Annotated in this window: 55 protein-coding genes and 3 riboswitches (1 of these 58 running past the window's edge); of the genes, 3 read left to right on the top strand and 52 right to left on the bottom strand. The window is 39.1% G+C overall.

The genetic code is table 11. From position 1 onward, the window contains the following. Positions 1–46: 46 nt before the first annotated feature. From DOZ58_RS01615 to DOZ58_RS01550, 14 genes are all read right to left on the bottom strand, one after another. On the bottom strand, positions 47–2,476 hold the full coding sequence (locus tag DOZ58_RS01615) for an EAL domain-containing protein (protein ID WP_111886701.1): 2,430 nt from the start codon (positions 2,474–2,476) through the stop codon (positions 47–49). A 183-nt stretch (positions 2,477–2,659) separates the two neighbouring features. Further along, positions 2,660–4,255: an ABC-F family ATP-binding cassette domain-containing protein gene (locus DOZ58_RS01610; RefSeq protein ID WP_111886700.1), complete on the bottom strand. Its 1,596-nt coding sequence runs from the start codon at positions 4,253–4,255 to the stop codon at positions 2,660–2,662. Positions 4,256–4,597: 342 nt separating this feature from the next. Next, a complete protein-coding gene (locus DOZ58_RS01605; RefSeq protein WP_111886699.1) occupies positions 4,598–5,281 on the bottom strand; it encodes a CpsD/CapB family tyrosine-protein kinase in 684 nt (227 codons plus the stop codon). A gap of 1 nt (position 5,282) precedes the next feature. Then, positions 5,283–5,975 carry a YveK family protein gene (locus DOZ58_RS01600; protein WP_111886698.1) on the bottom strand — a complete coding sequence of 231 codons (693 nt, stop codon included), beginning with the start codon at positions 5,973–5,975 and terminating at the stop codon, positions 5,283–5,285. Between the two features lie 35 nt (positions 5,976–6,010). Then, a complete protein-coding gene (locus DOZ58_RS01595) occupies positions 6,011–6,967 on the bottom strand; it encodes an LCP family protein (protein WP_162624377.1) in 957 nt (318 codons plus the stop codon). A gap of 73 nt (positions 6,968–7,040) precedes the next feature. Further along, a complete protein-coding gene (locus DOZ58_RS01590) occupies positions 7,041–8,912 on the bottom strand; it encodes a nucleoside-diphosphate sugar epimerase/dehydratase (protein ID WP_111886696.1) in 1,872 nt (623 codons plus the stop codon). Positions 8,913–8,991: 79 nt separating this feature from the next. Continuing rightward, positions 8,992–9,735, bottom strand: a complete 744-nt coding sequence (locus DOZ58_RS01585) for a tyrosine-protein phosphatase (protein WP_111886695.1) — start codon at positions 9,733–9,735, stop codon at positions 8,992–8,994. Between the two features lie 55 nt (positions 9,736–9,790). After that, on the bottom strand, positions 9,791–10,957 hold the full coding sequence (locus DOZ58_RS01580; RefSeq protein ID WP_111886694.1) for a nucleotide sugar dehydrogenase: 1,167 nt from the start codon (positions 10,955–10,957) through the stop codon (positions 9,791–9,793). Between the two features lie 22 nt (positions 10,958–10,979). Next, positions 10,980–11,510, bottom strand: a complete 531-nt coding sequence (locus DOZ58_RS01575) for an NAD-dependent epimerase/dehydratase family protein (protein ID WP_111886693.1) — start codon at positions 11,508–11,510, stop codon at positions 10,980–10,982. 88 nt (positions 11,511–11,598) lie between these two features. Continuing rightward, positions 11,599–11,811 (bottom strand): DUF4315 family protein, encoded by a 213-nt coding sequence (locus tag DOZ58_RS01570; RefSeq protein WP_162624376.1) that lies wholly within the window; start codon positions 11,809–11,811, stop codon positions 11,599–11,601. Continuing rightward, entirely contained in the window at positions 11,780–13,543 is a 1,764-nt protein-coding gene (locus tag DOZ58_RS01565; protein ID WP_242988570.1) for a transposase, read from the bottom strand. Before DOZ58_RS01565 ends, DOZ58_RS01570 begins: the two co-directional genes overlap by 32 nt. A gap of 130 nt (positions 13,544–13,673) precedes the next feature. Then, complete coding sequence (locus tag DOZ58_RS01560; protein WP_111886691.1) at positions 13,674–14,147, bottom strand: GDP-mannose 4,6-dehydratase; 474 nt, start codon at positions 14,145–14,147, stop codon at positions 13,674–13,676. 224 nt (positions 14,148–14,371) lie between these two features. After that, positions 14,372–16,399, bottom strand: a complete 2,028-nt coding sequence (locus DOZ58_RS01555; protein WP_111886690.1) for a glycosyl hydrolase family 28-related protein — start codon at positions 16,397–16,399, stop codon at positions 14,372–14,374. A gap of 12 nt (positions 16,400–16,411) precedes the next feature. After that, positions 16,412–16,494, bottom strand: a riboswitch (cyclic di-GMP riboswitch). A gap of 123 nt (positions 16,495–16,617) precedes the next feature. Continuing rightward, on the bottom strand, positions 16,618–18,213 hold the full coding sequence (locus DOZ58_RS01550; RefSeq protein WP_111886689.1) for a glycosyl hydrolase family 28-related protein: 1,596 nt from the start codon (positions 18,211–18,213) through the stop codon (positions 16,618–16,620). A 12-nt stretch (positions 18,214–18,225) separates the two neighbouring features. Then, positions 18,226–18,300: riboswitch (cyclic di-GMP riboswitch) on the bottom strand. A gap of 49 nt (positions 18,301–18,349) precedes the next feature. Next, a riboswitch (cyclic di-GMP riboswitch) is annotated at positions 18,350–18,425 on the bottom strand. Between the two features lie 472 nt (positions 18,426–18,897). On the opposite strand from DOZ58_RS01550, the gene DOZ58_RS01545 reads away from it, so the two are divergent. Then, entirely contained in the window at positions 18,898–19,761 is an 864-nt protein-coding gene (locus DOZ58_RS01545; protein ID WP_111886688.1) for a leucyl/phenylalanyl-tRNA--protein transferase, read from the top strand. A 27-nt stretch (positions 19,762–19,788) separates the two neighbouring features. Here DOZ58_RS01545 and DOZ58_RS01540 read toward each other — a convergent pair whose 3' ends face one another. The 19 genes from DOZ58_RS01540 to DOZ58_RS01450 form a co-directional block, all read right to left on the bottom strand. Next, complete coding sequence (locus DOZ58_RS01540; protein WP_111886687.1) at positions 19,789–20,508, bottom strand: WbqC family protein; 720 nt, start codon at positions 20,506–20,508, stop codon at positions 19,789–19,791. 72 nt (positions 20,509–20,580) lie between these two features. Continuing rightward, positions 20,581–22,041, bottom strand: coding sequence for a lipopolysaccharide biosynthesis protein (locus tag DOZ58_RS01535; RefSeq protein WP_111886686.1), 1,461 nt, complete (start codon positions 22,039–22,041; stop codon positions 20,581–20,583). Positions 22,042–22,057: 16 nt separating this feature from the next. Further along, the gene (locus DOZ58_RS01530) at positions 22,058–23,551 is read right to left on the bottom strand and encodes a lipopolysaccharide biosynthesis protein (RefSeq protein ID WP_111886685.1); all 1,494 of its coding nucleotides are present in this window, start codon (positions 23,549–23,551) and stop codon (positions 22,058–22,060) included. 142 nt (positions 23,552–23,693) lie between these two features. Further along, positions 23,694–24,794, bottom strand: a complete 1,101-nt coding sequence (locus DOZ58_RS01525; RefSeq protein ID WP_111886684.1) for a DegT/DnrJ/EryC1/StrS aminotransferase family protein — start codon at positions 24,792–24,794, stop codon at positions 23,694–23,696. A 1-nt stretch (position 24,795) separates the two neighbouring features. Beyond that, on the bottom strand, positions 24,796–25,665 hold the full coding sequence (gene aat, locus DOZ58_RS01520; RefSeq protein ID WP_162624375.1) for a leucyl/phenylalanyl-tRNA--protein transferase: 870 nt from the start codon (positions 25,663–25,665) through the stop codon (positions 24,796–24,798). A gap of 61 nt (positions 25,666–25,726) precedes the next feature. After that, entirely contained in the window at positions 25,727–26,692 is a 966-nt protein-coding gene (locus DOZ58_RS01515) for a glycosyltransferase (protein ID WP_111886682.1), read from the bottom strand. Between the two features lie 63 nt (positions 26,693–26,755). Then, positions 26,756–27,472, bottom strand: coding sequence for a hypothetical protein (locus DOZ58_RS01510; protein WP_162624374.1), 717 nt, complete (start codon positions 27,470–27,472; stop codon positions 26,756–26,758). Continuing rightward, a complete protein-coding gene (locus tag DOZ58_RS01505) occupies positions 27,462–28,613 on the bottom strand; it encodes an O-antigen ligase (protein WP_204355450.1) in 1,152 nt (383 codons plus the stop codon). Before DOZ58_RS01505 ends, DOZ58_RS01510 begins: the two co-directional genes overlap by 11 nt. Positions 28,614–28,773: 160 nt before the next feature. After that, the gene (locus DOZ58_RS01500) at positions 28,774–29,961 is read right to left on the bottom strand and encodes a glycosyltransferase family 4 protein (RefSeq protein ID WP_111886679.1); all 1,188 of its coding nucleotides are present in this window, start codon (positions 29,959–29,961) and stop codon (positions 28,774–28,776) included. Further along, entirely contained in the window at positions 29,958–31,088 is a 1,131-nt protein-coding gene (locus DOZ58_RS01495; RefSeq protein WP_111886678.1) for a glycosyltransferase family 4 protein, read from the bottom strand. Before DOZ58_RS01495 ends, DOZ58_RS01500 begins: the two co-directional genes overlap by 4 nt. A 12-nt stretch (positions 31,089–31,100) precedes the next feature. Beyond that, on the bottom strand, positions 31,101–32,222 hold the full coding sequence (locus DOZ58_RS01490) for a DegT/DnrJ/EryC1/StrS aminotransferase family protein (protein WP_111886677.1): 1,122 nt from the start codon (positions 32,220–32,222) through the stop codon (positions 31,101–31,103). Positions 32,223–32,251: 29 nt separating this feature from the next. Continuing rightward, complete coding sequence (locus tag DOZ58_RS01485; RefSeq protein WP_111886676.1) at positions 32,252–32,812, bottom strand: N-acetyltransferase; 561 nt, start codon at positions 32,810–32,812, stop codon at positions 32,252–32,254. Then, positions 32,809–33,891: a Gfo/Idh/MocA family protein gene (locus tag DOZ58_RS01480; RefSeq protein WP_111886675.1), complete on the bottom strand. Its 1,083-nt coding sequence runs from the start codon at positions 33,889–33,891 to the stop codon at positions 32,809–32,811. Before DOZ58_RS01480 ends, DOZ58_RS01485 begins: the two co-directional genes overlap by 4 nt. A gap of 12 nt (positions 33,892–33,903) precedes the next feature. After that, positions 33,904–35,208, bottom strand: a complete 1,305-nt coding sequence (locus tag DOZ58_RS01475) for a nucleotide sugar dehydrogenase (RefSeq protein WP_111886674.1) — start codon at positions 35,206–35,208, stop codon at positions 33,904–33,906. A gap of 13 nt (positions 35,209–35,221) precedes the next feature. After that, positions 35,222–36,475, bottom strand: coding sequence for a glycosyltransferase family 4 protein (locus DOZ58_RS01470; protein WP_111886673.1), 1,254 nt, complete (start codon positions 36,473–36,475; stop codon positions 35,222–35,224). After that, positions 36,475–37,095 (bottom strand): acetyltransferase, encoded by a 621-nt coding sequence (locus tag DOZ58_RS01465; RefSeq protein WP_111886672.1) that lies wholly within the window; start codon positions 37,093–37,095, stop codon positions 36,475–36,477. Before DOZ58_RS01465 ends, DOZ58_RS01470 begins: the two co-directional genes overlap by 1 nt. A 49-nt stretch (positions 37,096–37,144) precedes the next feature. Continuing rightward, positions 37,145–37,732: a sugar transferase gene (locus tag DOZ58_RS01460; RefSeq protein ID WP_305781827.1), complete on the bottom strand. Its 588-nt coding sequence runs from the start codon at positions 37,730–37,732 to the stop codon at positions 37,145–37,147. Positions 37,733–37,768: 36 nt separating this feature from the next. After that, positions 37,769–38,875, bottom strand: coding sequence for a DegT/DnrJ/EryC1/StrS aminotransferase family protein (locus DOZ58_RS01455; protein ID WP_111886670.1), 1,107 nt, complete (start codon positions 38,873–38,875; stop codon positions 37,769–37,771). Positions 38,876–38,980: 105 nt separating this feature from the next. Beyond that, entirely contained in the window at positions 38,981–40,228 is a 1,248-nt protein-coding gene (locus DOZ58_RS01450; RefSeq protein WP_111886669.1) for a glycosyl hydrolase family 28-related protein, read from the bottom strand. Positions 40,229–40,648: 420 nt separating this feature from the next. Between DOZ58_RS01450 and DOZ58_RS01445 the strand changes: the two genes are divergently transcribed. After that, positions 40,649–40,969, top strand: a complete 321-nt coding sequence (locus DOZ58_RS01445) for a nucleoside triphosphate pyrophosphohydrolase (protein ID WP_111886668.1) — start codon at positions 40,649–40,651, stop codon at positions 40,967–40,969. Positions 40,970–41,060: 91 nt separating this feature from the next. Here the strand turns inward: DOZ58_RS01445 and DOZ58_RS01440 are convergent, their stop codons facing one another. The 19 genes from DOZ58_RS01440 to DOZ58_RS01350 form a co-directional block, all read right to left on the bottom strand. Further along, positions 41,061–41,426, bottom strand: a complete 366-nt coding sequence (locus DOZ58_RS01440) for a YraN family protein (RefSeq protein ID WP_111886667.1) — start codon at positions 41,424–41,426, stop codon at positions 41,061–41,063. Beyond that, positions 41,426–42,202: a ribonuclease HII gene (locus tag DOZ58_RS01435; RefSeq protein ID WP_111886666.1), complete on the bottom strand. Its 777-nt coding sequence runs from the start codon at positions 42,200–42,202 to the stop codon at positions 41,426–41,428. The genes DOZ58_RS01440 and DOZ58_RS01435 overlap by 1 nt, the downstream gene beginning before the upstream one ends. Positions 42,203–42,326: 124 nt before the next feature. Continuing rightward, a complete protein-coding gene (gene ylqF / locus DOZ58_RS01430) occupies positions 42,327–43,175 on the bottom strand; it encodes a ribosome biogenesis GTPase YlqF (protein ID WP_111886665.1) in 849 nt (282 codons plus the stop codon). Between the two features lie 2 nt (positions 43,176–43,177). Beyond that, entirely contained in the window at positions 43,178–43,705 is a 528-nt protein-coding gene (lepB, locus tag DOZ58_RS01425; RefSeq protein WP_111886664.1) for a signal peptidase I, read from the bottom strand. 76 nt (positions 43,706–43,781) lie between these two features. Further along, positions 43,782–44,126, bottom strand: a complete 345-nt coding sequence (gene rplS, locus DOZ58_RS01420) for a 50S ribosomal protein L19 (RefSeq protein WP_111886663.1) — start codon at positions 44,124–44,126, stop codon at positions 43,782–43,784. A 112-nt stretch (positions 44,127–44,238) separates the two neighbouring features. Then, positions 44,239–44,931, bottom strand: a complete 693-nt coding sequence (gene trmD, locus DOZ58_RS01415) for a tRNA (guanosine(37)-N1)-methyltransferase TrmD (RefSeq protein ID WP_111886662.1) — start codon at positions 44,929–44,931, stop codon at positions 44,239–44,241. Continuing rightward, positions 44,928–45,443: a ribosome maturation factor RimM gene (gene rimM / locus DOZ58_RS01410; protein ID WP_111886661.1), complete on the bottom strand. Its 516-nt coding sequence runs from the start codon at positions 45,441–45,443 to the stop codon at positions 44,928–44,930. The genes trmD and rimM overlap by 4 nt, the downstream gene beginning before the upstream one ends. Before the next feature lie 69 nt (positions 45,444–45,512). Beyond that, positions 45,513–45,743, bottom strand: a complete 231-nt coding sequence (locus tag DOZ58_RS01405) for a KH domain-containing protein (RefSeq protein ID WP_111886660.1) — start codon at positions 45,741–45,743, stop codon at positions 45,513–45,515. A 16-nt stretch (positions 45,744–45,759) separates the two neighbouring features. Then, positions 45,760–46,005, bottom strand: a complete 246-nt coding sequence (gene rpsP, locus DOZ58_RS01400; protein ID WP_026394772.1) for a 30S ribosomal protein S16 — start codon at positions 46,003–46,005, stop codon at positions 45,760–45,762. Between the two features lie 61 nt (positions 46,006–46,066). Continuing rightward, positions 46,067–47,404 carry a signal recognition particle protein gene (gene ffh / locus DOZ58_RS01395; RefSeq protein ID WP_111886659.1) on the bottom strand — a complete coding sequence of 446 codons (1,338 nt, stop codon included), beginning with the start codon at positions 47,402–47,404 and terminating at the stop codon, positions 46,067–46,069. Positions 47,405–47,413: 9 nt separating this feature from the next. Continuing rightward, positions 47,414–47,770 (bottom strand): YlxM family DNA-binding protein, encoded by a 357-nt coding sequence (ylxM, locus tag DOZ58_RS01390; protein ID WP_111886658.1) that lies wholly within the window; start codon positions 47,768–47,770, stop codon positions 47,414–47,416. Between the two features lie 126 nt (positions 47,771–47,896). After that, the gene (ftsY, locus tag DOZ58_RS01385; protein ID WP_111886657.1) at positions 47,897–48,799 is read right to left on the bottom strand and encodes a signal recognition particle-docking protein FtsY; all 903 of its coding nucleotides are present in this window, start codon (positions 48,797–48,799) and stop codon (positions 47,897–47,899) included. Between the two features lie 85 nt (positions 48,800–48,884). Then, positions 48,885–52,457 carry a chromosome segregation protein SMC gene (smc, locus tag DOZ58_RS01380; RefSeq protein ID WP_111886656.1) on the bottom strand — a complete coding sequence of 1,191 codons (3,573 nt, stop codon included), beginning with the start codon at positions 52,455–52,457 and terminating at the stop codon, positions 48,885–48,887. Positions 52,458–52,466: 9 nt separating this feature from the next. Then, on the bottom strand, positions 52,467–53,132 hold the full coding sequence (gene rnc / locus DOZ58_RS01375) for a ribonuclease III (RefSeq protein WP_111886655.1): 666 nt from the start codon (positions 53,130–53,132) through the stop codon (positions 52,467–52,469). A gap of 150 nt (positions 53,133–53,282) precedes the next feature. Continuing rightward, complete coding sequence (gene acpP, locus DOZ58_RS01370) at positions 53,283–53,507, bottom strand: acyl carrier protein (RefSeq protein ID WP_111886654.1); 225 nt, start codon at positions 53,505–53,507, stop codon at positions 53,283–53,285. Positions 53,508–53,510: 3 nt separating this feature from the next. After that, a complete protein-coding gene (plsX, locus tag DOZ58_RS01365; protein ID WP_111886653.1) occupies positions 53,511–54,506 on the bottom strand; it encodes a phosphate acyltransferase PlsX in 996 nt (331 codons plus the stop codon). A gap of 123 nt (positions 54,507–54,629) precedes the next feature. Beyond that, positions 54,630–54,809: a 50S ribosomal protein L32 gene (rpmF, locus tag DOZ58_RS01360; RefSeq protein WP_084504954.1), complete on the bottom strand. Its 180-nt coding sequence runs from the start codon at positions 54,807–54,809 to the stop codon at positions 54,630–54,632. A gap of 34 nt (positions 54,810–54,843) precedes the next feature. Next, the gene (locus tag DOZ58_RS01355; RefSeq protein ID WP_111886652.1) at positions 54,844–55,302 is read right to left on the bottom strand and encodes a DUF177 domain-containing protein; all 459 of its coding nucleotides are present in this window, start codon (positions 55,300–55,302) and stop codon (positions 54,844–54,846) included. Positions 55,303–55,372: 70 nt separating this feature from the next. Beyond that, entirely contained in the window at positions 55,373–56,563 is a 1,191-nt protein-coding gene (locus DOZ58_RS01350; RefSeq protein WP_111886651.1) for an acetate/propionate family kinase, read from the bottom strand. A 149-nt stretch (positions 56,564–56,712) separates the two neighbouring features. Here DOZ58_RS01350 and DOZ58_RS01345 point away from each other — a divergent pair, with 149 nt between their 5' ends. Continuing rightward, a protein-coding gene (locus tag DOZ58_RS01345; RefSeq protein WP_111886650.1) for a nucleotidyltransferase family protein crosses the window boundary here: on the top strand, positions 56,713–57,671 show its 5' portion. The gene runs 286 nt beyond the window's last position; 959 of the gene's 1,245 nt are visible here — the first part of the coding sequence; it begins with the start codon at positions 56,713–56,715; its stop codon lies off the right edge, out of view.

Genomic DNA, 57,671 nt, shown 5'->3' with positions numbered 1-57,671 from the left:
TTACTCTCTAACTTACCGCATATTTTAAGTAAAGCTGATCCAACGGTTACCCCTGCCGTCTTAGAATTTCTTCAATCTCTAGCGCATCAAGTGGTTTATAATAGTAGTAGCCCTGAATCAGGTCACATTGGGACGTTCTTAAAAAGGCTACCTGTTTTTCCTTTTCCACACCTTCTGCTACCACCGCCAAACCTAAACTTTTCCCAAGTTGGATAATCGCATTGGCAATGGATTGATCCTTATGGTTATAGCCGATACCATCGACAAACTGCTTGTCCATTTTCAGTCGGTCTAAAGGCAGCATTTTTAAACGACTCAATGAAGAATACTCCGTTCCAAAGTCATCAATAGCTATCGAAACGCCAAGTTCTTTCAGGCTGTTAAGCTTACCGATAATTTCACCGAATTCTAAAATGGCGGTACTTTCAGTAATTTCCACTTCCAGATATGCTGGACTTAGGCCAGTCCGCTTTAGAATTCCTTCGATCTGACTGATCAGATTTGGGTTTTTTAACTGACTGGCCGAAATATTAACAGCCATTAATATCGGTTCCATTCCCATAACCTGCCAAGCCTTGTTTTGTCGACAAGCAGTTTCAAGAACCCATTCACCGATCGGATTAATCAAACTTGTCTTTTCAGCCAATGGGATGATGACAGCCGGAGAGATGAGCCCTAATTCTGGATGCTGCCAACGCAAGAGTGATTCGACCCCAGTCACTCGCCCCGTACTCAGACACACTTGCGGTTGGTAATTGACAATTAACTCACCTTTTTCCAGGGCCCGGTAGAGATGATTCGTAAGCTGATTCTGGCGATTTACTTCTTCTTTCATTTCGGAAGAACAGAGCAGATATTGATTTCGGCCTTTCTCTTTGGCCTTTATTTTGGCAATATCGTCATTCATGATCAATTCTTCAGGATCTTTCCCATCAATTGGATAGAGTGCAATCCCCGCACTGGCCGTCATGAAAAATTCCTGTCCTTTGAGAATAAAGGGTTCATAAAAAAGATTCATCAATTTTTCGGCAATCAAAGCCATTTCACCTTTGTTTTCAATATGACTGATCATAATCAAAAACTCGTCACCACTGAAGCGGGAAACTAAATCCGTCTTTTTCATTAAATGTTTGATCTTTTCACCAACCAGATAGAGCAGCTCATCTCCCATTCCGTGGCCGACTGTATTATTAACAACTTTGAATGAGTCGAGATCTAAAAAAACAACGCCCAGATGGGTCTGGGTAAACTCCTGTTTAACAATACTAAAATAGAGAAAATTTGTAAAAAGATTGCGGTTTGGCAGCTTCGTGATTTCATCATAATGCGCCATAAAATTCAGTTCTTTTTCAGCATCAATCCGGGTAAGCGTATCACCTAATATATTTGCGATAATTTTCATAAAATTCAAGTGATCTTCCTGCCACTCTAAACTTTTTGTTTCCTGATCAAGTCCCCAAAACCCAATAATTTTTTCTTTACTGGTAATCGGTGCAATGATCTGAGCTTTAATCGAACTAATACCCATATTAAAAATTTCTGCATTAACAAATTGAGGGAGTTTACTGATATCCGATGCGACAAACAGTTCATTCTCAAGAATTTTTTCCATCCGCCAGTGATTGCGATTAATCGGCAAGTTTTGAATGAACTCCTGACCAGATTTTATGCCTTGACGACAATAATCCTGGATGCATGAAAATGTTTCACGCTCCTGATCAAAAAGGCAGATATAGGCACGATCAATCAAAAAAAATTCACTACTGATTTTTAATAAATTGTTGATACTCGCTTCAAAATTATGCTGATTAATGCCGACACAATCGGATGAAATCTGGGTGATCAATTCTTGAAGTCTCATCTTTTCTGCCGTTTCATTGAGTCTTAGTAAAAATAACTGATTAATATAATAGCACAGCCATATCCCAATACAAAACAAGCCAATTCTGAGCAAGTAATCAACACCACTTAACTTCACATAAACGAGCGGCATCATTACCCAGACAATAATTTGAGTTAAAATAATAGAGACGGCCATCATTCCCAAATAAACGATTTCTCTAAAGACCAGAAAAGGAATAATTAAAATAAAAGGAAATGCCCAAATCGTAATTGCCCCAAATTCCAGAAATTGCATCGTAACGATGGGTACCAATATCGCAAGCAGTGAAACATTGACAAAATCTTTCCACCGATCCGGTAACGCTAGCCGCTGCACAACCTGAATGATTAATCCAAAACCAATCAAAACGGAACTTAAAACCAATACGTCGGTAAGATTGGATTCCTTGCTCATAAGATACCGGGTAACAAAATTCAGTATCCCACCAAAAACCATTGCAATCGTAAGATAAAAATAGACCTTCTTCGTTGAAATAACATGGGGTAATTTAAAAAAGACATAGAATCCTGATAATATATAAAAGATAAAAAAGACAAAAAAGACAATTGATAATAAGAATACCAAGTTTTCCATGGAGCACCTCTATGTATTCATTCGAATTAACTTTCTGAATTATATCATTTTTATGGCAATTATAACAGTCATTTTAAAAACCGGGACATCAACGACGTAAAATAGTGATTTTATTGAATAAAAAAAGCACTCCTCTAAATGGACGATCTCTTTTCCATCATTAGAGGTGTGCTTTTATAAATATTAAGACAACGTTTTTTTATAGTTGATGAATTCATCATAGGTCGATAATCGATCGATAATGCCTTCTTCTCTGATTTCAATAATTCGATTGGCCACAGTTTGCATAAACTGGTGATCATGACTGGCAAATAGCAAGATGCCCTTAAAATCAATCAGACCATTGTTGACGGCAGTGATCGACTCCAGATCAAGGTGATTGGTTGGCTGATCCAAAACCAGCACGTTTGAGCCAAACATCATGATTTTTGAAAGCATACAGCGAACTTTTTCTCCTCCGGAAAGAACCTGAACCTCTTTATAAATATCATCTCCGGAAAATAGCATTCGACCGAGGAACCCGCGGATATAGGTTTCCGTGATTTCTTCGGTGTATTGCTGAAGCCATTGGCAGATATTCAGGGTACAGCCATTAAAATAGTCACTATTATCTTTGGGGAAATAAGACTGGGTGGTACTGACGCCCCATTTGAAACTGCCTTCGTCCGGTTCAATTTCTTCCATAAGTATTCTAAATAAGGTCGTCATGGCAATCTCATTCTCCGCCACAAAAGCAATCTTATCATCCTTATTGACCCGAAAACTGACGTTGTTGAGAACTTTAACCCCATCGACAGTTTTTGATAAATGCTCAACCGTTAGAATTTCCTTGCCCGGCTCCCGATCAATCTGGAAACCGACCCATGGATATTTTCGGGATGATGAGGGCATGTCTTCGATGTCTAACTTATCCAACATTTTTTTACGGGAAGTGGCCTGTTTGGACTTGGATTTATTAGCCGAGAATCGGGCAATAAAGTTCTGCAGTTCTTTGGCCTTGTCCTCATTTTTCTTGTTTTGATCTTTTAATAAGCGCTGTATCAATTGACTAGACTCATACCAGAAATCATAGTTACCAACATAAACCTTAATCTTAGCAAAGTCAATATCGACAATATGGGTACAGACATTATTGAGGAAATAGCGGTCATGGGATACCACAATAACCGTTCCTTCATAATCCATTAAAAATTCTTCCAGCCATTCCACCGCTTGAATGTCAAGGTGATTAGTGGGCTCATCCAGTAAGATAATCTCGGGCTTGCCAAATAAAGCCTGGGCCAATAAGACCTTAACCTTTTCGTTACCACCAAGGCTATCCATACTGGCGTCGAGAATATCAACCCCCAGACCAAGGCCCTGAATAATTCGGGAAGCATCGGATTCGGCTTCCCAGCCGCCCATTTCAGCGAATTCACCTTCCAGTTCGCCCGCCCGGATGCCATCTGCATCGGAAAAATCTTCCTTCATATACAGCGCGTCTTTTTCTTTCATTACAGCGTAAAGATGCTGATTCCCCATCATTATGGTATCCAGAACCGAAAACGCATCAAAGGCGTAATGATCCTGCTTAAGCACTGACATCCGCATGTGTTCAGGAATAAAAACGTTACCGGTTGATGGCTCAATCTCACCAGATAGTATTTTTAAAAAGGTGGTCTTACCAGCGCCATTCGCCCCAATAACCCCATAACAATTCCCCGGGGTAAATTTTATATTTACATTGGAAAAAAGATTCGTTCCGCTAAAATTTAAACTTAGTTCTGATACTGTTATCATTAATCGTTAATCCTCCACTGATTTATTTAGTCGGCAATCCAAGTTAAGTAAGCTCTGCACAGTTTTTTTAACTATTTATTAGTCATTCCGATGCACATCGCCTAATTTACGGATGTGATCTCGTCTACTTACATTTCAACTGGTTTTCTATAATTTGGTCACCTTTCCGTAAAGAAGAGGCCTTCATCAGAACACTGACAAATAGCCTCTATCATAAGCTGTTTTATTATATCCTTTTTAACGTTTATTTTCCACTCTTTTTGCTAAATATTATCAGATTATTCTCGAATTTTCCAGAATACTTGAACTAATACCCGGTATCGCATTTTGTTTCATGCGTGGTTACTTTGCTTTGACAGAATTATATCTGTAGTAGTTCGCATTTTTCTTAAACTTCACTTTTGTCAGGATCGCACCGATGACGGTTGCGCCCACCTTATCCAGATTTTTTTTTGCTTCAATAATCGTTGATTTTTTTGTTTGATTGGCAGCGATAACCAATAAAACACCATCAACCACTTTTGAAATGATGCTAGCATCAGCAAAACTTAGTACTGGCGGTGTGTCAATGAGAATTACATCGTATTCTTCTCGACATTGTTTGATAAAGGTTTCAAATACTTCTGAATTCAGCAGCTCCGTTGGTGAAGCATGTTTATTGCCCGAGGTCAGAATTTCTAATTTATCAAGATTTTCCATTTTGTTAACAAGTGACTCTAATGCCAAGTCATCCATAAGCAGATTGGACAAACCGTTTTTTCTTTTATTAATATTAAAAATTGCACTTATATTGGGTAACCTTAAATCGGCATCAATTAACAATACCCGCTTGTCAGCCTGAGCAAATGTTACTGCCAGGTTTGCAATTGTCGTACTTTTCCCTTCTTCTTTCCCGGCACTGGTTATAAGCATCACCTGATATCGGTTATTTGAATTTTTAAAATTTATATTTGTCCGTAACAACTTATAACTCTCAGTTATAAGTGATGTGGGGTCGCTTAGTGTGATTAAATTTAATGTATCCATGTTATCGAACCTCCCCTTTAAATTCCGGAATGTCACCCAAAACTGATATGTTAATCAAATTTTCGATATCTTCGTCATTTCTGACCGTATCATTAATCAGGAACATCAAAATTATTACAAACAATGCTATAAAAAAACCTAACAAACCGCCAATAACAGCATTTAGAAGCGTATTAGGTGAAACAGGCGCTTGTGGTACCAAGGCCTGATCCAGGATTCGAATATTCTCTACTCCAACAATTTGTAAGACGGCAACTGTTAATTGTTTAGCCAGTTCATCGGCAATCTGTTTCGCGACTTGTGGATCAGAGTGTCTAAATCCAACTGTAAAAAGCCGCGAATCCGAAACACTTTCGATAATAACATTTTCTTTAAATTCATCATAGGAAATTGTCAACCCCAGGTTTTTTATTACTTCATTGACTACCAATCGGGTTGCTGCAATTTGCTTGTAATCGACGAGGAGTTGACTATTCGCATTTAATTGACCCAAAGAAACATCAATTGACCCCAAACTCCCCCCTTCCTGACCAATGTACAAAACCGTATTCGCCTCATAGACGGGAGTCACATATTTTATCGTATAAACATAAGCCGCCCCGAAACCAATAATTGTCAGCAACAGGATCAGCCACCATTTCTTAATGATGATTTCGAAAAGTTCTTTGAAATTTACTTCTTTTGTCGTTTCCATTTCGTTTTCCTTTCTTTTAAAGCCAACTAAGTACTTCAGTTCCAGTTTTCCTGATTGATGTCTTCATTAACATTAAACAAATTAATAATCACATCCAAATCTTCCTGATTGTATAACTCATACCATAACCCATCGATAATTTCCGAATAAGTTTTTAAGCGGTAATTTTCAAAAGTAAGATTTTCATCGCCGCCACTCATATTGAGATACTCTTTGAGTTTAGCTATATTAGCATCCGTCTCAATCCCATTGTTATAATAGGTTTCAACCAATTGTAATTTCTTTTTGAGACTCATCGTTGATAAATTCCTCATTAACGCCTTAACCACTTCTTGCTGTCTTGCAATCCGACCATAGTCGCCATCACCATCGCTGCGGAATCTCACATAAAAGAGTGCATCTTTTCCATTTAATAGCTGTTCTCCTTGACCAATAACTAACTGATTCTCATTTTTATAAAAGTCCTTTTGTGCTATTATATTCACACCGCCGGTCGCTTCAATGATACTGGCAAATGTATCAAAATCCAGTTTTACTGAAAAGTCCAGCTTAATACCCAACAATTCCTCAATCGTCTGATCAATTAATTCTCTTCCCCCATAAGCATAGGCATGATTGATTTTATCAAGTCCATACCCGGGGACATTAACCCTTAAATCTCTGGGCAGTGAAGCCATTACCATTTTTTCCTGAATCGGATCATACATTAACACCATGATAATATCACTTCTACCCGTTTCATCGGAGCGTTCATCTGTTCCATAAATTGCAAAAATAACGGTTTTTCTCGTATCAACCAATTCCAATAAATCTTCATTATTTTGATTTAAAACATCCTCGATCGAACCTAAATCTGTTTCATTTTCTGAGTTAGAGTTCTGGTTATTACCGATCGACGATCTGTCATTCATATTTAAAAAGATGAACAAACTGACAACCATTACCAGGATTAAAACACTCCATAGAAATATAATTGATTTTCGTTTTTTCATGGCGTTTGATTCCTTTCTCAGTTTAACTTGCATGAATTGAAGAACTAAAACAGTTAACCAGACAATTCGATGTCTATTTTAGGTAATCCCCATTGTTATGATTAACTTCAGAATTGTCTTTATAGGTAGGGACAATCGTTTTAACCCTATTGATCAGCGCTTTTTTGTTAGATAAGTTAAGCAAGGGTCTCAGTTCTTCAAGTGAATTTTTAAGCTTGGTATAGTCAATATCACCCGGTTTACCTACTCTGATTTTTTCAAATCGGGTTTCTGTTAAGCCTTCTTCATCCATCAGCAGCTCTTCGTATAGCTTTTCTCCTGGTCTTAGCCCGATGATCTCAATCTCTATATCTTCATTAAGCTTTAATCCTGAAAGCTTAATGAGGTCAACCGCCAGGTCAAATATTTTCACTGGTTGGCCCATATCCAACACAAAGATCTCTCCACCTTTTGCGATAGCACCGGATTGTATTACCAATTGCGCCGCTTCTGGTATGGTCATAAAAAAGCGGATGATCTCTTTATGTGTTACGGTGACAGGACCGCCTTCCTTAATTTGTTTTTTAAACAAGGGAACAACCGAGCCGTTACTACCAAGAACATTTCCAAAACGAACAGCGGTAAACTTTGTTTTACTTTGTCGGGCCAGTCCTTGAATGATCATTTCACAAATCCGCTTGCTAGCACCCATAATGTTAGTAGGATTGACCGCCTTATCTGTCGAAACCATCACCAGGCGATCGACACCAAACTCATGGGCAGCTTCGGCAATGTTTTTTGTCCCAAAAACGTTGTTTTTGATCGCTTCCCAGGGTGAACGTTCCATCAATGGTACATGTTTGTGGGCAGCGGCATGGAAAATAACATCCGGATGGTAGGTTTCAATAATTGAAAAAACATCATCACGATCGCGTACCGAGGCAATGATTACGTCCAAATTAATCTTATCTTCATAATCATTAATCAGTTCATTTTGTATTTCATAAGCACTATTCTCATAATTATCCAGAATAATTAATTTCCCCGGGTTGAATCTGGCAATTTGTCTACACAATTCAGACCCAATTGAACCGCCTCCGCCAGTCACCATGATAATCTTCCCTTCTAGATAACTGACAACTTCTCGTATATTAAGATTAACCGTTTCTCTACCCAGTAAATCTTCAATCTCAACATCTCGAATTTTACTAAGTGAAACCTGACCATCAATCATTTCACGAATCCCCGGTACAATTCGAACCTTGGCAGCCGTACGCTTACACTCACTGATTATCATGCGAAGTGTTGTTGGGTCTGCTGTTGGGGTGGCAATAATAATCTCATTAACATTATACTTGTGTGCAACGCTGCCGATATCATAGTTATTTCCCAGAACTTTCACCCCGGCAATTGTTTTATTGAGCTTTGTCGCATCATCATCAATAAATCCGATTACCTGACCATAGTTTGACGCATGATTTTTTATCTCTGTTGCGATCAGTGTTGCGGTAGCACCACTACCAATAATTAAAATTTTCTTTTCAAGATCCTGTTTCATAAAGATTTTTCTGTTTTTAAGACTTCGCATCAATCGATAACTAAAACGCCCACTGCTGACAAATGCAATCTCAAAAAGCATACTTGTTATATAGATTCCAAAATATAGTCTTTCTCCCATATAGATGAGATAAATAATGCCAAATACGTTCGCTACTACTACTGCCAGGAGAATTTTTAATAACTCTTCTACCGAAGCATAGGACCACAAACTGTTGTATAAATCAAAATACCTGTAAATCAACAGCTTTCCAACCGTAAAAACAAAAACACTATTTATATAAATGCTAATGATTTCAGACGGTATATTTCCCTCATAATGTAAAAATAAAGTCAATAAAAACGCCGCATTTACTGCCACTATATCAGCTACAATAAGAAATAATTGTCGGCTTAATTTTGTTTCCATGGGTTACCTCACTTTTGGCAGATTAATTATGACCTTTACTCCGATCATTTGAAAATTTCATTGATTTAAGTATTTTTTATCAATGAAACCAGAATCTTTTCCTTTTATTTAGAGCCGGCACCATCAATTCGCAATCTTGGATTATCATTCCCGGATTCTCCGTAAAGAGCATTTGTCCACATTCTTCACCAAAAGCTTTTATCACCGTTTCATAAGCCATTTTCATAAAAGGTGGGCGTTTGATCATATCATGTGCATCCGAAGCAACAATATGAATTAATCCGGTTTCGATCCACTTAAGTGCCTTTTTTCTGGTTTTGCTTTCCATAATATAACGCGATGTAAGTTGTCCATAAATACCGTTCTTACTCAAATACGCAAATTTTTCCGGTTTTTTTGAAAATATTTCATACCGTTCGACATGAGCTAGAACTATTTTATAACCTTTTTCCTGGAGCTCGAAAAGCATTGATTCGTGAAATGGATAATAATGATAATAGGGGAGTTCAATCAGTAAGTATCGACTGTCACCCATGGTATGGGCTTTTCCTTGATCGATCCCAGCCATGCTTTCTTCACTAAGATAAATCTCGTTACCTAAATGTAGCTTAAAATCAATCTTTTCTCTGACAATATATTCTTTTAGCAATTGATACTGCTTGTCCACCTTTTGATTATGATAGGCCGGCATATTAAAATGGGGTGTCAGGATCATCTCATTCACCCCTTCATTCATTGCCATATGCATCATCTGAACTGAAGTTTCTAAATCTTTCGCACCATCGTCTACTCCTGGTATCATATGTATGTGTGTATCAATCATTATCTCACGCTTTGAGCATTCCTTTCAATGGGATCTAGTACATTTCAAGCCCTTTTTAATCGCGACTAAACAAGTCCCGTGTATATACCTTATCGACAACATCTATTATCTCGTCCGAAAGGCGATTAGCAACAATGACATCAGCAATTTTTTTGAATTCATCCAAATCTCTTATCACTCTGGAATTAAAGAAATCACTTTCCTCAAGAGTTGGTTCAAACACAACCACTTCAATTCCCTTCGCTTTAATTCGTTTCATGACACCTTGAATAGCCGACTCACGAAAATTATCAGAATTCATCTTCATTGTTAACCGAAAAATGCCGACAATTTTAGGTTTTCTTTTTATGATCATATCTGCAACATGATCTTTTCTGGTACGATTTGCATCCACAATTGCCGACATAATGTTTTGAGGAATGTCGGCGTAATTTGCCAGCAATTGTTTGGTATCTTTCGGCAAACAATAGCCGCCATAACCAAAAGACGGGTTGTTATAATAATTGCCAATTCGAGGATCCAAACTTACACCCTGAATAATATCGTGAGTATTGAGACCTCTTACCTCTGCATATGAATCGAGCTCATTAAAATAAGCGACTCTTAAAGCCAGGTATGTATTGGCAAAAAGTTTGATTGCTTCTGCCTCCGTAGAATTCGTGTAAAGAATTTGAATATCTTTTTTTAACGCACCCTGAGCCAGTAATTCCGCAAAGACTTGTGCACGTTCTGAGCGCTCTCCAACCACAATTCTTGACGGATAAAGATTGTCATACAAAGCATGCCCTTCTCTTAAAAATTCTGGTGAAAAGATAATATTCTCTGCTTCAAATTTTTCTTTTATGGCCTCTGTATAACCAACTGGGATGGTAGATTTTATAATCATCACCGCATCTGGATTGATGGCCAAAACGTTTGCAATAACCGCTTCAACGGTTCTGGTATTAAAATGGTTTTTTTCCGGATCATAATTTGTTGGTGTTGAAATAATCACATACTCGGCATCTTTGTAAGCTTCATAGTTATCAGTTGTTGCACGTAAATTAAGTTGTCTGGTATTTAGATATTCTTCAATTTCACTGTCAATAATCGGAGATTTTTTATTGTTGATCATCGCAACTTTTTCTTTTATAATATCAAGTGCAATAACCTCGTTGTTCTGAGCCAATAAAATGGCATTTGACAACCCCACATAGCCGGTTCCGGCGATTGTTATCTTCATTTTAATATCCCCCGTCGTTATCTTATTTATTGATCTTGTAATATGATTTATACCATTTCACAAACTGAGCCAAACCCTTTTCAATACTTGTACTCGGTTTAAAACCAATATCTTTCTCAAGATCGCTGACATCCGCATAGGTTATCAACACATCACCTGGTTGCATCTCCATAAATATTTTTTCCGCTTTCATCCCCAGTTGATCTTCTAAGATCGTAATGAAGTGCATTAAATCTACCGGACTGTTATTTCCGATATTATAGATCTTATACGGTGCAAAACTTGTGCTTAAATCATCTACGCGTTCATCCCAATTCTCATTGGCAATGGGAATTTTATCAATTAATTGGCTGATACTCCGTACAATATCGTCTACATAAGTAAAGTCCCTTTTCATTTCACCGTGATTAAAAACCTTTATCGGTGTTCCTGACAAGATATCCTTAACGAAGGAAAAATAAGCCATGTCCGGTCTTCCATACGGTCCATAGACCGTGAAAAACCGCAATCCCGTTGTTGGAATATTATATAAATGGCTGTATGTATGTGCCATCAGTTCGTTCGCTTTTTTTGTTGCCGCATAAACCTCAACTTTGCATAAAAGTTACACTAAATACTTTTTGAAACTCAAAACCGTTGCCTCAGACATCTAAAAATGTCATCAGCTCCTGCAAGCTTTTGCCACTTTTTTGGAAAGCCTCCATTACTTGTTTGGCCTCGTGTTCCTTCTTTTGCTTTTGAAGTTCCAACAATCTGTCCGATAGAGCCTCCTGTTTTTCTTGAAGTTTTGTTAGCTCACTATTTATTCTTGTAATTTCAGTTTCAATCGAAGTTATCGATTTCGTCCGCGCCATCGTCGTATTCCTCCTCATTCTGGCTATCTGTATTTGTCATCAGCGACTGGTTCTTCGACAATAGATTGCCGATTCCGCTTGCAATATCACGAATATTATTCTCGTCCATGCCGAATGAACTTAGAATAACCTTCTGCCGTTTGGTTACGGCGTGATCAAGCCGATAATGGTCTTTACTCCGTCTAACCATTTCGATTTTTTCCAGTTCGCGAAGCGCCGCAGGCACCGTCATATAATTCGGTTTTGTATCTAATCGAAGCATCGTTTCCTTCAAGAGGTTGTAGATTCTGTTACGGACAATCAGTGCAATAAATTCGATAAACAGCTTTGCAGACAATGATTCGGAAGTGTGAACCCGGTTGCTTTTAGACCCAATAAACGATTTGTCCGTGCTGAATAGTTTTTCAGAGATATCCCGACCTTTGTAATGGATAAGTGCCTGTGATACAGTCATTTCAGTAGAGGTGATAATGCAGAAATAACCGCATTGCTCCAACTTTTTCCGAACGACATCCTTTTTTTCTGTATACGAGACAAGCGCATGCTTGTTGTTATAGCGAAGGTCAAAATATTCGTGATATACGTTCCCAAGTGTGATATCTTTTCCAATATGTTTTTCCAAATACAATCCAAGTCTTTCAATCAGTTGCTCCAGCTGTTCTCTCTCAGCAGCCTGTTTGGAAGGGTTGAAGTATAAATGGAAATATCTAAGAGTATTATCGTCCTCATACAACTTAGCTAAAACTGTTTTTCCATAAACTCTGTATGAACGGATAGCACACTCACGATCAGTTTCAAATGTATTTCGGTTCGCTGTTATCAGCTCAGATAYGAGATTTTTACGGCCTTTAACCATGATGATGAAGGAGTAACCATTATCTTCCATGTATTTTATATTGGCTTTGCTGAAATATCCTCTGTCCAGAATAAAACCGACCGATTTATAATTGTACTCTTTCACCTTGTCTACCATATACTCAAACTGGGAAACATCGGTTATTGAACCTGGATATTCCTCATAAAATAGCGGAACTCGGTTGGTCTTATCAAATGCTAATGCAAGATTAAACACTGGAAGTCCTTTTTCATCCTTCGCTTTGCCGTATTCTATAAGATCAATATCACCGGCTTGGCAGTTCTTGTTTGTTGAATCATACGAAATGTAAATGCATTGTTTATGATCACGTTTTTTGTTCCAGTCATTTAGGAAGCCAATAATCTGTTCCCGAGTAACTGATTTAAGGAACCGGCTTACTTTTGAATCGCTGTATATCCTCATTCCCTCCGAAAACAGTGGGTGGTTAAATGCAAAATCAGGATAGTACTGGCCTGCATTTTCTTCATCAACAATCAGATATGCCATTAGATCGAGTAGTAATCCACAGTCTTTTGGAAACCATGTATTCAGAAGATTCTCTAACTTATATTCTTGGAGAACCTTTTGGATTACCGCATATGAACCAATCTTCAAAGCGCAGCTTCGATAAGAATCCGGCAGTTCTTCTGGAAGGGTAACCTCCGGAAAGTAATCTTGAAATTTCTCGTTCGGATACATGACATCATGATTATCTGAATGAATCTTTCCGATGATGGTACGTTGGGGTATGGCATATTTCTTTTCGACATTGTATTGTTGGCCGTATTGAAAAAGGACATAAGTTGAATCGCCCTTTTTCTTGGTGATTATCTTGCCCCTAACCAAAGGGATTTTGACTGTGTAATCGTAGTACATGAGCAGCCTCCTTTAGTGTAACTGTTACACTAAAATTATACTACTTTTTTCTACGTTTTGCAAGTGAATTTCCTTGATTTTACTGGGGTTTTGAGACTTTCTCACACAGTTTTTTATGACTTAGTGTAACCTAGATGCAAAGTTCACAATAAAGGGAAACCGGATGATCAACATTATGGTTCGTAGAAAATGGCACAACTTTATTTCCACCATAAACAGAACTTGACGAAGCATATATTAGATGCCTAACCGGGTAATTGCGACATGCTTCAAGTACATTCATAAATCCGATGAGATTTGAATCAAGATAGGCATAGGGATTGCTAATCGAAAAACGAACTCCCGCCTGGGCTGCCAAATTAATTACATACTCTGGACGATGTGTTTCAAAAATCTTATCAACTGAAGGCTTATCTTTTAAATCAGCCTTGTAAAATAAAAATTGTTTATGTGCTTCCAAAATTGCTAATCGATCTTTCTTTAACGATTGTTCATAATAATCGTTCAGATTATCAACGCCTACAATTTGATGATTCTGTCTAAGCATTAAATTCGCCAAATGAAAACCAATAAAGCCTGCTACCCCAGTAATTAGTATCTTCATTTTTACAACCGCCTTTATTATCGACTTGTTTTTTTTGATAGATAATTTATATTTTACCCTTTTTGCTCCCATCTTACCAGTTTTTTAATTAATATTCATTCCGATAAAATAGTTTTCCATTTTTATATTGTTTTATCATAACTTAAAAAAAGCCCTGTTTAAAACAAGACTTTTCAAAACTTTTATTTTTGAGATTGTGTGAAATGATTTTGATCGATCGTTCTCTAGTCAACTTTTGCTGTCAAAAGGTTAAAGTTGTTGGCAACTACCGAGAAATCAGAACTGGCATTCAACCGCTGAAATCCGCTATACGAATTATCAGATACTTGAATTGACGTTCCTTCCGGGTTGTAAATCAAATAAGAATACGCCGTACCACTGTTCGTAAAGGTATTATTTCGAAGGACTGCCTGCGATCCCACGCCTCTGAATCCGATGCCATATTTATCAATGCTTTTGTATTTAAAGTTTGAATTTTCAACAACGACGTTGGTCGTTTTTGATGCGCTGTTAGCACTTATTAAAGGAATTTTATCCACATTCGTTACGTCCATGCCAGAAATATTTGTATCCTTTACTTCTCCGATTAACCAGAATAGTGCTCCTGCCATACCGGTTGAGTCGACAGTAACATTTGAAATATTTGACTGCGAACTGTTACCAATGCTGAACGCTCCAATATCGGAGGTCGATGGTATGGCTCCGCTGATATTTACATCGTTTATGCTTAAGTTATTTGCATTTACAATTTTGAATCCCAGACTACTGCCTTCGATGCTTAATCCTCTGATGGTAACGTTATTCGCACCGGTATTGATGTGCATACCGACGACACTGTTTTTAATACGACAGTTCTCAAAAACGATATGATCAGGAGCGGTAGGGAATTTGTCATTGCCAGCCACCGCAATTCCTCCTCCAGAAGCATTGTTAAACTCGACATTTCCAAAGTAAAAATGACTGTTATCACCGCGGATGTATGCCGAATGTAACCATTTTGTTCCGCCCTCGCTCGAATTCAAAACACTGTCTGTCATCGTAAAGTTATTGGTTCCTGAAATTTGAATCGGCATGCCAGATTTATCAATTTTCAGATTGCTGATGGTAATTCCAGTATTTCGAGTACTTCCAGATTGCCCCATTTTTATGCCAACATACATACTGTCCATAGCGACATCTTTGATCGTCAGGTTACTGATCCCCTGAAAAAACATCCCCTGCACATTACTGATCATGCTGTTTGCATAATAATCGGTTCCAGCGATCGTGTTTTGAGATTTTAGTGTCAATCCTTCAATGGTTACGTTTGAAATATATGATGCGGGATTCGACCATAGAATATTTGCAACTGCTGACTGCTGGGGCGCCATGTATAAAGTCGCGCCATAGCCGCTAATTTTTGTATTATTCTTTAATTCCAGTTGACTCGTAACCATATAGGTTGCAGCAGGCATTGTTAAGGTTACATTTTTACTACTTGCCTCGTTAATGGCTTTTTGTATCGCTGATGTATCATCACTGACACCATCGCCTTTCGCACCAAAATCTCTGACGTTGACTTCCTGACTCACTGGTGGGGTTGGTTCTGTGACTCCTGGGTCTGTGACTCCTGGGTCTGTGACTCCTGGGTCTGTGACCACTGGGTCTGTAACCACTGGGTCTGTAACCACTGGGTCTGCGGGTTCGTTGGCTACTCCAGCTGACTGCTTTTCAATGATGATTTCAATTGCCTCTAAGCGCAGACTTTTTCCTTCCGAGCCTGAGAGTGCCCCGTCTGACACCCAACCTTGAACCCAACCTTCATTTTGAATATGGGTTCGGTATTTAACAGAATAATTTGCTGCATTCTCACCGGTTAATCTAATCTGGATTCCTTCCAGCCGAAATCCTTCGCCTTCAGATCCTGAAAATTCTCCGTTTGTAGCCCATTCCTGCTCCCATCCCTTATTTTGCACATGTGTCCGATATTCAATTTCTAACCCTGAGGGGACGCTTCCAGTCAGATTTATTTTTATTCCCTCGAGGCGATATCCCTTTCCTTCTGAACCGGAGAGTTCACCACTACTCATCCAGCCCTGTGACCAACCTTCATTTTGTATATGGGTCTGATAGGTGACTCCAGGTAATTCAGTCGCTTCGGTATCGATGGTTGCTGCTAAAACGTTCGAAGAAAAAACGCTACTTAACATCAATAGGATTACCACCACACTTACACAAATTTTCTTTGCGCGATGATCCAAACTATAACTCATTTTTTTGCTCCTTTCGGCAACCGGCTACCTTTCTCTTTGAGTTAAGGCCCTTAGTTTTGCGTCCCAACTTTTCAATTGGTTTGCCTTTATCGTGGACAAAATTGTTAATATTCGACCACTTTAATTTGTAAAATAAAGCCTTGTTCAAAAGAGCAAGGCTTTTAGTAATTGCTTTATTGAATTAATACGATAAACGATATGTCCATTTTTAAAATCGATTAGTCAACTTTTGCTGACAGAAGGTTGAAATTATTGGTAGCTACTGAAAAGTCCGAGCTGGAAGTCAAGCTTTGGAATCCGCTGTAAGAATTGTCAGATACCTGAATAGCTGTTCCTTCGGGATTGTAGATCAGATAAGAATATTCAGCACCGTTATTTACAAAGGTATTGTTTTGAAGCACTGCTTGTGAACCAACGCCTCTGAAACCAATTCCGTATTTATCGATATTGTTATATTCAAAACTGGAGTTTTCTACAACAACATTGGTCGTTTGAGACGCGCTGTTGGCACTAATCAAGGGAATCTTATCCACATTCGTTACATTCATTCCAGAAACGTTAGTATCTTTTACTTCACCAATTAGCCAGAATAAGGCTCCTGCCATACCATTGGCATCGACTGTAACATTTTCTATATTTGCTTGATAACTATTATTAATAATGAATGCACCAAGATCAGTAGTTGATGGCATCGCACCGCTAATGTTTACATCTTTGATATTCAGGTTGTTTGCATCCGTTATCTTAAACCCCAAACTGCTTCCTTCGATGGTTAAACCTGAGATACTCACATTGTTTGCACCAGTATTGACGTGCATACCGACAACACTGTTTTTAATACGACAATTCTCAAAGACAATATGATCGGGTGCAGTGGGGAATTTATCATTGCCAGCTACTGCAATACCGCCACCAGGGGCATTATTAAATTCAACATTGTTAAAAAGGAAATTACTGTTATCGCCTCGGATGTATGCTGCATGAAGCCACTTCGTTCCGCCAGAATTGGCATTCAGAATGCTATCTGTCATGATTAAATCGTTGGTACCAGAAACCTGAACAGGCATGCCAGTTCTATCGATATTGAGGTTGCTGACAGTAACTCCCTGATTCCGGTTGCTTCCAGATTGTCCCATTTTTAAGCCTACATACATACTATCCATCGAAACATCTTTGATCGTCAGGTTACTGATGCCCTGAAAAAACATCCCCTGAACGTTGCTGATCATGCTGTTTGCGTAATACTCGGCACCTGCAATCGTGTTTTGAGATTCTAGTTTCAATCCTTCGATCGTTACATTAGAAATATACGAATCTGGATTTGACCATAAAATATTGGCAACTGTTGACTGCTGGGGTGCCATGTACAAGGTTGCACCATAGCCGCTGATTTTTGTATTGTTCTTCATTTCCAATTGACTCGTAACCACATAGGTTGCCGCCGGAATTAACAAGGTGACATTTTTACTGCTTGCCTCGTTAATGGCTTTTTGAATGGCCAAGGTATCATCGCTGATACCATCCCCTTTCGCTCCAAAATCTTTGACGCTGACTTCCTGACTGACAGGTGTCGTTGGTTCTGTAACTTCTGGTTCTGTCACTATCGGTTCTGTGACTACCGGTTCTGTGACTACCGGTTCTGTCACTACCGGTTCTGTCACTACCGGTTCTGTCACTACCGGTTCTGTCACTACCGGTTGAGTAATTCTAATCGGTCTTCTTGGGGGTCTAACTCTGGCAGCAAACGCTGAATTTACTGGCATCGCACTGAATAATACAAATAGTGTGACTAAAAAAACAGATAACTTTTTCATGATGGTATTCCTTTCGGTAGCTGGCTGCCATTTTACAGGCCCTTAGCTTTGCGTCCCAACTTTTCAATTGGTTTGCCTTTATCGTTGGATAACGATGAATTCAGAACAAAAATAATTTCAAATAAAAAACTTCCCCTTCGGTAACTGGCTGCCATTTTACAGGCCCTTTAGTTTTGCGTCCCTGTTTTTCAACAGGTTTGCCTTTATCGTTGGAAAGTTATTCCACGATACTTATTAACTTAACTCTGTTTTTTTGTTGATACCTTCCTTTCGTTAGCTACCTACCGACTTATAGGCACTAAACTTTACGCCACTGAATTTTAACAGGTCCGTATTTACTCCTAGAAAATAAAACTGTAATTAATACAACTCAATCATTAGTTGTCATCTATTAAACGTCTCTTAAACCTATGCATTTGATAAATATGCGATCATTTTTTGTAACTATTAAAATGAAAGCAGGAGAATATTCGAATATTAAAGTATTTACTTTTACGAAGTCACTATATCACATATCCAGAGATTAGTCAATACCTGTTGGATGCTTTATATTAATAATATTTTAATACTTAATTGATTTTCCTAGATTCTTGCGTAATAATCAATTTTTGGGGCAAATAAAGAGTATATAAAAAATATCCAATAAATCCGAACTCAAAATATTAATTTATAGGAGTAAAATCAGTGCTAAAAAAAATAAAATTTCTACTCATTACAATGGATAAACGCTTTTTTAAAGGCATTTTCAAAGCATTTTATACACGTCATTTACAGTACCGAGGAAAAGCATACTGTCTAACCAATGAATTATACTTTCCTCCTCATACATCTTCAAACAAGAACATACGTATTGGACCTGCTGGAGAATTATTGGCTATCGGTGGCGATTTAACTCCAGAACGAATTATTTACGCTTTTAAAAACGGAATCTATCCATCATCACTCATTAATCAGCCAATTCTCTGGTGGACATCAGAAATTCGTTGTGTGCTGTTTCCTGATCAGGTTCATATTTCAAAAGTTATGTGGCGACTAATCAAGCATAATAGTTTTTATCTGACGGTAGACAGAGCTTTTATTGACGTTGTAAATGGGTGCACTGAATCAAGAGAAAACTACACTTGGCTAACACCTGAACGTAGAAAATCCTGCTGTGTTTTGCATGACTTAGGTTACAAACACTCCATCGAAGTTTGGTATAACAAAAAACTGGTTGCCGGTTTGTTTGGATTCGCCTTTGGCTCCTATTTCCATATTTCCTCAATGTTTACACGAATTAATCACGCTTCAAAATTTGCAATGATCGCTCTAGCCATTCGACTGGAAGAATTGAATTATGCAATCCTGGACTGCGGAACTTGGCCAACTGATCACCTGAAAAGTATGGGCGCTGTCATTATTGATCGTGATCAGTTTCTTGAGCTGTTGGACCAAAGTATTAAGGCTCCTGAAGTCATCGAAGATTGGGAAAGCTTGTTTGAAGATTGGGACTTTTGCCAAGCCGTAAAAAACCACTTTGTCAAAAATAAGCATGATACAATTTCATAAATCTGTATCAAACCTTGCCTAAAAGCGCTAGCCCCTGCCGTCAATTAGATCATATTCCGTTAGTAGCGCTTTAACCTGCGTCAATGAATTAAACATCAGCACATCTATGATCGATAAATTGGGAACAAATGTATTGTAATACTGCCGATAGTGTAGCGATTCTCGCGTTTTAATAAACTTTAAAAGAATTCCGTTTTTTTTAAATTGCTCTGCTGAATAAAGATCCATTCCACCAATTGAATTTATATAACGATTTGCTTTGAGTTCTTTGCATACGTAGATAACAGAATCCTGATAGTTCAGTTCAGGTGAAAGCTTGAAACTCGATTCGATGATCATCTCTGTCTTAATATCCAGATATGCACAAATTTCCGTAATGCTATTTATTAAATATTTTGCCACATTATTATCATCATAATTTATGATTGTTTCAATAAGTGGATAAACCGTTTTAAATTCCGGTGCCTTACGATAAGAATTCACAATCTTATTCAGAAAGGTAGACCTCCCCTTTGTTCCTTCCTGAATTGCGAAGCTGCGCTCATTGATTTTTAGGACGTAACTATCTTTATTTAATGGCAGCGTAATCATCGACGGCGCTCCATTTAATAATATCCGGTTTCTGTGAATCCATCCTTGTTTTATAAATTGCACATCATCAGCAATAACGAAACAATCCGAACAATTGATCATTTGATAATACCCAATGTAGGGGAATAGATAGGGTTGCATTATTGAAATATCCACTTTATTTCCTCACTTTTTTATTCAGACTGATTTTTTCCTAGCCGCTAAAGAAACTCCCTTTATATCGTCAGCTTATTTGCGCTTATTTCGATTAACCAGCAGTTCTTTTCCGGTTACTAATAAATATGTTAAGCATTCAAAATTTAATAATTTTGCCATCCCAAAATAAAAGCTAATCCCAATAGTTACCTGAATTATCAGGGTTAATCCAGGCGTCATATTGAACCATGAAACAAAGTAAATAATTATCCCCATTACCACCGACAATAGAAGTGAAGGCATCACGTCTTTCATCTGTTGCATATAACTATAATCCAACAGCATTTTGTTAGGATAAGCATTTATAAACGATGAGGCGACACTGCTAAAAAACATTCCGGCCGCAATGGCATAAATACCATAAAAAAGAGAGATCCCCAAAATCACCAGGCTGACTGCATTTTTAATAATTTCCAGTTTTAGGAATATATCACTTCGCCCTAAGGCATTAATTGCCTGAAGATTAGCCGTATGAATCGGGAGTAAAGCATAAGCAGCACAGGAGATCTGTAAGAACGGAACGCATGGCAACCATTTTTCAGTCAATAAAATGATTACCAGAGGTTCTGCAATCACCGCCAGCCCAACCATCATAGGAAAGATAAAAAACGCACTGGTAACGATCGCTCTTCTAACCATTTCTTTAACGCGATGCAAATTATCTTGTTTGAGGGCAAGGGCTGGGAACATAACCGATTGGATTGAGCCATTAATATTTGCGACAATTAGTGACGGAAATTGTTGCCCGCGGTTAAAATAGCCCAACATGGCCGGATTATATATTTTTGCGACGAATAAACTTTGGATATTGGTGTATAACATATTGATGAGCGCTGAAACTAATAACTTCCAACCATATGAAAAAAGCCCCTTTAAACTTGCTAAGGAGAAAATAAAACCTGGCCGCCACTTCACTGTAAACCATAGAATCAAAGCCACAATGAATTGATTAGTTAGCTGCTGAGCCACTAACGCCCATGCTCCAAAGCCATTGTAGGCCATTGCAATACCGACTATCCCAGAAACCACAACCGCCCCTAAACTGCTGTAAAACAGTTTTCTGAATGCCAGATTTCTGGCGACCACTGCATTTTGAATTGAATTCAAGCCGCCTAAAAACAGTGTAAGTGATAAGACCCGAAGTAGTGGTGTAAGCATTTTATTCTCAAAATATCCAGCCATCAGTGGCGCCCCAAAAAACAAGGCCACATAAAACACCCCGGCAACGGCTAGACTTAAGAAAAACACGGATGAGAAATCCGATTCATTTGCATCTTTCTTTTGTATCAACGCAGTGTTAAATCCGTATTGAACAAACACATTCGCAAATGAAATAAATATTGCAATTAAGGCAATTGTTCCATATTCTTCTGGCAAGATAAGACGGGCCAGGATAATTTGTACAATAAATTGTATTCCCTGAGTTCCCAGTCGCTCCAAAAATTTCCAGACTAAAGATGCAATCACTTTAGATTTTATTTGCTTATCATCCATAATCCCTCTTCCAGATTCATTTATTTGATCTGTTATTTTTAGCTACAAACTTTCTAATCATCTGATCTTTTACAATATTAATAAAATCTCTGAAATCTTCAGGCATGTATTTAAGTATAAAAAACTTAAACGCAACAAGATACATCAAGCCCACTGCTAGAGTCATGACAATCAGCCTTAACAGAGCAGATGGCAAATTTGCCACTGGGCTACTTATCATATAACTGATTGCGCCGATTAGTATGCTGACAAGAATAATCGGGGCCAGATATCCTAACAGTTCCCGCATTTTTAATGCGACTAAGTGTCCAATCAGCAACGTCATAATAAAATAGTTGATAATAATCGCAATTGTGGTTGTCACAGCAACACCTGCTATTCCCCATTGTTTACCGATATATGCACCTCCAATAATCAGGGTTGCATAAGCAATCTGTACCCATAACCGTTTGTAGATAGCACCTAAAGAACGTACCAATGCGTCACCAATTTTATAAGCCATTCTAAAAAACAGACTTATTATCAGTATCTTAAAGGGCATTATGGTCTGCTCCCATTTCGGCCCTAAAACCACTTGCACTAAATCGGCTCCCATCGTCAGCGACACAATCGTAATTGGAAAAGCCAGAATGGCAATCAGGGCTGTTAAATTCAATACCACATACCTGATTTTTTCATGTTCATCCTGATACCTCGCCAAAAGCGGAAACAAAACCCGTTCCATCACTGTTGCAATCAGATTTGTGGGCACTAATAACAATTGGTATGCCCGGTTGTAAAACCCTAAAGCCGCACTTCCAAGCGTTTGACTTACAACAAAATAGTCACCCTGATTTGCGATGTTATTAAAAACTTTTGAAAGAGCGAATCCGGTGCCAAAATTAAGCAGTTCTTTTGCCGATTCTTTTTCGATCCGCAAACGAAATTTGATAGGCTTATTGATTAGCGACAGGATTGTTTGTATCATTACACTAAGAATCTGTGCAAATACCAACGCCCAGGCGCCAAATCCATTAAAAGCAAGTGTTATCGCAACGATTCCATTGGTTAAAGCAGCAACCGTATTAATGATACTGATCACTTTAAATTGCATTTCTTTTTGAAGTAAAGCTTCTGACACCCCTGAAATACTGTGAATGACAAACACGATCGAAAGTACTCGCAGCATGATCACGTCATCTGATCCAACAATCCCGGCAATAAAGGATGCAAAAATGAAAATAGTCGCATAAATAATGAGACCCAGGATCAGGTTTAAAGTATTGCCAGTTGCAATATAATCGTTATTTAACTGTTTTTTTTGGACAATCGCACTTCCTACCCCCATCATCCAAAATATTTCCGCAAAACTGATGATAATCTGGATTGTTGCCACCTGCCCAAACGCTTCCGGTCGTAATAATCTGGATAAGGTCATTGTGATAAGCAACCGGATAACAACACTGGTCAGTCCCATAATTGTCATCCAATAAACGCCTAAAAATGCTTTATCTTTATTCGATTCCTTCATCGCTTATACCTGCCTTCACTTTTTGCTTATCGACTGCTTAATTATTCCTTGTTAATGCTATTTATGTTTTAATATCGATATTTTAAGGGAACTCAGAACCTATCAATCCATTAAAACTGTTCATCCATTAAAACGGCCTTGTTCATAATAAGCTCTTAATAATCCCACAAATTCGATCAACATCCTTTAACTCTAAATCCGCATAAAGCGGTAGCGTCAGAACGCGTTCAGCCGTTTTTTTTGCGACTGGCGTCAGACTCGAATCAAATTGGCTGGCATAGCATTCGTAGTCAGTGATCAGTGGATAAAAGTACTTCCGGGGAATAATATGATTATTTTCCAGCGCCTCGAAAATACAATCCCGTAAATTTTCTTTTCCATCGAACACGATTGGGAAGTATGCGTAATTGCTCTTAACACCTGATTGTGGTTTGATTAGCTTAAGCCCTTTTACATTTCCCAGATTCTCTTTATAGCGTTTATCCACTTGCTGACGTTTTCTGATTTCTTCGTCGATATGTAAAAGGTTACAAATCCCCATTGCGGCCTGAAATTCATTCATTTTAGCATTGCCGCCAACAAACTCCACGGATTCGGGTCCCGTTATGCCAAAATTCTTAAGAAAATACAGGATCTTCTTTAGTTCCTCATTGTTATAAGTTACGGCGCCACCTTCGATGGTGTTAAAAACCTTTGTGGCGTGAAAACTAAAAATTGATGCATCACCAAAATTTCCAATTCCGATATTATTTAGCGTTACCCCGAAAGCATGTGCTGCGTCATAGATTACCTTTAAATTATATTTTTTAGCAAGGCTATCAATCGCTTCCACATCACAGACATTTCCATATAAGTGAACGGGAACAATTGCACATGTTTTTTCAGTAATTAAAGCTTCGATCTTTTTCACATCAATATTATAGTCGTCCTCATTAATATCACAAAATACTGGCTTCAAGCCATTTCTGACGATTGCATGGGTTGTCGATGCAAAGGTAAAAGGCGTCGTAATCACCTCTCCTTGTAAATCAAAGGCAGCAATTGCACATTCAAGAGCAAGATGCCCATTTGCCAATAGTGTTACCATGTTTACATTTAAATAGTCTCTTAAACACTTTGCGAATTTCTTGTGCTTTTCGCCCATATTTGTCAGCCAATGCGTCTCCCATAGATCTTTTATTTCTTCCATGAACTCGTCAAATTCTGGCATTGATGATCGTGTTACGTTAATTAGGTCTTTCATGTCATACACCTTCCCTCTGTGAAGTCAAACCATCAAAATGATTTTGTACTGCTTGATTTAAATCCCAGTTGTCTAACAAATGATCCCAATCCTCTATTACATCAGGAACGTCCTTGCTTCTATCCAAAATCTCAAGAAACTCATCCCGCGAAATAACAACGGCGCCCAGGCTTTTCATATGTTCCGTTGGCCAGATACCACAATCCATAATGGCAAAGTTCATTTCTGCTAACCGAACAGACAATGCAATATAAGCCAGTTTTGAAGTATGACTCACCCGTGCAAACATTGACTCCCCATGAAAATAAGACCCAAATGAAATTCCGAATAATCCACCGACCAGTTTTTCATCTTGCCAGACCTCAACCGAATGTGCAAATCCCAACGCATGAAGTTTATGAAAAGCTTCTACCTGTTCATGAGTTAGCCAGGTATATTTTTGTCGCGTTTCTGAGCAAGCACTAACAACATCGTAAAAAGCTTTGTCAATGGTTAATCTAAATTTATTCTGGCGGATAAGCGCCCGCATATTTTTAGGGATATGAATGTCTTTCGGATACATGACACAGTGATTCTCTGCCGTCCACCAAAGAATCGGCTGGTCCTTAAATACAACTGGATATACGCCATTTTTATACGCAAAAATGATTCGTTCCGGCTCCCAATCGCCCCCAACTGCCAATAATTCACCCTCTGGTCCCATACGGATGTCTTTATTTGCCGTATTATGGGGCGGGAAATATAAATCCTGCGTTAAAACGTATGCTTTCCCTCGATATTTGATGCGATGACTGTAAAAAGCTTTAAGTCTTCCCTTAAGGATAATATCGTCGAGTTTCAATAGTCCCGACTTAAATTTTTGTAGCGTCACCTTCACTCCTCCACTTCCATTCACAACTTTTGCCAAACGACACAATCATCAGGTTTTTTAGTCACTTAAGTCGATACTTCTTTCTCAGACTTTTATATATTTTAACTGTATGTGGAAAGTATTGTTTAATTAATATTTTAGTTTTTTCTTTCTTCCCTAACTTCTTGAAAACAGATTTAAATTTTTCCTCTTTTAATTCTTCATATCTTTCTTGTGCGATCATAATTTTAAACCGATTTAGACTCTTTTTGTTATTTATAGCCTCATTATATTGGTATTTGGTATGTTCGTTTAGATCGTCCAACATTATGTCGGTATTGTCAACGTGTTTAATTATCTTTTCAAGGTTTGACTGTTCTGTCGTTGTCCAGGAACCGCTAACGCCCTTCCGATAAGCAGCCATGTACGCATCGATGTAATATACTTTTCCTTTAAGGGCAAGATAAATAGTCAGGGGATAATCCGTTACCGGTGCTTTTTTATAAAAATCTGGTTTGCCCGCATCCAAACAGCGGGGATACATTATCGTATTTGTCGCAAACAACCCACCGCCACCTTCAATTATTTCTTCAATCGTAAATATTTTATTGCCCACATTGGGTCTAACCGATTTTATTTTACGTCCCATCACGTTAACAATATATGCCGCATGAACACAAAGTGTGCAATCAGGATGACTCTCCAAATAATCAACTTGTCTCTGAAGTTTAAGTGGGTCGGTCCAATAATCATCACCTTCACACAAGGCGATGTACTTTCCTTCTGCTCTTTCGGTATTTAAATCATCCACATCCACATCTTTGGAGTATTGATTTTCTTTTTGATAGATCGGTTTTATTAAATCCGGATATTTTTTTTCATACTCACGAATAATATCCGCCGTTCTGTCAGTCGATGCATCATCATGGATTAATATTTCATAATTAAACCTTGTTTTCTGCATGATAAAACTTTCTAAAGCCTCGGCGATATATTTCTCATGATTAAAGGTGATACAACTTACACTGACCAATATTTCATTTTTCACTAGCTAACCCCCTTACTTAAGTAATTTCGCTTTTAAATCATCTTAAATGAGCCGCGAATTCCATTAAACATCTGGCTGTTTCATTCCCTTTATATAATTTTCAAGAAGCAATACGTTTGTCTCTATCGATCCTTGGGTATTAACGGTAATACTTTCCAAGTCAAGTTCTCTGATTATTTTTCTGATTTTATTAAAATTGTTCTGCTGCATTATCAGTGTATGCATAGCGGTATCTTTTTTTAGCTTCTGTATTCTTGAAATATTTCCTTCTCTTCTTGTTAAGCGCTCAAATGACTCATTGATATCAAGATCAATATTGACAATGAAGATGCCCATATCTTTTTTTTGTGTGTATCGAATTAGTTTTTTAACATATTTTTCCGCGATCAGTTCTGACTCGAAAAGCATGGAGACCATTTGTTGCACCATGCCCTGATCAACTAAGATCACTTCTTCATCATTAGCGAGACTCTTTTTTTGATAAAAATCGAAAAGTACGATTAATGAAATTACCCTTAACCCGTTTTCGTGATTGAGTTTTTTATTTGTAATGAGGTACATCAATGCCAAATATCCGATCTTGAAGCTTGAAAGTTTTATGCTAAAAAGATATCTTACCAAACGTTTCAAATTATTCCTTGTCGGTTTTTCAATTAGCTGATGATAGGACTCAACCGTATAACTAACACCTTTCATATTCTCAATCACCCGATCAGAAAGCGTTGTTTTTCCCGAACCGGGAATGCCGTTAAACTCCAGAAAAACTACTCTATTTTTCATTAATCGCTCCATTTCCAGGCCGCCTTAAATCTTTAGGGCTATCATAATCAGCCATAATCAAAGTGCAGATTATCAAATAAAAAATGAAATTATCTCTAAAAAATAGATTTATCCCAAACCCTCGAAAAATCAGAGCCGCTAAAGGCAAAAGACATAGCATTCGTCCTTTGATTTTTACTGAAAATGGTTTAAAGATTGAGTTTAGCACATTTAAGTAGATCATTGTTCCGACGATCCCCAGATGCACCAGGAGTTCAAGAAAATAATTATGTGCTTGTCTTAAATTGTAAGCCTCAACAGAGTAACCCACTCCAAAAATGAAAATTCGCCAGTCACTTAGATACAGCTTTAAATAATCTGACCAGATATCGGAACGACCCGTCGTAAGATCCGATAGACTTTGATCAACAAAACCACCAGCCCCTAATCGTTGGAAATAAATATCCATATAAGGTAGATTGCTAATTTGAGAAATTACAATTATTGTTAAAACGATAACTAAGGTCCCTCTCAAAACAACGTTTATGTCAAAGGATAGTCTGGTTAACCGGAATATTTTGTATATGAGATAGAGTAGAAAAACAAAGGCCATTGAAAGCATAAAAGACAGACTCAAAGAGAGTACACCAAAACCCAGTAAAACAATCACCAGAAGATAGTCAAACCATCGATGTTTTTTGCTACCAATGAAATATAAAAGCGCGGCGATTGCGATGGTTATATCCATCGTATAGAAGTTCGGATTTGTCTGAATGCCTGAAAACCGCCCCACTATATCACCATCATCTAATTTAATTCGGGTCGCTCGCATAAAACCACTTAAGCCAGGTACCCAGTCGCTAAACGTTCCTAAAACTGATGCAATTAAGATGCCGGCTACAAAAAACATCAGCAATTTCCTGACATTAATATTCTGCTTCGAGTTCATAACTAAATATGCCAACACAAAATAAATAATCAGATCTACTAATTTGATTAAATTTGAGCCACCAGTATTGAATAGGGAAAAAATAATAAACGCCAGAATCGAGAGGATTTGATAAAATGACAGTTTGGATTTTTCATTTAAAAAAATCATTCTCAGAATGTAAACGGCAACGAGAATATTAAAGAATGTGTTCCCACCCGGGGAAAACTTCATTATTGGGGAAAATGGCAGTATAAAAAACAAACCATAAATTCCATCCTCGCCACTGATGAAGATATAGCAACTCGCAATAATTATTCCAATTACTAAAAACAGATCATTCGAAAGGCCGAGAATAATAAATATTAGTGATAATACGAGTATCACGATGGAATTAGTTGATTTCCTGATTATCATTATGAACCTCTTTTTCGTCATCAATCATAGTGTTAATGAATCGTAAGATTCGATCAGTCCGATTGTTTATATGATACTCTTTTGACTGATCATAGGCGTTTTCTGCCATTTTTTTTCGCCGACTCACATCAGTTTTTAACGATTTAATTGCTTTGGCGATAGCAATAATATCCCTACTATCCACTCTTAGGGCATACTGGTCATTTAGAATATCGTCATTAAAGCTGAGGTCAGAAGAGATAATCGGCAACCCACAGGCCATTGCTTCAAGAATCGCGTTGCTGCATCCCTCTGCCAGGGTTGGCAGAACAAAGACATCTGAACTATTTAAATACTTACAAATCTGATCATGAGGAAGCTTTCCCATAAATAGAATTTCATCACCTTTAGGGATGAGGTCACCCGATCCAATATAGACTGCCTTTGCTTGATCTACCAGTTTTAAGGCATCTGATAGTCGCAAGATTCCTTTACGTTGATCAAATGAACCCATGAAAGATACGATAAAATCGTCTTTGGGTAATCCCAGATTTTTTCTCACTTCACCTTGGTCCAATTTATAAAACTTTTGGGGATCAATGGCGTTTGGAATCACGACCATCTTATCCAGTGGAGCAAGTTTCAACTCAACGCTTTCGTTCATATTTTTTGTCGACACACAGATCACACCGTCAATATCAATGAGAGCTTTATCAATCATCTTGCGGGTATAGAGACTTTCAACCCAAATCTTACTTTCACCTGTTGCAACGAAGAAAGGAATGCCATATTTTTTGCTGAGCAGACCAGCTGTTACACCCGAATGCCAAAAATGAGCATATAGAATATCGGGCTTTGGTATGATTTTTGAAAAAACCCTCATCACGGCCTTTTGGGCAAAATGTGCCGAAATATTTTTTCCGAAAATTCTAAGATTTGAAAATGACAGAACTCTGGGCTGATAAACATCCACCCACACCCCATCTTTAACGTAATCTTGCCAAAATTGTGGCCGGGCTGATTTTTTTTTCAGGAGCTTTCTTGTTATGCTTTGCGGGGCGATTACCGAACACCGATAGCCTTGCGTAGCAATTGAGCCGACAAGCTCTCTAACAAAGGTATATACCGGATCATTTTGTGTAGGATAGTTTGGTACAATAAAGCATATCTGTTTTTTTTGCATCATGGCCTACCCTCACCTTCTTTAAAATCTTTTTTTTTAATTGCCTCATATATCTTTTTATATTCCTGATTAATGTCTGACCAGCAGAATCGTCTGGCATTATTTATTGCATTTTGTGACAAATTATTGTAGTTCTTTTTTATTTGGATAATCTTATCGGCAATCTCTTCAGCATTGAAACAATCTACCGCAAATCCAACCTCACCATCTGTAAATTGACCATCAAAACCTTGTCCTTTTGTATAAATCACCGGCAATCCCTGACTCATCGCTTCGGGATAGACAAGACCAAAAGTTTCAGTGATAGAAGGCATCACAAATATATCATTGTTTCGATAAATCTCAATCAACTTTTCTTTAGAACAATGAGAAATGTATCGAATAAATTCTTCTTTTTCGATTTGATCATAAATTGCTTTGTCGGTGACTTTTCCGACAATCGTAAACGTCACATCATAGCCTTGCTGTATCAACCGCCTGATTGCTTTGATTGTTGATGGAATATTTTTTCTTTTATTGATCAGCCCAACAAATAGAAGGTTTAGTTTATCACTGGCTTGCTTTATTTTGGGAGCACCCAAATTATCCAGCCAATATTTATCGATACCATTTGGAATAACTGCACACTTGACAAACATTTCTTCATGTAAATGATCGGGCAGATATTCTTTTATCACTGCATCTCGATAGGTTGTCGATAAGAATATTATTTTTGAAGCCTCTTTCAAAATATTAATCCCCAATTTTCTCAGCCAGACCAGGCGTTTAAAAAATACGTTTACATCGGTATCTCTCACGGCAACGAGATAGGGAATGCCAACGTCTTTTTTTATCCGCATGGCTATATATCCATTGGAAAATAGTGAATGGGCGTGAACTACCGAATAATCATCAAGTTGATATGTTTTTTTTATATCTCGATAGATTTTTGTATGTTTTAAATGGAACAAATAACGATCATACCGTTTATGGTTAATCCTGATCGTGGTATAGTTTCCCAGATCGCGGGTTACCGGAATCGGTGTCGGTACATAGACATCGATTGCCATTCCCATTTTTATCTGTTCATCATATAAATGCTTATAAAAAGACCCTTGCGCATAATAGGAATTCACATGTAAAACTTTCATCTTTGCGATCCTCTAGACATTCAGAATTATCTTGCAAACTTGATCGATTTCTTCCTCTACAAGATAGGGGTGCATCGGCAACGATAACACCGTATCACAAAGCGCATTAGCGACCAGATAGTTGGATTCATCATATTCCCGGGAGCGAAAAGCTTCTTGTTTGTGCATGGGTTTCGAATAATAAATCATACTCGGTATCTTATGCTCACTTAATCTGGTTTTTAAGGTGTCTCTTTTTATTTTATTTTCAAGTTTGATGGTATACTGAGCGAAGCTGGAGTAATAACCCTCCGGTATTATCGGGACGCCGACAATGCCTTCTAATCTTTCATGATATCGTTTATAAATCTGGTTGATATCCGCAAGCTCATGTTCAATAAATGCTGTTAATTTAACATTTAAAACAGCTGCCTGAATTGTGTCCAACCGGGAATTGAGTCCAATCCTGACATTATCATATTTATTTGTTCCCTTACCATGAACCTTATACGAATTGAGCAGGTTGGCTAATTGATCACTATTTGTAAAAATTGCACCGCCATCTCCATAACAGCCGAGTGGTTTGGCCGGAAAAAATGATGTTGTGGCAGCATCACCAAAACTACCGGCCTTCTGTCCGTTAATATTTCCCCCAAAACCTTGGGCGGCATCTTCTAAAACCAGCAAATCATATTTTTGGGCAATCCTTGCAATTTCATGATGATCGGCAGGCAAACCAAATAGATCCACCGGAATGATCGCTTTTGGTTTTTGTTTACCTGCTTCAATCACGCTTTTGATGGCTTTTTCCAATTTGCTGGTATCAATATTAAATGTATTGGGATCAATGTCAACAAATATCGGTGTTGCCCCTCTTAAAGAAACAACTTCGCCAGTTGAAAAGAAAGTAAAATCAGGTACAAAGATCGCATCATCTTTTTCTATCCCCCAGGCCATTAACACCAATGTCATCGCTTCAGTACCATTGGCACAGGAAATACAATGTTTGACACCAACGTACTTCGCCAGTCGTTCTTCTAAAACATGAATTTCTGCTCCACTGATAAAGTCAGCCTTCATCAAAACTTTTTGAATGGCTCCGTCAATTTCATGTTTGTATTTTTGATACGGTATTTTTAAATCTCTGAACTCCATTGAAATCACTCTCCATTCGCAATATTTTCTTATTTCTCAATTAATTGATTATTCTCAAGCCTATATGTTCTTTCACAAATTTCACAGGATAGTCCTTCTTTTAATGGTGTTCCGCATTCGCAAACCCAGCCGATTTGTTTTGCCGGTATCCCCGCCATCAGAGCATAGTCTTTGACATCTTTGGTTACCACTGCACCAGAAGCAATCATTGCCCAACGACCGATGGTGTTGCCACAAACGATGGTTGCATTCGCACCGATTGATGCGCCATAGCTCACCAAAGTCTTTTTAAAGCCACCTGGACCTTTTGGATATTTACTTCTCGGGGTCAGGTCATTAGTAAAAACCATCGATGGTCCACAAAAAGCATAGTCTTCCAGTTCAACCCCTTCATATACTGAAACATTGTTTTGAATTTTTACCCCATTGCCAATTATTACACGACTGCCAATATTAACATTTTGTCCCAGTGAACAATTTGTGCCAATATGCGCTCCTTCTTGGATATGGCAAAAATGCCAGACCTTTGTTCCATCTCCAATTTTAACATCTTTATCGATATAACTGCTCTCATGGACAAAATAACTCATTTTTCAAATCTCCCTTTAAAGTCTGTGGTACTGCATTTTTCTAATGGCAACTTTATCCGCTGTCCTTCTGCGGCAGATTTGTAGATTGCTAAAACAAGCTCCACTGCTCTGCGACCGTCTTCTGCCGTGATGGATGGTTCCCGGTCATTTTTTATCGCGTCAATCACATCGGCATAATAGGGCGTATGGCCATAACCGTAGACACTAGGCGGGTTTTTACTAAACCGTTTTTTAACCTCCCCGGAGTCATTCAGGGCATCAGAAAATTGCCATTCTTCAATAATATTGACCGATTGACCGGCTGCTTTGACCGTTCCCTTTTCGCCAAACAGGTAAAGTGTCTCTTCCAAATTTTTGGGATAAATAGTCGTCGTTCCTTCAATAATACCATAACTGCCATTTGCAAAGCGGATTAAGGCAATTCCAAAGTCTTCCGCTTCAATATAGGGATGGTTGAGATTATCAGTCATCCCCACGACTTCGATGATATCATCTCCCATCATCCACCTCAGCAGATCAATATTGTGAATACATTGATTCATCAGGGCACCGCCATCGTGTTCCCAGGTCCCCCGCCATTTCGAACCAGCATAGTAGTCGCTTCCCCGGTTCCATCGAATATGCGCAGTTCCGTAAAATAGTTTTCCAAAACGTTTTTTGTCCAAGGCTTCTCTAATTTTAATAACTGACTGATTGAAACGGTTCTGATGACAAGCGCTGACCTTTATTCTTTTTTCTTTGGCTCGCTTGATGATCTCATCGGCTTCTTCAAGCGACAGGGCAATCGGTTTTTCAATAATTAAATTGCAACCAGCATCAATAAAATCCAATGCGATCGAACCATGCTTGCCATTTTCGGTGCAGATTGCAACCAGATCAAGTTTTTCATTTAGTATTAACGCTTGATGATCGGTATACTGATGGATTGTGTCCGACAGTTCAAATTTTTCCATTAGTGTGTTCATACTATCCGGGTAGACGTCACATAAAGCGACTATGTCAAGATCATTAGCCCTAGCAGCAGCAATATGATTGGCTGAAATCTTTCCGCATCCGATTATCGCATATTTTAAACCCAAGATGATACCTCCTTAAAGCAGTTCAATATTTTCTCGATCCACACTATTTTTCATGGCATTTTTTGTATCAAAAATTACTTTTGCATGTTTTTGAATCATATCATAATCAATATTCGTATGAGCAGTTGTAACGATGACCAGATCAGCCGATTCAATCAGTTCGATGGTTAGTTGTTCCTCACCTTTTCGTACTTTTCCATGTTCCTGAAATTCAGGTACAAATGAATCATAGTAACATACCTCTGCCCCTTCGTTTTCGATTTCATCCATTAATTTAATTGCCGGACTTTCTCTATAATCACCAATATCCTGTTTGTATGCGACACCAAGAAACAGGATTTTGGCGCCTTTTAATGTTTTTTTATGCCAATTCAAAATCTTACTGGCGCGCTCAGCACAATACTCGGGCATCCGGTCATTTACCATCATCGACGATTCAATCATTGATGTATGAAATCCGTACTCCCGGGCTTTCCAGGAAAGATAGTAAGGATCTAATGGAATACAGTGCCCACCAACCCCCGGGCCGGGATAAAAAGCCTGAAATCCATAGGGTTTTGATTTGGCGGCATCAATTACCTCCCAGATGCTGATCCCCATTTTATGGCACAACATGGCTAGCTCATTTACTAACCCAATATTAATATTACGATAGGTATTTTCAAGAATCTTTTCCATTTCTGCTACGGCTGGTGAGGAAACCCGATAAATGGGAGCCTGCAAAATACTCTCATACATAGCAGCGGCAACTTCGGTACACTGGGGGGTGATGCCTCCGGTCACCTTAGGTGTGTTTTTTGTTTTGTAGATCAGATTTCCGGGATCAACCCGTTCAGGTGAAAAAGCCAGAAAGAAATCCTCTCCGCATTTTAATCCGGACGATTCAAAAATTGGTTTAAGCAGTTCTTCTGTTGTCCCAGGATAGGTGGTCGATTCCAGAACAATCAGCATTTCTTTATGCATGTATGGAACAATGCTCTCCGCCGAGGATTTAACATAGCTAATATCCGGCTGCTGGTGTTCATCAAGGGGTGTTGGCACGCAAATGCATACGCAATCGGCTGCTGCTACCTTTGAAAAATCCGTTGTAGCCGAAAGCAGGCCTGACGTCACAATTTCTTCCAGATCTTCATTCACCACATCCCCAATATAATTATTACCAGCATTAACCATGTCAACTTTTTCTTTTTGGACGTCAAAACCAATGGTTTTAAAACCAGCTTTGGCTTTTTCCACTGCCAGTGGCAGCCCCACATAACCAAGACCGACTACACCTAAGATTGCTGTTTTAGAAATTAATTTCTCTTTGATCGTCATTTTATAACTCCCTTTAAATTAATTCGATAAGTTTTTCCGTTAACCGCTGATAATCATAGTCCTTCGCAGCCTTTAAGGCATTTTCACAGTATTGCTGATACTCGCTTCCCGGCATATTGCTAAAGTGGATAATCGTTTTGGCTAATTGTTTCGGATCGGCCTGATCAACCACCACTCCGCAATGGTACTTTTTTATAAGATCATAACCAAACTCACAGTCAGAAACCGTAGGTTTTCCACTGGCAAAATATTCAAACATTTTATTGAGACTGGCCCCGTACTTTTTTATTTGATTGTCTTCAAAGTGAATGATATTAAGATTTGATTTACTTAAGACATAGGGTATTTTATTTTTGCTGACATAACCTTTAAACACAACATTGTCAATGTTATTTTTTTTACAAAAATCTTCCAGGTTTTTTTTATCACTGCCATCACCATAAATAAGGAATATAATCTGATTGACCGTTTCATTTTTGACAACTCGAGCTGCATCAACAATGGTTTTTATGTTATTCACAAGGCGAATTGACCCGGTATAGATGACTTTAAAGGTTTGCTCATTGTCTAAATCCCGGTCTTCCAATTTATAAATTGTCTGATTTCTTTTAAAAGCAGCTAAATCAACGCCATTATTGATGTGATATACTTTTTTAAGATCAATAGAGCCACCATTTTGTTTACTCCACCCGCGTTCAATGATGTAATCAGTCCCACCTTCCATGGTAAAGATAAGTTTGTCTGCCTTTTCATAGATCCATTTTTCGCCGCGATAAAGCACTTTTGCAATCAGGCTGGTTCTTTTTAAACCGCTATAGGCCACAATACTTTCTGGCCATAAATCCCGCACTTCGCAAATACAGGGGACTTTAAACTTCTTTGCGATTTTTATGCCCGCAATCAGGGTGAGAGGATGAACACTTGACGCCAGAATGACATCCGGTTTTTTATTTTTTTTTGCATATTCTTTTGCAACCGGGAAGAGATTTTTATAAAAACGCATCATGTTATAGAGCCTTTTTCTTGCATTTCCAACATAATCAGGTGTTTTTATAATCACAAAAGGGATCTCATCGATTACATCCACCCGATAATTATTCTTTTCAATCTCAATATTTTCATTCGAAAAATGATTGGTTGAGGCACAGAAAATAACAGGATTGTAGCCTCTTTTCCTTAGATTTTGTGCAAAAGAGTAATGCCTCCCGGCACGATCCTTATACATACTTGTGGCATAATGGTTCCAAATCCAAACAGTCTTTTTCATCAACGAATACTCCTTGCCGGTACGCCCACGTAGGTTCCAGATTCGGTTATATCTTTTACTACAACCGCCCCAGCACCAATTTTACAGTTTGCTGTAACGGTCAAATTATTACTGACAACACTGCCAATGCCAATCCAGCTTTTTTCACCAATTTCAACCATCCCTGCCAAATGCGCCCCAGGCGATACATGAACATAGTCTGCTATTCGGTTATCATGATCTACCGTCGCCGCCGTATTGATAATACAGCCTCGTCCGATTCTTGTTGCACTATTGATTACAACCCCGGCCATAATAACAGAGCCAACCCCAATCTCAACTTCCGATCCAATAATCGCCGCTGGATGAATTAAAACCGGTAGCTTTGCCCCTGCTGATCCCAACGTTTTGTGAATATTCTCTCTTATCGCGTTGTTTCCAACCGCGACAAAAATATCAGCTTCATCGATATAGTTAACGGCATCGACTGTTTTTCCCACAACACGATATCCCATGCAAGTCGTAATCGATACATCATCATCCAAAAAAAAGATGTGCTTCCAAATATTCATTTTGATCGCAATATCGACAACTACCTTTCCATGGCCACTTGCCCCGATGATCATTAATTTCTCTTTCATAATGCCATGTCTCCCTCTGGTTAGTATGATGAAATTTCAAAGACAATTCTTAGTCTGTAAGTTTTGTTCCTTGAAACAACTCCATCGTTGTCGAATCATTTGCGTTTATTCCTTCTCTTTTGAAAACTTTTTTCATCGTGAGAAAAATAATTTTCCAGTCACCAATAAAACTGATCGTATCAACATACGCAACGTCCAAATTAAATTTTTCTTCCCAACTAATCGCATTACGACCATTGATCTGAGCTAAACCTGATAAGCCAGGTCTGACCTCGTGTCGTCTTTTTTGTTGCTCATTATAAAGTGGCAAGTATTGGACCAGCAAAGGTCGTGGACCAATGACAGACATATCTCCTTTTAACACATTGACCAGTTCCGGTAACTCATCCAGACTGGTCGACCTTAAAAAATTGCCAAACCTGGTCAACCGCTTATCATCAGGCAATAACGCGCCTTTTTCATCTCGTTGATCAGTCATAGTTCTAAATTTATACAGTGTAAAGATTTTTTCATTTAGACCAGGTCTTTTTTGTTTAAATAATACCGGACTGCCCAATTTTTTTTTGATTGTCAACACTAAAACAACATATAGTGGCGATAGTACAATGATCGCCGCCAAAGATAAACAAAAATCCATTGGTCTTTTTATAAATCTTTTGTAAAGCATTTATTATCACAATCCTTTAATAATTTTGCAGATGCGTTCCTGATCTGTATCTGTCATCTTGGTATCAGAAGGCAAACAAACCCCTGATTCAAAGAGTCTTTCGGACACGGTTGTGCCAATATAATCACACCAACTAAAATAAGGTTGTTGATGCATGGGTTTCCAGATCGGCCGGGATTCAATATTCTCTTCTTCCAGAGCATCCATTATCTCCAGCGGTTTTATTTTACTATCCAGGGTTATACAACTTAGCCAATAATTAGGTTCATTCCAGAGATTGACAGGCATAAATTGAATTCCTGGCAATTCACCTAATTCTCTTTTGTAAAACTCAAAGATCTTTTTTTTCTTTGCAACTCTCAGATCCAATACTTTTAGTTGACCTCTGCCAATCCCAGCTGAAATATTGCTCATGCGATAGTTAAAGCCTAATTCACTGTGCTGATAATGTCTCGCTGAATCTCTTGACTGCGTCGACCAGAATCTTACCTTTTGTATCTTCTCTTTATTGTTGGAAACAAGCATTCCACCGCCAGAAGTGGTTATAATCTTATTCCCATTAAAACTAAATACACCATACTCACCAAAGGTGCCCGTCTGTCTGCCTTTGTATAAGCTTCCCAGAGATTCAGCTGCATCTTCGATCACCGCAACGCCATGACGATTACAAATTGCCATGATTCTATCCATATCAGCCGATAAACCATAAAGATGAACGACAATCACAGCTTTCACATTGGGATATTTCTGGAAAGCTTCTTCTAATGCCAGTGGGCACATATTCCAGGTTTCCTCGTCACTGTCAATAAATACAGGAATCGCTTTTTCATAAATAATGGGATTTACAGTTGCCGAAAATGTGAGCGTCGGACAAAAGACAATATCACCTTCCCCTACACCAACCGCTCTCAAGGCCAGGTGAATAGCCGCAGTCCCGGTATTTAATGCCGCGGCGTATCTCACCCCCACTTTTGATGCAAACTCTTTTTCAAATTCATTAACATTTGGTCCAAGCGGTGCAATCCAATTGGTACTAAACGCTTCTTTAATATACGCCATTTCAAATCCTTCATCACTCATATGCGGCGATGCCAGATATATTTTCTCTCCCATTGCGGTCTGCCTCCTAAACAGTGTTGATTGATGTCATCTTAACTCATCGCTGAACAAATCTTAAGATGCCACTAAACGAATTTGCTTATTCTAGTCTTTATTAAATCACTCAATAATCAGGTTCTTTATTTTTGCCGCACTCTCAACGCTGTATAATGGAATATTTTTTACCTCACTTGATTTAAAAGATGACAATTTTAAATCCTCAATATCTCCAATTAATTGACATAATGACCCTGTCATATCGCTGGCGTCAATTGTAACACTTGAAATTGTCGATTGATTAACATTTTCAATACTGAATCCGCCATGGTCATTCTCTTGCTGTTTTGATCCACTGATGTTCACGCCATCAATGTTTAATTCGGATGCATCGTTTATTTTAAAGCCCAAGCTACTACCTTTTATAATCAAACCAGATATTGTAATGTTTGTAGCACCACTATTAATATGAACGCCTACTACACTATCCTTGATACGACAGTCTTTAAATACCATATTTTCTGGTGGATGACGATACTGAGGATTCCCTGCTATTGCGATACCGCCACCAGAGGCATTATTAAACTCAACATTCTGGAAATAAAAATTGCTGTTGTCTCCTCTCAGATAAGCAGAATGCAGCCATTTGGTACCGCCATCATTTGAATTCAGCACACTATCAACCATACTAAAGCCATTCGTGCCGGAGATCTGTATCGGCATCCCGGAGTTATCGATCCTTAAATTGCTTATTTTTATATCTTTATTTCTCAACTTACCGGCCTGAGATATTTTCAAACCAACATAGACATCCTCCATAAAAACATCACTTATTTTCATCGTGTCTACGCCTTGAAAATACATGCCTTGAACATTGCTAACCATACTATTTTCATAATAATCGATACCTATAATCTTATTTTCAGATTTCAAAGTCAGGCCTTCAATTGAAATATTTGAAACCATGTCGTCGGGACTTGACCATAGCATATTTCTGATTGTGTCTTCTTCCGGAGCCATAAATAATGTTGCACCATAGCCGCTTATATGCGTGTTTTCCTTCATGACAAGCTGTTTTGTTATCAGATATGATTCACTCGATTCTGGTATCACCAACAGTGCCTTTTCTTTGCTTGCATCATCAATTGCATTTTGCAAGGCCGTTGTGTCATCCGTTAAACCATCTCCTTTTGCCCCATAATCTTTTGCATTTATTTCTTTATCAAGCGGCACCAAGACTTCTTTTATTTGATCTGGATTTGATGATAGCTTTTCAGAGGTGTTCAAAATTTCGGGACTTATGTAGTTAAACGCAAAAACACCAAGGCTGATGACTGCCAGTATTACCACTGATATCGTTAACTTACTCATAAAAATCTTCCTTCCGATATTAAACTAAATAACTATCCATCTTTAAAGATCTGGTCGTCCTGGCCAAAACCAAACCTGTAAATCACTGCTTAAAATAGAACTATTCTAATTATAATAGTATTTCTTTAACAAAATTACAAGTATTAGTTTCATTTTAGTAAATGGTCAATCTTTTTAATTATTAATCGTGCGCTTCTTCAAGTTACTTAAGATATATACCCAAGATTCCTCAAATAACGCAGAGATTCACAGCGCCACATGCTGCTCTTCCACCTTAAATTGCGCCCCCCCTTTTTAACTCCTGGATGATTTATTATATCATAAAGCAAATTGGAATCAGCGGAGGTTTTCTTAAAAATATCTTATCCCTCTTGTTTTTAAATAGACTGATTGGGTATAATATGCTTGAGGTGATAGATTATGAAAGTTGAGTATAATAAAATTGTTCGGGATAAGATTCCAAAAATCATTAAAGACAGTGGACGTACCTGTGAGTACAAAATCTTAGGTGAATCAGAAGTTCGAGATGCATTAAAAGAAAAGCTTCTTGAAAAAGCTCAGATATTTTTGAAGCGACCCTCGGAAGATGAACTTTCGGATATCTACGAATTGCTGGATACAATTGTGGAGACCTTTGAATATGAGCCACTTCATATTGACTATTTAAAAATTCAGAATAAAGAGACTAAGGGTACCTATTCTGAAAAGGTGTTTCTGATCTCAGTGGATGACGGCCAATAGTATTTAAAAAACAGGACTGAGGTCAAATAAATCTGATCTTAGTCCTGTTCTTTCAGATTAATTGAATTCCTCTCACACTAAATCCATTGCATTAAAATGAAAATGCGTTTTCAAAGTGATTAATCACTTGCTCGCCATCTAAGCCGTAATATATTTCAATGACATCAAAGCGAACGCTTACGTCATCTAGCTGTTTCTCCTTTAAATACCAAAGCGCCGTTTTCGCAATGCGTTTTTGTTTAGCCCGATTCACCGCTTCCCGGGGATATCCGTAATCCAGATTCTTTCGATACTTCACTTCGACAAAAACCAGGGTATCACCATCCTGGGTAATAAGATCAATTTCACCAGACGGTTTTTTATAATTCATTTGACAAATCCGATGATTGATATTTTCTAAAAATGTTACCGCCAGTGCTTCCCCGGCCTTTCCTTTTTTGAGATTGTGTGTCTTCATTACAAACCGATATTTTTTATGAAGCTTCGACGGTGAATGGGCGTTGGTCCATGCTTATAAAGGGCTTTTATATGTTCGGCGGTACCATAACCCATATTGTGATCGAAACCATATTCGGGATACTCCTCGTGATAAATCTGCATCAGATTATCCCGGTAGACCTTGGCAACAATGCTCGCCGCGGCGATGGTATAACTGGTGGCATCGCCGTGGATAATCGATTTTTGGGAAATTTTGGAGTCAATTTGGAGGGCATCAATGAGTAGCAGATCCGGTTTTGTGGATAATGTACTTAACGAATCAGTCATGGCTTTTTTAGTGGCATTTAGAATGTTGAGACTGTCAATCCCATCATTATCGACCTGGCCGATGGCATAATCCAACGCGTCTTCAAGCAGCTGCTCGCATAAACTTTCCCGCATTTTTTTTGAAACCTTTTTTGAATCATTAACATACAAACGATTGGAATCCGGCTTTAAAACAATGACACAGGTTACCACTGGTCCCGCTAACGGACCCCGTCCAACCTCATCAATACCACCAATTTTTTTTATCCCATTGTTGTAATAGCTTGTCTCAATCGATTTCATCCTTTTAATCCGTTCTATTTCGATCATTCTAGCGTCAACCTTTTTTTCCAAAGATTTTGCGATTTTTTGAACTGCTTGACGTGTATCGCGCTTTAGATCGGGAATCAGGTCCTGGTACGCTTTTATATCCAGTGTTGAAATATAGTCTTTAAGTGACGTAATGGTCATGTTTTGAAATGAATTCATACTTACCTCTTTTTGTTTTTTTACGTATCTTTGGATATTATACTACAGAATTAAAATAAAAAAAACAACCATCTTCCTGACAAACAGAAAGTGATTGTTTTAAATAAGCTATCGCGTACTTTTTTTAAAAGTTATTATTTGGTCGTTCCAGAGTGATACGTCCAATCCGACCATTTTTAAAATCATTGAGTATCAGCACACTGGTACGCGCATAATCGTACTCGCCACCTTTAATCAGCAGTCCCCGACTCTTAGCAATAGCATCGAAAACCTCGGGAAGATTTTTTCCTTCAATCTCGATTTTATAAATCGCTTCCAGTTCATCAGGATAATATACCAACAAGTATTTGAGCAAATCAGCCGCAATATTTTCTTTTTCATAAATCGTATCTTTGATGGAACCTAACCAGGCTAAATGCAGCCCCACTAGTGGATCATCGAATTTTGGCCATAATATCCCCGGGGTATCCAAAAGCATCAGGTGATCCGGAGTACTAAGCCATTGCTGCCCCTTTGTAACGCCCGGCTTATTGCCAATCTGGGTTTTCTTTTTTCCAATGAGGCTGTTAATAACCGTCGATTTCCCGACGTTGGGAATTCCGCAAACCAGGCATTTTACCTGCGCTTTCTCTTTGATATTAAGTTCATGAATGGTTCTGACCAGGTCGGTTTTCATCCGCCGATCGAAGGCATCAAACAGTACAACCTTCTGAATGTCAGTATTTTTTTTAAACCAGTCCATCCATAAAAGACTGACTTCCGGATCCGCTAAATCCGACTTATTTAGCAACAAGATGTGCTGCTTATTCCAGGTATACTGGTTAATCTCGGGATTCTTGCTCGATAACGGCAGTCTGGCATCGACCACTTCGATCACCACATTGATGAGCTTGAGTTTTTCTTTTATTTCTCGATTGGCCTTCGCCATATGACCCGGATACCATTGTATGTATTCAATTTTCTCTTCTGACATTTTTATACCAGTCCAATTTCCGAAAGGGGCCAAATTCTAAAGATCACTTTGCCGTCAATGGCATCTCTTTCGACAAAACCCAGACTCGGATAACGACTGTCCGAACTATTTGCGCGGTTATCCCCCATCACAAAATAAGTACCAACTGGAACGGTGACTTCTGAAAAATCTTCGTACGCTTCAGTGTTGATATACGCTTCAGATAAGGGCTCACCGTTCCGATAAACAACCATATCTTTTATCTCAATGGTATCTCCGCCCTTTCCTATTACCCGTTTGACATACTCAACGCTATCACTATAACTGAGGATCACAATCTCGCCATAATCTGGCTCACCGATGGTATAGCCGATTTTATTGACAATCAGGCGATCACCCCCTACCAGGGTGGGAAACATCGAACTTCCCTGGACCATGACAAAGTCAAATAGAAACATTTTTATGATAAAAGCAAGAACAATGGCAATCACTGCGGATTGTATCCATTCTTTAAGTTCCAAATTACCCTTAGAGTCCTGATCTTCTTTCATTTCTTCACTTCCTTGCTAACAACTCGTTATTTTAAACAACCAAGTTAATCAAAAAAGAGGCTTGCCAGCCTCTGAATTATACTCTTTTTTCTTTGACTTTTGCTGCTTTACCGACGCGATCACGAAGATAGTTAAGTTTAGCTCGACGGACTTTACCATGTCGAACCACTTCAACTTTTTCGATCTTTGGTGAGTGGACCAGAAAGGTTCGTTCAACCCCAACACCCGAAGAAAGTTTACGTACTGTGAATGTTTCACCCACACCACCATTTTGTTTTTTAAGCACAATGCCTTCAAAAATCTGAATTCTTTCACGTTTACCTTCAATAACTTTAACATGAACTTTGACCGTGTCACCAACGCTAAACTTAGGTGGCTCTGCCTTCATATTTTCTAATTGAATCTTTTTAATAATGTCCATTTTTTTTCTCCTTAATATTCGATTTCCGACGTTCATGCATCATGTACAGAGGACCGTCTCCCTTGATAACATACTGACATATTATACACTTTGCTAACTCTTTATGCAAGTTTTATTTATTTATATTTTGATAGTGTTCAAATAAATCTGGTCGGATTAGCCGGGTGCGTGTCTCTGCCTGGCTTAAACGCCACTTTTTGATCTCGGCATGATTGCCTGAAAGTAGCACTTCCGGTACTTCCTGACCTTCAAAATCCCGCGGCTTGGTATAATGGGGATATTCGAGCAAATGACTTTCAAAAGATTCTTCCGCCAAACTATCACCATTGCCCAAAAAACCGGGAATATGGCGGGCCATCGCATCAGCCAGGGTCAGAGCCGGTAATTCTCCACCCGTTAAGACATAGTCCCCCACCGAAAATTCCAGATCCACGTAAGCATCGATAACGCGCTGATCAATGCCTTCATAATGGCCACAGATAAAAACAATTCCCGGATATTTAGAAAGTGTCATCCCATCTTTTTGTTTAAACGGTTTGCCCCCCGGCGTTAAATAAACGACTGGATAAGTACGAAAATCGGGAATACTTTTTAAGGCTGCAACAATCGGCGGAGCTGCCATCACCATACCAGCACCACCTCCATAGGGGGTATCATCAACCTTATGATGCTTATTACCGGAGAAGTCGCGGATATTGATCACAGCATAGTCAATCAAACCCGCCTTGACGCCGCGACCGATCATTCCGGTTTGAAAATACGTTTCAAAGATTTCCGGAAATAAGGTTAAAAAATAAAATTTCATAGATCCAATATTTCCTGTGGGATACTGGCATCAATTCGTCCAGTTTTGACATTGATTTCATTGAAATAGAGTTTTCTCGCGGGAACACAATAGACTTTCTTGCCTGCGGTGATAATATAAACATCCACCCCTCCGGCTTGCATCACATCGGTAATTTTTCCTAACAGTTGGCCGTCATTATAAACCGGTAAGCCCAATAATTCTTCGATAAAAAACTCATCTTCTTCCAATGTAACTGCCAGTTCTTTTGGGATACCGACTTCCCAACCCGTCAATGCTTCGGCATCATTACGGTTGGTGATACCTTCGAGAAACAACAACACGTTGTTTTTATGAAGGCGGCAATTGGTAATCTTATAGTCCACTTCACTTTTGCCATGGATCAGGGTGACCCCATCCAGGTCATAAAAACGGCCCGGATCATCGGTTAAAGGTAATACTTTTAATTCACCCTTGATGCCATGAACACCAAGAATACGGCCAACGATGATTAAACGATTATTATTTTCCATTGTTATCTCCTGTTTTTTTGCCCTGAAAAAGACACGAAAAAAAAGAGCTGTATACACAGCCCAATGCCTTTATTGGATGATTTCCAACATGACACGTTTGTCTTCTTTCGTGGCAGCGGCTTTTATGACGGTACGAATTGCTTTTGCGATACGCCCCTGTTTTCCAATGACCTTGCCCATATCATCGTCAGCGACTTTCAATTCCAAAACAATGGATTGTTCGCCTTCAACTTCTGAGACAGATACCGCATCGGGGTGTTCAACAAGAGCTTTGGCAATAATTTCCACAAGTTCTTTCATCATTTACCTCCTGGTACTACTCGATTACGTTTTCTCTTTTTAATAAATACTTAACGGTGTCCGTTGGTTTTGCGCCATTGGCCAACCATGTCTTGGCTTTGTCTGCATCTACTTTTACGAGTGCAGGGTCAACACAAGGGTTGTAGTATCCAATTTCTTCGATGAACTTACCATCACGTGGTGCCCGTGCATCAGCAACAACGATTCTATAAAAAGGTTTCTTCTTCTTACCCATTCTTTTTAATCTGATTTTTACTGCCATGTTCGTTCCCCCTTTCTTAACTTCTTTATCTAATGACATAATGTCCTTGATAACACTGATTTTACATAAACGGAAGCTTCATCCGTCCTTTTTTGGCCATGTTCGGATTTGACATTTGCTTCATCATCTTTTTGGACTGTTCAAAACCCTTTAATAACCGGTTAACATCCGCTACCATAGTACCGCTTCCCAACGCGATTCGTCTTCGTCGGCTGGCATTGATGATCCCGGGTTTATGGCGTTCTTCCTTGGTCATCGATAAGATGATGGCCTCGGTTTTTTTTGTATCCGCCCCCGATAAATCGACATTTTTCATGGCTTTCTTACTGGCTCCCGGCATCATTTCCAGCAAGCTGCTAATCGAGCCCATGCTTTCGATCTGCCTGATCTGATCCAAAAAGTCATTCAGATCAAAATCCTGATTTCTGAACTTTTCTTCCAGTTCTTTGGCTTTTTCATCATCCATCATACTTTGGGCTTTATCAATAAAGGATAGTACATCCCCCATTCCCAAAATCCGCGATGCCATCCGGTCCGGATAAAAAAGTTCAATATCGGTCAGTTTTTCACCGGTGCCGATATATTTGATCGCCTTGCCAATCGTATAGGTAATCGATAAGGCCGCCCCGCCACGGGTATCGCCATCCAACTTGGTCAGGATTACCCCTGAAATATCAAGCAGGCGATTAAACTCATTAGCTACATTGACCGATTCCTGTCCGGTCATCCCATCGACCGTTAATAAAATTTCGGTAGGATTAATGACTTCTTTAATATTAACCAATTCATCCATTAGCGCTTCATCGATTTGTAATCGACCGGCCGTATCCATAACCACCAGATCATAATGGCCTTCAACTGCTTTTTTAAGTCCCCGTTTGGCAATGCCGACCGGGTCTTTTATATCATGTTCAGAGTAAACGTCAATTTTTAATTCATCCCCGAGAATTTCAAGCTGCTTAATCGCTGCTGGACGATAGACGTCACAAGCAACCAGCAAGGGTTTGAATTTTTTCTCTTTGCGCAACAGGTTGGCAAGCTTAGCTGCTGTGGTTGTTTTACCAGCACCCTGGAGACCCACCATCATATAAACATTCTGGCGTCCCTGGATAAAGTCCATGCGCTCAATTTCACCGCCCAGAAGGGTTGTCATTTCATCTTTTACAATCTTGATAAACTGCTGTCCCGGAGTCAGGCTGCTAAGTACCTCTTGGCCGATGGCGCGCTCACCGATATTTTTGGTAAACTGTTTAACGACTTTGAAATTGACATCGGCTTCTAAAAGAGCCATTTTTATTTCCCGATTGACTTCCTGGATGTCTTTTTCGTTTAATTTTCCTTTGCGCTTAAGTTGGGAAAATATATTTTGAAATTTTTCATTTAATCCTTCAAAGATCATCTGTCACCTCTAGTTTTCTTCACTGACTTTTTTCAGTTTTTCAACCACCAGCATCAATTCAGATTGTAGCTGCTCGTCTTTTTCACGATCAACACAGTCCAATAGAACTTTCTCAATTTCTTCCAGAATAATTTGAGATTTTAAAAACTTGGCGATGAGTCCCAGTTTTTCTTCATAGGCTTCCATCATGGCTTTAGAGCGTTTAATCACATCAAAAATACCCTGACGGGTAACTGCCATTACCTCAGCAATTTCAGCCAGGCTATAGTCATCATCATAGTAATACTCTAAAATCTGCTTCTGCTTAGCGGTTAGCAGTTCGCCATAAAAATCAAATAAATATTGTTCCCCTACTTTTTTTTCCATATGCACCTTCGATATCGTCGTAAAGGAATTTTACTTGACGACTTAATTATTGTAAGTCCTGACAGTAAAAAAGTCAAGCTTTTATTCGCGCTCTTTGGGACATTTCGTTAAAATCTTTATAAACCTTTATTCAAAGAGCAAATCAACAAATTTCTTTGGATCAAAATCGATGAGATCTTCTGATTTTTCGCCAATACCAACGTATTCAATGGGAATCTGCATTTCATCGATAATCGAGATTGCGATACCGCCTTTGGCGGTTCCGTCGAGCTTAGTCAGCACAATTCCCTTAATTTCGACACACTCATGAAACACCTTTGCCTGGTTAATCGCATTTTGCCCAGTAGTAGCATCTAACACCAATAAATTATGAACCGTGAACCCTTCACCTTCCCGGTTAATCACCCGACTGATCTTTTCAAGTTCTTTCATCAGATTAACCTTATTATGCAGACGTCCCGCCGTATCACAAATCAGAATATCGGCTTTACGGGCCTTGGCTGCACCAATGGCATCAAAAACCACCGAGCTCGGATCGGCACCGGTAGTACTTTTGATAATATCCACGCCAACCCGTCTGGCCCATTCATCGAGTTGTTCCACCGCCGCCGCCCGAAAGGTATCCGCTGCTGCAATGACAACTTTTTTGCCTTCTTTTTTATAGCGCTCAGAGAGTTTGGCAATCGAGGTGGTTTTTCCGGCCCCGTTGACGCCAACAACCAGCATAATCGTGGGTAGCTGCGGCTTTTTTACTTCCACCAAAACCATATCGACCAGGATTTCTTTTAGAAAGCCCATCACTTCTTCCTTGCTTTTAGACCGGGTTTCTTTAATCTTTGCCCGCAGCGCCGCCGTGATTTTCACTGAGGTTTGAGCCCCTAAATCCGAGAGAATCAGAGTTTCCTCCAGCTCGTCAAAGAAATCATCATCAAAGCTCCCCATATACATGACATTTTCTATTTTTTCCTTGAAATTGTCAGCCGTTTTAACCAGCTTGTTACGCATCCGTTCATATAAACTTAATTCCATCGTTGCCTCCTTCGTTTTAACCCCTTAGAGCCTTGCCTAAGTGAGTTTATTTGGGGTCAGTTTGTAATTTCTCCTGACCATCATTTTAAGCGTAATCCGTCAGTCGAACCGACACCAATTGGGACACCCCATCCTTGGACATCGATACCCCATAGAGATTGTCGCACACTTCCAGGGTAGTACGACGATGAGTGATCGTGATGAACTGATTATGTTCCGCTACTTTTTTGAGGTAGCTGATGTAACGGTAAATATTATGATCATCCAAGGCAGCGTCTACCTCATCGATCACACAAAAAGGGGACGGGTTAATTTCCAGAAAGGAAAACAGCAGAGCAATGGCAACCATTGACTTTTCACCACCAGAAAGCAGAGAAATATGCCGCAGCCGTTTACCCGGTGGCTGAGCCACCAGTTCAATTCCCCCTTCCAGCACCCCAGTAGGGTCCGTAAACTCCAGATAAGCCCAACCGCCTTCAAATAGAATGCCAAAGATCCGCGTAAAATTCTCCTGTAGCTTGATAAAGTTTGCCTTAAACTGCTCGGTCATGGCGTCATACAAGGTATTAATAATATCTAACAGCTCACTTTTCCCAGCTTTTAAATCATCCATTTGTTCTTTCATAAAATCATGTCGGGCGATAATTTCTTCATACTCTTCAATGGCACCGAGGTTCACATTCCCCAGTGCGCTAATTTTTTCTCTCAAGGTACGCTGACGTTCTTCAGACAAATCAAGCTCATCAAGGCTGTGCTCCGCCTCCAACTGCTGATAGGCATCTTCAGCCATTAAATAGTTAATTTCATAGCTCTTATAGATATTCTCTTCCCAATGGTTCATCTGTAGCTGCAGACTGTTTAGTTGAGTCGAAATGGTATTTTTTCTGTCGTTGTCAATAATCAATTGGTGATTGTCATTTTTTATTTCTTCCTGTAGCGTCTCCAGCCGCTGGGCATTCGTTTTTTGCAGTTCCATCGCTTGTTTATTTTTGTCACGATGGGATTCAATTTTTTTGCTTAGCAGCTGATGATCCGCCCCCAGTTTTTCCTGAAGTCGGATCAATTCGCGGGATTCATTTAGGTAACCCGCCATTTCAGCTTCCAGAGTCGTTTTTCTGGCTGTCTGGTGGCTTAATTGTTCCTGCATCAAGACGATTTGCTGATCAAACCCAGCGATTTCTCCTTTGATCTGAGTGATAACCATTTGGCTTTCTGATATTTTTAACCGCAAATCGTCCAGTTGTTGTCTGATCATATGAGCCTGATCATCAGTTTCCTGACCTTTTGTGGCTTCCTTGGCCTGATTATATGATGCTTCGATTTTAGTCAGCTCAATATTTAACTGTTCCAGCTTCTGACTGAGTGCCTGAAGCTTTTGCTCCTGAGACGAAATCGACTGCGTACTTTCACGCTGTTTTCGGCTCAAGTCCTCAATTGTCTTGTTCTTCTCCCACAGCGCTTGTTTGCAGCGGTTATACCCCGTTTCCAGTTCCTTTAATTGATCGACTACCTGGGTCAGAGATTTTTGCACCGTCACATCCTGGTTTTTGATCGCATCCAGGGCTTTTTTTTGCTGATCCATTTCTTTTTGCAAATTCTGGATTTCAATCTTCTTAGAAAGCGGCGACTGCCGGTTGTCCTTGCTTTGTCCCCCGACAATGGCTCCGCCAGGGTAAAAGATTTCACCTCCCAGGGTTACAACGGTAAACTTAGAAGCCGTTTTCTTCTGGATATCTTTTCCCGAAGCAAAATCTCTGGCGACGATGATTCGTCCCAAAAGACTTTTAATGACCACTTCATAAGCCGCATCGGTTTTAACCAAGTCACTGGCAATCCCCTCGACTCCGGAAGTATTTTTAAGCACTGCCCGGGTTTTTTCATCAACTAAACTGTATTTTAAATTATCCAGGGGCAAAAATGTTGCCCGACCAAGACGCTCTTTCTTGAGCAAATTAATACAATCACTGGCAACCTTAACGCTGGCAACGACAATATTCTGACTTTTAGCACCTAAAGCAATATCAATGGCCTGAAGATATCTGGCCTCAGTCGAGATGAGTTCGCCAACCGGCCCAAAAACCTCATGGATCACCGGGCCGAGCAGCTTTTCTGATGTCATCAGTTTACGAATGGTTGGGAAGTAATCCTGATAATTTTTTTGAATATTTTTTAAATACTCTACCTTGGAAGCATTAACTTTCAAATTATTAGAAATCAGGTGAACCTGATTCTGGAGTTGCTTTTGTTCGTCCAAACTGTGTTGATACTGGATTTGCAACTTCTGGTACTGGTCTTTCCGTTGCTCTTTTTCTGCCAACAGACTACTCATCTCTTGTTTTTGCTGCTTTAGATCCGCAGCGACTTGATCCTGACTGGCTCCTGTTTCATCCAGGTACTTTTTGATAAAAGATGACTCCGTCTTTGCTTCCTGAATGGCCGTTTTAATTTCTAAACGCTTCATTTCGAGTTTTTCGCAAAGCGATTGCTGATTTAGAACGGCCTCTTGAGTTGCTTTGATCCGATCTTTTTCCTGCTGTTCTGCACAGAGTAAAAGATTAAGGGTATTTTCCAGTTCACCTCTGACTGCCTCTTTTGTCACGAGGTTCTCTAGCAAGACATTTTTCTCCAGTTCCAGTCCATCAATCCGCTTAAGTGTTGCCGCAATTCGGGAGGTCAAGCTTTCACCTTCGTTTTTTAAGCGTTCCTGGGTTATTTGATTCGCTTCCAACTGACTTTTACAACGGATATCTTCCCGCTGAACCCGATCGAAATCGGCTCTGAGCACCGATAGATTTTTCTTTTCCGAGTCCGCTAAAAGGTCCAATTCACGATTCTCAATGGTCAGTTTTTGATACAATTCATCCTTTTTTCTGATAATTGCTTCGATTTGTTCACAACTTTTTAGTTGTTCCTCAAGATTTTTTTTTAATACTTTCAGTTCCGTGACCGCGCCGCTCATTTTTCGATAGAAAATCACCAGATCGACAGTCTTTAACTCCTCATAGAGGGTTAAAAAGCTTTTAGCCTTCCGAGATTGGTTTTTTAAGGGGCCCACCTGTTTTTCTATTTCTGCCATAATGTCTCGCAGCCGATCCAAGTGTCCCTGAGTTTGCTCCAATTTTTTTTCGGCTTCGTTTTTTTTAGTTTTATAGGAAACAATACCTACAGCCTCTTCAAAGATATTCCGCAGCTCAGTGGGACTACTCGATAAAATATTTTCGATACTCCCTTGGCTGATTAATGAATAACCGTTTTTCCCCAAACCGGTATCCATAAAAATACTGTGGATCTCTTTTAGTTTACAGCTTTTTTTATTAATGGCATAGTCACTTTCGCCGGACCGAAATAGTTTCCGTGAGATCGCTATTTCCTGGGGATAGTTTTCCAACGAACCCTCTTTGTTGTCTAAAATCAAAACAACCTCGGCATAACCGGAGGCTTGTTTTTTTTCTGTTCCTGAGAAGATGACATCTTCCATTTTTTTACCCCGAAGGGATTTAATGCTTTGTTCACCCAAAACCCATTTGATGGCATCAGTGATATTACTCTTTCCGCTGCCGTTAGGGCCCACAATTGCAGAAATACCTTCTGAAAACTCAAGGCTTACAGGGTCTGCAAATGATTTAAACCCCGACAATCGCAATTTTTTTAAATACAAGCCCTCACCTCAATTTAGTCTTCTCGTCTTAAGCAAATAGTTTTTAGCGGCGTCCTGCTCCCCTTCTTTTTTGCTTTTACCGATGCCATGACTCACACAATCGCCATTAAAAATCAATTTAATATAAAAGGTTTTGTTGTGTTCCGGTCCTTCAGAACGGTCCAGGACATATTCAATAACATTGTCATTGTTCTTTTGAATATACTCCTGAAGTTCCGTTTTATAGTCTTTTACCAGCGCACCGGACAAAGCCAGAGCGATATTACTTTCCAACACTTTCAGAACAACTTTCCGGGTTATTTCAAAATTACTGTCTAAAAATACAGCCCCAATCAGGGCCTCAAAGGCATTGGCAAGGTTCGATTTCCGTTGCCTTCCCCCAGTTACAATTTCACCCTTTCCCAAGAAAATATGATCTCCCAACTGGAGTTCATAGGCAGCCTTGGAAAGAGACTCGGCACATACAATATTGGAACGGATTTTCGTCATTTTACCCTCAGATAATTTGTGAGACAAAAATAAATACTCACTGATAATCAGTTCCAATACTGCATCCCCCAAGAATTCAAGTCGTTCGTTGTTGGTCGAATTTCCTGAATGTGAACTATGCGTTAAGGCAACTTTTAATAACTCTTTTTTCTTGAAACGGTAATCGATTTTTTCTTCGATTGTCACTTAATATCCCCCCTTATCGATTACGAGAGTTCGCCTGAGCGTTTCTCGCTATTCCCCATGAAAAGAAGCAAACCAGAAAAGATAACGCACAGTCTCCTGAATAAGGAGAAGGTGGGTGCCATTGTTTCTCAGCGACACCCTTTAATCTTCTTAGGAAATTGCGTTGATGATATCTCCTACAGTTTGGATATTTTCTAATGCACTTTCGTCAATTTTAGTTCCAAATTCATCTTCAAACGCCATAATCAGCTCAACCACATCCAGTGAATCTGCTTCCAGATCGTCAATGAGTGAGGTTTCAAGGGTAATTTTTTCAATATCAACATCCAATTGCTCTGAAATAATTGCCGTAACTTTTAAAAATCGTTCATCCATGACTTAAGCCTCCCTGTTTTTTGCATTATCAGTAATTTTTTTCAACACATCATTCTCAATAAACTTAATACTCTGTCGCACCGCATTTTTAATCGCAAAAGCATCACTGCTACCGTGAGCTTTGATAATACCACCTTTTACACCTAAAAAGGGAGCACCGCCATACTCGGCATAGTCAAATTGTTTTTTGAAGCTTTTCAAATTATCTTTAATCAGCATTCCTCCAATTTTACCCTTGGTGTTACTCATGATTGACGTCTTCATTTTTTTAAGCAGATAAGCAGAAATACCTTCGGTTAATTTCAATACGATGTTGCCCGTAAATCCATCGCAGACTAACACATCAGCCTTCGTTTCGGGAATATCGCGTGCTTCAACATTGCCCAAAAAATTAAAATCCCCAGCTTCCAAAAGCTCATAGGCCGCTTTTACAAGACTGTTTCCTTTTTTTGCTTCAGCACCGATATTAATGAGTCCGATCCCCGGATCTGTTTTACCTAAAACATTTTCTGAATAAATTTTTCCTAATTGGGCAAACTGTTCCAAATACTCCGGTTTACAATCGGCATTGGCACCGGTATCAATAAGAACAAATACGCCGTCACTTTTGGGCAGCGTTGCTGCCAGAGCAGGACGTTTGATTCCCTTAATCCGGCCCAGTTTTAATAATCCCCCGGATAAAAGTGCCCCGGTACTTCCAGCTGAAATCAGCACTGCATTTTCTCGGTTCTTCATTTCATCAAGTGCCACAACTAAAGACGAATCCGGTTTTCGCCGAATCGCCATGGCGGGATCTTCGGTATTTTCTATGACGGTTTCGGCATGCAGAATTTCAATTTTGTCATCAGGGTAATCGTATTTTGAAAGCTCTTCTAAAATAGCCGGCCGGCGACCCACCAGGGTCAGCTTGACGTCATATTCCTTAACCGCATCAATGGCACCCTTTACGATTTGATAGGGCGCGTCATCGCCACCCATGGCGTCTAAAAAAATATTCAAACTAACGCCCTCCTTTGTATCTGTCTATTATCCCAGAAAAAACCGATTCAGTAAATACAATCAATAAAAATATCCGGGCCTAAAATAATCCCAGATAGAGAAAAAACAGAGTCTAGACTCTGTTTATTCGTTAAAGCTGATAACGCTAACGTCTTTGTATGTGCCACAAGACTTGCAAACTCGATGAGGCAATTTAATTTCACCACATTTTGGACAAGTACTCATTCCTGGAATATTTAATTTGTAATGTGTTCTTCTTTTGTCTCTTCTGGACTTAGAAGTTTTTCTCTTTGGTACAGCCATCACTCACACCTCCTAAATAGTAAAGTCATTTCACTTACAATAATTTTTTCAACGCTTCAAATCGCGGATCATAATCACCAAATTTGTCGCATTCGCATTGCTCGTGATTTAAATTGTTGCCGCATTTTGGACACAAACCCGCACATTCTTCACTGCACAGTACACGGAAAGGTTCATTAATATAAATGCATTCTTCAACGATGGGCAATAAATCAAGTATTGCTTCATCCTCTTCAACCGTTACCGTATCCGTATAGTCATAAAGACAATCAATGGGGGTTGGTTCTAGGCAACGCGCACAGGGAAAGATCATGGTCATCTCAAGGGTGAAATTCACCAGAAAATTACCTTTCGATACTTTTTCGATGGTTCCACGCACGAAAGCGCCATTTTCATCCAGTTCTCCCTCTATATCATTTAAATCCGTATTTTTTACAACAAATTCAAAAGGGATTATTTTTTCCTGCAATAGCTTATTGATTTCAAAATTCATTTTATCACTCCAAACGGGCAATCATCATTATATAGACGATTGCCCGTTTTGTCAAGTGAAATACTTTACATTATTTAGCTAACGCTAAGGTGTCTCTGGCAATCATTAATTCTTCATTGGTTGGTATAACCATAACGGTTGTTTTAGAGTCTTTATCAGAGATAACAGTCGCTTCGCCGCGCTTGCTGTTGGTAACAGGATCAAGCGTAATTCCCAAGTATTTTAAACCACCACAAATTGCAGCTCGCGAAGTTGTTGAGTTTTCACCTAAACCAGCGGTGAAGATAATGCCGTCTACCCCATCCATGGCCGCAACATAAGCGCCGATGGTAGTACGAACCCGATAGTGAAAAATATCCAGTGCTAACTGAGCCCGTTTATTACCACTGTTTGCGGCACCTTCAACATCGCGGAAATCTGAACTGATTCCAGAAACGCCAAGCACACCAGACTTTTTGTTCATGATATTATCAACTTCATCTACTGTATAGCCTTTATTAACCAGGAAAGGAATGATAGCAGGATCAATGTCACCGCAACGCGTTCCCATTTCCAATCCGGCCAGTGGAGTCAATCCCATTGAAGTGTCAACCGATTTTCCGTTTTTAATGGCACAAAGACTGGCACCATTACCTAAATGGCAAGAAATCAGTTTCAGGTCTTCAAGTTTTTTACCCATTAATTCAGCCGCAGCCTGGCTCACAAATTTATGGGATGTTCCATGGAAGCCATACTTTCTGATCTTGAATTTTTCATATAATTCATAAGGGAGTGGATACATGAAAGCTTCGCCCGGCAAGGTTTGATGGAAAGCGGTATCAAATACTGCTACCATTGGTACATTTGGCAGTAACTCCCGACAAGCATTAATTCCAATCAAGTTAGCAGGATTGTGAAGCGGTGCTAATTCTGAGCACTCTTCCAAACTTTTAATAACCGCATCATCAATAACGACTGAATCAGAGAAAGTTTCAGCACCATGCACAGCTCGATGACCGACAGCAGAAATTTCTTCCAAAGACTTCACTACTCCATGAGCAGGATCAACTAAAGCTGCCATGACAAGATTCAAAGCTTCTTTATGGGTCTTCATCGGTTGTACCAATTTCACCTTGTCTTGACCTGGCGCTTCGTGAACCAAAACAGATCCTTCAATACCGATTCTTTCAACTAAACCTTTAGCTAAAACCTCTTCAGTGGTCATATCAAGCAATTGATATTTTAGTGAAGAACTACCGCAGTTAATAACAAGTACATTCATTAATAATTACTCTCCTTTAGTTTTTAGATTGATTACACTTCATACGTTCTATATAATAACAGTAATATGCTAAGAATACCATTATTTTTTTGTCATATTTTGATAATAAGTGAAAAAATTGCTATTTTTTTAACAAGAGAGAGGCTAATATGAAAATTCTTGGTATTATCGCTGAATATAATCCATTTCACATGGGACATGCCTGGCAAATTGAAGCATCAAAAAAAGAGAGTCAGTGTGATGGTGTGATGGTTTTAATGAGCGGCAACCTGACCCAGCGTGGCGATTTTGCACTACTTAACAAATGGGAACGCGCCCGACTGGCCTTGTCTTCTGGTGTTGATCTGGTCTGCGAACTTCCCTTTGGTTACGCCTGCCAAAGTGCCGAAGCCTTTGCTTATGGGGGAATTAAAATTTTTAACGCCACTGGGGTTGTTGATGTTCTTTCTTTTGGTTCCGAATTTGGGCATATCCAGCCGCTAACCAGTCTGGCTGAAATACTCGTTCACGAACCCGCTGAATTTAAAAGCTTCCTTAAAGAGGCTTTATCATCCGGTGTTTCTTTTCCTCGAGCCAGAGAATTGACCATCCGTTCCTATTTAGGTCACGAAGCTGGCGATCTCTTAAAAACTCCCAACAACATTCTGGCCCTGGAATATCTCAAAGCCCTTCATAAAACTCAAAGCAATATCCGTTCAATGACGGTTAAACGACAAGGTGCCGATTATCATAGTCTATTGCCGTCAAGCTTTCTCAGTGCCAGTGGGATACGAAAGATATTATTTGATGCGCTTGCCAACCCGGAGTCAGCGTCTGCTATTCTAAAAATGCTTGATCACAAACTTCCTTATTTAAGTGAAGATCTGATTCTGCCATTTAAAAAAAATTTTAACCCCAACGGCGACGACTTATTTCTTAATGCATTACGGCTGCTGATTCTTTCTCATGATGTAAAACATCTAAAAAACACCCCCTACGTCAGTGAAGGCCTGGAGCATAAAATTCGAGATACTCTAAAAGTTGCCACAACCCTGGACGAATGCGTCAATGGTATTATTTCTAAGCGTATCCCTAAAACCCGGGTTCGCCGGATCTTATGCAATCGGCT

This window comes from Acetobacterium sp. KB-1 (assembly GCF_003260995.1).
In the GTDB taxonomy this organism is placed as follows: domain Bacteria; phylum Bacillota; class Clostridia; order Eubacteriales; family Eubacteriaceae; genus Acetobacterium; species Acetobacterium carbinolicum.
The sequence above is the reverse complement of the archived record's forward strand: the minus strand, read 5'-3'. Positions and strand labels throughout refer to the sequence as shown.

Bases quoted from the DNA above. Each gene is read 5' to 3' on its own strand.
- DOZ58_RS01505 (WP_204355450.1), bottom strand. From the start codon at position 28,613: ATGAAGTTTTCCCCGGGTGGGAACACATTCTTTAATATTCTCGTTGCC.
- acpP (WP_111886654.1), bottom strand. From the start codon at position 53,507: ATGGATGAACGATTTTTAAAAGTTACGGCAATTATTTCAGAGCAATTG.
- DOZ58_RS01590 (WP_111886696.1), bottom strand. From the start codon at position 8,912: ATGGAAACAAAATTAAGCCGACAATTATTTCTTATTGTAGCTGATATA.
- trmD (WP_111886662.1), bottom strand. From the start codon at position 44,931: ATGAAATTTTATTTTTTAACCTTATTTCCGGAAATCTTTGAAACGTAT.
- DOZ58_RS01455 (WP_111886670.1), bottom strand. From the start codon at position 38,875: ATGGGAGAGAAAATATATCTGGCATCGCCGCATATGAGTGATGAAGGA.
- rpsP (WP_026394772.1), bottom strand. From the start codon at position 46,005: ATGGCAGTAAAAATCAGATTAAAAAGAATGGGTAAGAAGAAGAAACCT.
- DOZ58_RS01435 (WP_111886666.1), bottom strand. From the start codon at position 42,202: ATGAATTCATTTCAAAACATGACCATTACGTCACTTAAAGACTATATT.
- DOZ58_RS01580 (WP_111886694.1), bottom strand. From the start codon at position 10,957: ATGAAGATAACAATCGCCGGAACCGGCTATGTGGGGTTGTCAAATGCC.
- DOZ58_RS01550 (WP_111886689.1), bottom strand. From the start codon at position 18,213: ATGAAAAAGTTATCTGTTTTTTTAGTCACACTATTTGTATTATTCAGT.
- ffh (WP_111886659.1), bottom strand. From the start codon at position 47,404: ATGATCTTTGAAGGATTAAATGAAAAATTTCAAAATATATTTTCCCAA.
- DOZ58_RS01350 (WP_111886651.1), bottom strand. From the start codon at position 56,563: ATGAATGTACTTGTTATTAACTGCGGTAGTTCTTCACTAAAATATCAA.
- DOZ58_RS01450 (WP_111886669.1), bottom strand. From the start codon at position 40,228: ATGAGTAAGTTAACGATATCAGTGGTAATACTGGCAGTCATCAGCCTT.
- DOZ58_RS01615 (WP_111886701.1), bottom strand. From the start codon at position 2,476: ATGGAAAACTTGGTATTCTTATTATCAATTGTCTTTTTTGTCTTTTTT.
- lepB (WP_111886664.1), bottom strand. From the start codon at position 43,705: ATGAAAGAAGATCAGGACTCTAAGGGTAATTTGGAACTTAAAGAATGG.
- rimM (WP_111886661.1), bottom strand. From the start codon at position 45,443: ATGGAAAATAATAATCGTTTAATCATCGTTGGCCGTATTCTTGGTGTT.
- DOZ58_RS01475 (WP_111886674.1), bottom strand. From the start codon at position 35,208: ATGACGATCAAAGAGAAATTAATTTCTAAAACAGCAATCTTAGGTGTA.
- DOZ58_RS01575 (WP_111886693.1), bottom strand. From the start codon at position 11,510: ATGGCACATACATACAGCCATTTATATAATATTCCAACAACGGGATTG.
- ftsY (WP_111886657.1), bottom strand. From the start codon at position 48,799: ATGGAATTAAGTTTATATGAACGGATGCGTAACAAGCTGGTTAAAACG.
- DOZ58_RS01445 (WP_111886668.1), top strand. From the start codon at position 40,649: ATGAAAGTTGAGTATAATAAAATTGTTCGGGATAAGATTCCAAAAATC.
- DOZ58_RS01510 (WP_162624374.1), bottom strand. From the start codon at position 27,472: ATGAAAAATAGAGTAGTTTTTCTGGAGTTTAACGGCATTCCCGGTTCG.
- DOZ58_RS01460 (WP_305781827.1), bottom strand. From the start codon at position 37,732: ATGGATTTTTGTTTATCTTTGGCGGCGATCATTGTACTATCGCCACTA.
- DOZ58_RS01530 (WP_111886685.1), bottom strand. From the start codon at position 23,551: ATGAAGGAATCGAATAAAGATAAAGCATTTTTAGGCGTTTATTGGATG.
- DOZ58_RS01495 (WP_111886678.1), bottom strand. From the start codon at position 31,088: ATGAAAGTTTTACATGTGAATTCCTATTATGCGCAAGGGTCTTTTTAT.
- rplS (WP_111886663.1), bottom strand. From the start codon at position 44,126: ATGGACATTATTAAAAAGATTCAATTAGAAAATATGAAGGCAGAGCCA.
- DOZ58_RS01355 (WP_111886652.1), bottom strand. From the start codon at position 55,302: ATGAATTTTGAAATCAATAAGCTATTGCAGGAAAAAATAATCCCTTTT.
- DOZ58_RS01560 (WP_111886691.1), bottom strand. From the start codon at position 14,147: ATGAAGATACTAATTACTGGGGTAGCAGGCTTTATTGGTTTTCATTTG.
- DOZ58_RS01465 (WP_111886672.1), bottom strand. From the start codon at position 37,095: ATGAAAGAGAAATTAATGATCATCGGGGCAAGTGGCCATGGAAAGGTA.
- DOZ58_RS01440 (WP_111886667.1), bottom strand. From the start codon at position 41,426: ATGAAGACACACAATCTCAAAAAAGGAAAGGCCGGGGAAGCACTGGCG.
- DOZ58_RS01605 (WP_111886699.1), bottom strand. From the start codon at position 5,281: ATGGATACATTAAATTTAATCACACTAAGCGACCCCACATCACTTATA.
- DOZ58_RS01555 (WP_111886690.1), bottom strand. From the start codon at position 16,399: ATGAGTTATAGTTTGGATCATCGCGCAAAGAAAATTTGTGTAAGTGTG.
- ylxM (WP_111886658.1), bottom strand. From the start codon at position 47,770: ATGGAAAAAAAAGTAGGGGAACAATATTTATTTGATTTTTATGGCGAA.
- DOZ58_RS01570 (WP_162624376.1), bottom strand. From the start codon at position 11,811: ATGGCGCGGACGAAATCGATAACTTCGATTGAAACTGAAATTACAAGA.
- DOZ58_RS01535 (WP_111886686.1), bottom strand. From the start codon at position 22,041: ATGGATGATAAGCAAATAAAATCTAAAGTGATTGCATCTTTAGTCTGG.
- DOZ58_RS01600 (WP_111886698.1), bottom strand. From the start codon at position 5,975: ATGGAAACGACAAAAGAAGTAAATTTCAAAGAACTTTTCGAAATCATC.
- DOZ58_RS01485 (WP_111886676.1), bottom strand. From the start codon at position 32,812: ATGAGTTATTTTGTCCATGAGAGCAGTTATATCGATAAAGATGTTAAA.
- DOZ58_RS01585 (WP_111886695.1), bottom strand. From the start codon at position 9,735: ATGATTGATACACACATACATATGATACCAGGAGTAGACGATGGTGCG.
- rpmF (WP_084504954.1), bottom strand. From the start codon at position 54,809: ATGGCTGTACCAAAGAGAAAAACTTCTAAGTCCAGAAGAGACAAAAGA.
- DOZ58_RS01525 (WP_111886684.1), bottom strand. From the start codon at position 24,794: ATGAAAGACCTAATTAACGTAACACGATCATCAATGCCAGAATTTGAC.
- DOZ58_RS01490 (WP_111886677.1), bottom strand. From the start codon at position 32,222: ATGGAGTTCAGAGATTTAAAAATACCGTATCAAAAATACAAACATGAA.
- ylqF (WP_111886665.1), bottom strand. From the start codon at position 43,175: ATGTCAGAAGAGAAAATTGAATACATACAATGGTATCCGGGTCATATG.
- DOZ58_RS01610 (WP_111886700.1), bottom strand. From the start codon at position 4,255: ATGATAACAGTATCAGAACTAAGTTTAAATTTTAGCGGAACGAATCTT.
- DOZ58_RS01405 (WP_111886660.1), bottom strand. From the start codon at position 45,743: ATGAAAGAACTTGTGGAAATTATTGCCAAAGCTCTTGTTGAACACCCC.
- DOZ58_RS01595 (WP_162624377.1), bottom strand. From the start codon at position 6,967: ATGAAAAAACGAAAATCAATTATATTTCTATGGAGTGTTTTAATCCTG.
- DOZ58_RS01500 (WP_111886679.1), bottom strand. From the start codon at position 29,961: ATGATGCAAAAAAAACAGATATGCTTTATTGTACCAAACTATCCTACA.
- DOZ58_RS01470 (WP_111886673.1), bottom strand. From the start codon at position 36,475: ATGAAAAAGACTGTTTGGATTTGGAACCATTATGCCACAAGTATGTAT.